Raw genomic sequence first — 57,671 nt, 5'->3', positions numbered from 1 at the left:
CCGGGCCCGCGAGGCCGGTCTCGCCCTCACCCCGCGCGACGTGTTCCGGAGCCGGACCGTGGCGGCCCTCGCCCGGACCGCCGGAGAGACCGTCGCCGCCCCCGCGCTCCGGGACGTGCCGCTCGACCCGGACGCGCTTCCCGTCTCCCCGCTCCAGGAAGGTTTCCTCTTCCACGCCGAGTTCGACCGGCAGGCCGCCGACCTCTACTTCGTCCAGGAACTCCTCGACCTGGCCGGGCCCGTCGAACCGGACCGCGTCCGCTCCGCGCTCCAGCTCCTCCTCGACCGGCACCCGCTGCTGCGCGCCTCCTTCCGCCAGCTCCCCGGCGGCGAGGTCGTCCAGCGGCTCGCCGACCGGGTCACCCTCCCGTGGCGGGAGGCCGACACCGCCGTGACCGGCCTGGACGACATCCTCCGCGCCGACCGCGCCGAGCGGTTCGACCTCGACCGGCCGCCGCTCCTGCGCGCGACCCTCGTCAGGGACGGACAGCGCCACCGGCTGCTCCTCACCCTGCACCACATCGTCGCCGACGGCTGGTCGGTCGGCGTCCTCCTGAGGGAGCTGACCGCCGCCTACCGGGGCGCCGAACTGCCCGAGCCCGTGGCCCCGGAGGCGTACCTCTCCTGGCTTGCCGGCCGCGACCGGGACGCCGCACGCGAGGCGTGGCGCCGGGCGCTCGCCGGAGTGGAGGGCCCGACCCGGCTCCCCGCGCTCACCACCCCGGGCGACGCCGGCGCGCCCGCCCGTCCCGAGCACGTCGACACCCGCCTCCCGCGCGACCTCACCGACGCGCTGTCCACGTACGCCAGGACCCAGGGCCTGACCCTGAGCAGCGTCCTCAACGGAGTGTGGGGGCTGCTGCTCGGCGGCCTGACCGGCGGCCGGGACGTCGTCTTCGGCACCACCGTGTCCGGGCGGACCACCGAGGTCGCGGGACTCGACGCCGCCGTGGGCCTCTTCATCAACACCGTCCCGGCCCGGGTGACCCTCCGCCCCGACGAGACGCTCACCGAGCTGCTCCACCGGGTCCAGGACGAGCACTCCGCCCTCCTCGACCACCAGCACCTCGGTCTCGCCGACATCCAGCGGATCGCCGGCGGCGGCGAACTCTTCGACACCCTCGTGGTGTTCGAGAACCACCCGACCGGTGACCAGCCCTCCGGGGAGGGCGCCGACGCGCCCCTCATCACCGGCGCCGAGGTCATCGACGCCGTCCACTACCCGCTCGCGCTCGTCGTCGAGCCCGCCGACGGCGGTCTGCTGCTCCGCTTCAAGCACGACGCGGCCCGGCTCGACCAGGTGGCGGTGGCCGTCCTCGCCAACCGGTTCACGGCCCTGCTGCGGACCGTGGTCTCCGAGCCCGGCCGCCTCGTCGCCCGGACCGACCTGCTCTCCGCCCGCGAGCGCGAGCACCTCGCGGAGCTCAACGCCACCGGGCGTCCGGTCCCCGAGGCGACCCTCGCCTCGCTCTTCGCCGGATGGGTGGCCCGTACCCCCGACGCCCCCGCCGTCGTCTTCGAGGACACCACCCTCAGCTACGCCGAACTCGACCGGCGGGCCGAGGCCCTGGCCGAGCGGCTCCGGGCCCGCGGGGCCGGTCCCGAGCAGTACGTGGCCGTGGCGGTCCCGCGCTCGGCCGAGCTGATGGTCGCCCTGCTCGGCGTCCACCGGTCGGGCGCCGCCTACCTGCCCCTCGACCTCGACTACCCCGCCGACCGGGTGGCGTTCATGCTCGCCGACTCGGGCGCGCGTCTCGTCGTGACGACCGCCGAGGCCGCCGCGCGGATCCCCGCCGCGTCCGGCCTCGAACAGCTCGTCATCGGCGCGGGGGAGCCGGCGGAGCCCCCCGCCGACGCCCCCGTACGGGCCGCCGGCCCCGACCACCCCGCCTACCTCATCTACACCTCGGGCTCCACCGGCCGCCCCAAGGGCGTCGCGGTCACCCACCGGGCCATCGTCAACCGGCTCGCCTGGATGCAGAGCGCGTACGGGCTCACCGCCGACGACCGCGTCCTCCAGAAGACGCCGTCCAGCTTCGACGTGTCGGTGTGGGAGTTCTTCTGGGCGCTCACCGAGGGCGCGGCCGTCGTCCTCGCCCGCCCGGACGGCCACCGCGACCCCGAGTACCTGGCCCGCCTCATCGCCGACCGGTCCATCACCACGACGCACTTCGTGCCGTCGATGCTGGCCGCGTTCGTCCAGGTCATGGAAGCCACCCCGGACGCCCCCGACTGGCCGGCGAGCCTGCGCCGGGTGTTCTGCAGCGGCGAGGCGCTCACCGGCGCCGACGCCCGGCGCTGGTGGGAGCTGACCTCCCGCGCGGGCCGCGCGCCCGTCCCGCTGCACAACCTGTACGGTCCCACCGAGGCGGCCGTCGACGTCACCTTCTTCCCGTACGAGGGCGGCACCGAGCCGGCCGTGCCGATCGGCCGGCCCGTGTGGAACACCCGACTGCACGTCCTGGACCCGTTCCTGCGCCCGGTACCGGACGGCGTGCCCGGCGAGCTGTACCTCGCCGGAGTCCAGCTGGCCCGCGCCTACCACGACCGCCCCGGCCTGACCTCCGACCGCTTCGTCGCCGACCCGTTCGGGACGCCGGGGGAGCGGATGTACCGCACCGGGGACCTGGTGCGCCGCCGCGCCGACGGAGCCGTCGAGTACCTCGGCCGCACCGACCGGCAGGTCAAGATCCGCGGCAACCGCGTCGAACCGGGCGAGATCGAGACCGCCCTCGCCGGACTGCCCGGCGTCGCCCGCGCGGCCGTCGTCGTCCGTGACAGGGCCCTCGTCGGCTACGCCGTCCCGGCCCCCGGCGCCACCCCCGGACCCGAGGAGCTGCACGCCGCGCTCACCGGGGCGCTGCCCGCCGCGATGGTCCCGAGCACCGTCGTCGTCCTCGCCGAACTGCCCCTGACCCCCAGCGGCAAGCTCGACCAGAACGCCCTGCCCGCACCCGAGATCGCGCCCAGGACGGGCGGCCGAGCCCCCCGCGACGACCGTGAACGCGCCCTCTGCGAGATCTTCGGGGCGGTCCTCGGCGTCCCGGGGACCGGCGTCGACGACGACTTCTTCGTACTCGGCGGCGACAGCCTCAGCTCCATCACCGTCGCCACCCGGGCGCGCGAGAAGGGCCTGACGCTCAGCCCCCGCGACGTCTTCGAACACCGCACCCCGGCCGCCCTCGCCGCCGCCGCGGCCACCCACGGGGACACCGCAACACCCCCGGCACCCGAATCGCCCGAGACACCCGAGGTACCCGTGCACTCCGACGGCGTGACCGTCTCCGCCACCGACGCCGGGCAGGCCGCCGCCGCCCTCCAGGCCGTCCTGGCGCTCCAGCAGCGGTCCGGCGCGGCCGTCGACCCCGCGCTGCGGGCCCTGCTCGCCCAGCTCACCGCCGCCGCGCCGACGCCGCCCCCGGCCCCGGAGCCACCGGCCCCCGCCCCCCTGGGCGGACCGGAGCTGACAGAGGAGGAGACCGCGCGCGTCCACGCCGCCGCCGGACTCCCCGTCGCCGACATCTGGCCGCTCTCCCCGCTCCAGGAGGGCATGTACTTCCACGCCACCTACGACGCGGGCGACGCCCTCGACGTCTACCAGTCCCAGGAGACCCTGGACCTCGACCACCGCCTCGACGCCGACCGGCTGCGCGCCGCGGGCCGCACCCTCCTCGCACGCAACACCGGACTGCGCGCCGGCTTCACCAGCGACGGCCTGCCCGGCCCCGTCCAGTTCATCGTGGACGGCGCCGAGATCCCGCTGGTCGAGCACGACCTCTCCGCCCTGCCCGCCGAGGAGCAGCGGACCCGCACCGAGGAACTCCTCGCCGCCGACCGCAGGCAGCGCTTCGACCTCGCCGCCGCGCCGCTCTGCCGCCTCCTCCTCATCCGCCTCGGCGACGGCCGCGACCGGCTCGTCGTCACCCACCACCTGATCCTCTGGGACGGCTGGTCCGCCTGGCTGTTCCTGGAAGAGCTCTTCACCCTGTACGAGCGGGCCGGCGACGCCACCGGTCTCGCCCTGCCCGGCTCGTACCGCGACCACCTCGCCTGGCTGGCGGCGCAGGACACCTCCGTCGCCCTCGACGCCTGGCGCGGCGCCCTCTCCGGCTTCGACGAGCCGACCCTGCTCGCCCCGACCGGGCGCGACACCGGCCCCGTCATACCCGTCGACTTCGACGCCCACATCGGCCAGGAGGCCGGCGACCGGCTGCGGGCCGCCGCCCGCCGCCACGGACTCACCCTCAACACCGTCCTCAACGCCGCCTGGGCCCTGGTCCTCTCGGCCATGACCGGCCGGGGCGACGTCGCCTTCGGCACCGCGGTCGCCGGACGCCCGGCGGACGTCCCGAACGTCGCCGGCATCATCGGCATGTTCCTGAACACGATCCCCGCCCGCGTCGCCTTCACCCCCGACGAGCCCCTGCTCGCCCTGCTGCGCCGCATGCAGTCCGAGCGCGCCGCCGTCATGCCGTACGAGTACGTCGGCCTCGGCACCCTCCAGCAGGAGTCAGGCCACCGCCGCCTCTTCGACACCCTCTTCGTGCTGCGCTCCGCCGACGGAGAGGACCGGGCGGCCGCGCTCCGCGAACGCCACGGCATCACCGACGTGTCGAACGTCGACGGCACCCACTTCCCGCTCACCCTGATCGTCACGCCCGGAGCCCGGCTGCGGGTCACCCTGGCCGCCCGGCCCGACCTCTTCGACGCCGAGGCCGCCACCACGATCCTCGCCCGCTTCACCACCGTCCTCGACCGCCTCGGCGAGGCCCTCGCCGGACCCGCCGCCGACACCGCCCGGACCGTCGGCGTGGACCTGCTGCTCCCCGACGAGCGGGCCGCCCTCACCACCGGCCGGGACGCCACCCGCGAGCCGGTGCCGGACGAGACCGTCGCCGACATGCTCACCGCCCAGGTCGCCCGTACCCCCGACGCGGTCGCCCTCGTCTTCGGCGAACGCGCCCTCACGTACGCCGAACTCGACGCCCAGGTCAACCGGCTCGCCCGGCTGCTGCTCGCCCGGGGCGCCGGACCCGAGAAGGTCGTGGCGCTCGCGCTGCCCCGGTCCATCGAGATGGTCGCCGCGCTCTTCGCCGTCCTGCGGACCGGCGCCGCCTACCTGCCGCTCGACCTCGACCACCCGGCCGACCGGCTGCGGCTCATGGCCGAGGACACCGGACCCCTCTGCCTGCTCTCCACCACCGCCGTCGCCCCCACGCTGAGGCGCGAGGACGGCCCCGTCGCCCGCGAGGTCCTCCTCGACGACGAGGCCGTGACCGCCGAACTCGCCGCGCTGTCCGGCGACGCCCTCACCGACGCCGAGCGGCCCGCGTTCGCCCACGGGGTGCCGGACCGCCTGGAGCACCCGGCGTACGTCATCTACACCTCCGGCTCCACCGGCCGCCCCAAGGGCGTCGTCACCCCCTACCGGGGACTGACGAACATGCAGCTCAACCACCAGAAGGAGATCTTCGACCCGGCCATCGCCTCGGCCGGCGGGCGGCGTCTGCGCATCGCGCACACCGTCTCCTTCGCCTTCGACATGTCGTGGGAGGAGCTGCTCTGGCTCGTCGAGGGCCACGAGGTCCACGTCTGCGACGAGGAACTCCGCCGCGACGCCGAAGCCCTCGTCGCCTACTGCGACGAGCACCGCGTCGACGTGGTCAACGTGACGCCCACCTACGCCCAGCTCCTCATCGAGGAGGGCCTCCTCGACCGGGACGAGACCGCCGGCAAGCACCGCCCGGCGCTCGTCCTGCTCGGCGGCGAGGCCGTCTCCGACACGGTCTGGAGCCAGCTGCGCCACACCGACGGCACCTACGGGTACAACCTCTACGGCCCCACCGAGTACACGATCAACACGCTCGGCGGCTCCACCACCGAGAGCGCCACGTCCACCGTCGGCCGGCCCATCCGCAACACCCGCGCCCACGTCCTCGACGCGATGCTGCGCCCCGTCCCGCCCGGCAGCCCCGGCGAGCTCTACATCGCGGGCACCGGCCTGGCCCGCGGCTACCACGACCGGGCCGGGCTGACCGCCGAGCGGTTCGTCGCCGACCCGTTCGGCGAACCCGGCGAGCGCATGTACCGCACGGGCGACCTCGTACGGCAGCGCCCCGACGGCCTGCTCGACTTCCTCGGCCGCACCGACGACCAGGTCAAGATCCGCGGCTACCGCATCGAACTCGGCGAGATCTCCACGGCCCTGTCCGGACACCCCGAGGTCGCCCACGCCGCCGTCGTCGTCCACGAGACCGCCGGCACCAAGCGCCTGGTCGGCTACGTCGTCCCGGAGGACGCCACCCCCGCCGGAGCACCGGACGACGACCTCGTCCAGCGCCTGCGCGAGCACCTCAAGGCCGGACTGCCCGACTACATGGTCCCGTCCGCCCTCGTCGCCGTCACCACCCTCCCGCTGACCGTCAACGGCAAGCTCGACGTCAAGGCCCTGCCCGCCCCCGACCTCACCGGCACGGGCACGAGCCGCGCCCCCCGCACCCCGCAGGAGGAGACCCTGTGCGGGCTCTTCGCGGAGGCCCTCGGCCTCGCCGCGGGCAGCGTCGGCATCGACAGCGACTTCTTCGAGCTCGGCGGCCACTCCCTCCTCGCCACCCGGCTCGTCAGCCGCGCCCGCACCGCCCTCGACGCCGAACTGGCGATCCGCGACCTGTTCGAGGCACCCACCGTCGCCGAACTCGTGGAGCGCGCGGCGGCCTCGCGCGGCGCCGCCCGCCCGGCGCTCGTCGCGGCCGAACGCCCCGACGAACTGCCGCTCTCACACGCCCAGCAGCGCCTCTGGGTCATCCAGCAGATCGAATGCACCTCCGCCGCGTACAACTTCCCGCTGGTCATGCGGCTGCACGGCACCTTCGACCGGGAGGCGTGGAGCGCCGCCCTCGCCGACGTCACCGACCGCCACGAGGCCCTGCGCACGCTCTTCGCCGAGCGGGACGGCCAGGCGTACCAGCGGATCCTGCCCGCCGGCTCGGCCACCCCGGTCGTGGAGCACATCGACGCGACCGAGGACGAGCTCCCCGGCCTGGTGGACGCGGCCGTCCAGCGGCCGTTCGACCTCGCCGCCGAACTCCCGATCCGCGCCACGGTCCTCGAAGTGGCCCCCGACGAGCACGTCGTCGTCCTGCTCCTCCACCACATCACCACCGACGAGTGGTCCGACCGCCCCTTCCTGCGGGACCTGACCACCGCCTACACCGCCCGCCTCGACGGCGCCGCACCCGACTGGGAGCCGCTGCCCGTCCAGTACGCCGACTACGCCCTCTGGCAGCGCAGGCTCCTGGGCGACCCGGCCGACCCCGAGAGCTTCGCCGCCCGGCAGCTGGAGCACTGGTCCACGGCCCTGGCCGGCGCCCCCGAGGAACTGGAACTCCCCACCGACCGGCCCCGGCCCGCCCGCCCGGCGTTCACCGGCGCCGCACTCGACATCACCTTCGACCCCGCCGTCCACGAGGGGCTGCGCCGCGTCGCCCGCTCCACCGGCGCCAGCATGTTCATGGTCGCCCACGCGGCCGTCGCCGCCCTGCTCCACCGGCTCGGCGCCGGCACCGACATCCCGCTCGGCGCGCCCATCGCGGGCCGGGGCGACGAGGCCCTGGACGAACTGGTCGGCTTCTTCGTCAACACCCTGGTGCTCCGCACCGACCTCGGCGGCGACCCCAGCTTCACCGAACTCCTCGGCCGGGTCCGCGAGACCGACCTCGCCGCCTTCTCCCACGCGGACGTCCCCTTCGAGTCCGTCGTGGAGAAGCTCAACCCGACCCGCTCCCTCTCCCGGAACCCGCTGTTCCAGGTGATGGTCGGCTACCACGCCCGCGCCGACGGGGCGCCGCGCCTGCCCGGCCTGACCGCCGGCTACCTGCCGCACCGGGTCGGCACCGCCAAGTTCGACCTCGTGTTCAGCTTCACCGAGCACACCTCCGCCGACGGCGCCACCGACTCCCTCGGCTGCCGCCTGGAGTTCTCCACCGAACTCTTCGACCGGGAGACCGCCGAGCGCGTCGGAGACCGCCTCCGCAGGCTCGTCGGGACCCTCGTCGAGGCCCCCGACCGGCCGCTCTCCGAGGCGGACATCCTCACCGACGAGGAGCACCGTCTCGTCCTCGAAGGCTTCAACGGGCTGCCCCGTGAGGTCGACGAGGAGACCTTCCCGGCACTCTTCGCCCGGTGGGTGGCCGAGCGCCCCGACGCGGTCGCCGTCGTCGAACGCTCCCGCTCGGTGACGTACGCGCAGCTCGACGCCCGCGCCAACCGCCTCGCCCGGCTGCTCGCCGACCGAGGCGTCGGCGCCGAGAGCGTCGTCGGCGTGGCCGTGCCGCGCTCGGTGGACATGATCGCCACGGTCGTCGCCGCCCTGAAGCTGGGCGCCGCGTTCCTGCCGCTCGACCTCGTCCACCCCGGCGACCGTCTCACCTACATGATCGAGAACTCGGGCGCCGCCGTCGTCGTCGGCACGGAGCCGGTCGCGGGGAAGATCCCCGGCGTCCCCGGCGTCCCGGTGCTCCTCCTCGACGCCCCCGACACCGCCGCCGCGCTGGAGGCCCTGCCCGGGACCCCGCCCACCGGCGGCGGCCCCGTCGGCCTCGACCAGGTCGCGTACGTCATCTACACCTCCGGCTCGACCGGCCGCCCCAAGGGCGTCGTCGTCCCGCACGAGGGCATCGCCAGCCTCGTCGCCACCGCCGTCGACCGCATGGGCCTCGCACACGACAGCCGCGTCCTGCAGTTCGCGTCCATCGGCTTCGACGTCTTCGCCTTCGAACTCGCCATGGCGCTCTGCCACGGCGGACGGCTCGTCCTCATCACCGACGAGGCCCGGGTCGCCGGCCCCGCCCTCACCGACTTCCTCGCCGACCAGCGGATCACCCACATGATCCTGCCGCCTTCCCTGGTGTCGGCCCTCCCCGCCGGCTGCACCCTGCCCGAGGGTTCGACCGTCCTCGTCGGCACCGAGACCGTGCCGCCGGACCTCTTCGAGCGCTTCGGCACCACCGCGCACCTGATCTGCGCGTACGGACTCACCGAGGCGACCGTCAACTCCACCCTGTGGCCCGCCCGCGAGCACGGCGGCCGCGCCACCGGCCGGGTCCCCATCGGCCGCCCCGACCCCAACACCCGCTGCTACGTCCTCGACGACCACCTGCGCCCCGTACCGCCCGGCGTCGTCGGCGAGCTGTACGTCGCCGGGCGCGGCCTCGCCCGGGGCTACCTCGGGCAGGCCGGCCTCAGCTCCGAGCGGTTCGTCGCCGACCCGTACGGCGCTCCCGGCAGCCGCATGTACCGCACCGGCGACCGGGCCCGCTGGCGCGCCGACGGCAACCTCGACTTCCTCGGCCGGGTCGACACCCAGGTGAAGATCCGCGGCTTCCGCATCGAGCTGGGCGAGATCGAGGCCGCCCTCGCCGGGCACCCCTCGGTCGCGCAGGCGGCCGTCCTGCCCGACCGCGACGGCGACATCGTCCGCCTCGTCGGCTACGCCGTCCCCGAGCCCGGCAAGGAGACGGAACAGGACCTCGACCCGCAGGAGCTGCGCGCCCACGTCGCCGCGCTGCTGCCCGAGTACATGGTCCCCGCCCTCGTCGTCCCGCTCGACGGCCCGCTGCCGCTCACCCCGAACGGCAAGCTGGACCACAAGGCCCTGCCCACGCCCGACTGGTCGGCCATGACCGGCGACGCCCGGCCCGCGACCGAGACCCAGGCGCGGATCGCCGAGCTGTTCTGCGAGATCCTCAAGCTCGACGGCGTCGGCGTCCACGACAGCTTCTTCGCCCTCGGCGGCCACTCCATGGCCTCCATGCGCCTCCTCGGACGCATCCGCGCCGAGTTCGGCGTCGAGCTGAGCATCCGCGACGTCTTCGACGCGCTGACCGTCGCCGGCATCGCGGGCAAGCTCGACGGAGCCTCCGCCGCACGCCCCGCGCTGCGCCCGGCGGAGCACCCGGCCACCGACCCCGCGGATCTGCCGGTGGCCCCCGTGCAGCGGTGGCAGTGGCAGGCGTACCGGCGGAGCCCCGGCTTCGACCACGCGCTCGTCCTGCGCTCGCCCGGCGGCCTCGACGCCACCGCGCTCGCCGCGGCGCTCGCCGACGTCACCACCCGCCACGAACCGCTCCGCACCGCCTTCGCCGACCACGACGGGACCCTGTCCCGTCGCGCCGTGGAGGCCCCCGCCCTGGCCGTGGAGGAATGCGCCGACCTCGACGCCCGCCTCGCCGAACTCGCCGCCTCGGCACCGGACCTGGAGCGGGAGGCCCCGCTGCGGGCCCGGCTGCTCACAGGCGCCGACGGCGCCCAGGCCGTCCTGCTCACCCTGCACTACCTCGCCGTCGACGAATGGTCGGTGGTCCCGCTCTTCCGCGACCTCACCACCGCGTACGGCGCGCGTACGGCAGGACGGGCCCCCGACTGGCAGCCGCTCCCCGTCGGCTACACCGACTACGCCGTCTGGGCGCGCGAGGTCCTCGGCGACCTCACCGACCCGGACAGCCGGGGCGGCCGACAGCTGGCTTACTGGCGGCGCACGCTCGAAGGCGCACCGCGCGAGCTCGCCCTGCCGGCGGAGGCACCGGCCCCCGACGCCGCCCCGGACGGCCGGCAGGCCGCGGGAATCGTCGAGTTCGTCCTCGACGAGCGGCTGCACGCCGACGTCGACCGGCTCGCGCGGGCCACCGGCACCAGCATGTTCATGGTGCTGCACGCGGCCCTCGCGTCCCTGCTCACCGCCCACGGCGCGGGCACCGACCTGCCCATCGGCACGATGGTCGCCGGGCGCGGCGACGACCAGCTCGCCGACCTCGTCGGCTGCTTCTTCAACACGGTCCTGCTGCGCACCGACACGGCCGGCGACCCGACCTTCGCGGAGCTCCTGACCCGCGTTCGGGAGACCACCCTGAGCGCCCTCGACCGGCAGGACGTCCCCTTCGACGAGGTCGTCCGCACGGCCGGCCTGCGGCCGGAGGGCCCCCAGGTGATGGTGATCCACCACGAGCAGGCGGACCTGGAACGCCTGGAGGGCGGCGTCGGAGACCTGATCGCCGTGCCGACCGGCTCGACACGCGCGGAGCTGACCCTCAGCTTCCACGAGCCCCGGGGCGAGGGCCCCGTCCACTGCGGTCTGATCCACGCCACGGAGCGACTCGGCGCGGCCAAGGCCCGCCGGCTCGCCGAAGAACTCACGACCCTGCTGCGCACCGTGACAGACGACTCCGAACAGCCCCTGTCCCAGCTGTTCGGCGTGACCCACAAGAGGAGTGACAACGCATGAGCACCAACCCCTTCGAGGACCCGCAGGGCCGCTTCCTGGTTCTGGTCAACGACGAGAACCAGCACTCGCTGTGGCCCTCCTTCGCGGAGGTCCCCGCCGGGTGGCGGACCGTCTTCGGCGAGGACACCCGCGAGAGCTGCCTGGCCTACGTGGAGGCCCACTGGACCGACCTGCGACCGGCCAGCCTGATCGCCCTCCAGGACTGACCCACCGCCACAGGCCCTGACACCGACCGCGGCCCGCGAGGGGAACTCCCCTCGCGGGCCGCGGTGTATCTGGGCCGGGCCGCCGGGAGACCCCCGGTGCCGCGCCCGTCGCCGGGGACGCGGTGGCGCCGCCGGTCGCGATGCGCGAAGGGGCGGGCCGCCGGGAGAACACGAAGGGGGCGGTACGACCTTCCCGTTCTCCCCGGCGGCCCGCCCCCTCACGCGTGGTCGAAGGCCCCGACGCGGGTCTCAGACGACCGGTGAGACCTGGGTGTCCGGGTCCGCGGCCGGGTGCGGGACCTTCTCCCCGGGCTCCTCGCGGCTGGCGGACCAGGCGGCCCACAGGTCGGCGTACCGGCCGCCCGCCGCCACCAGCTCCTCGTGGGTGCCGGTCTCCACGACGCGGCCCTGGTCGAGGACGACCACCCGGTCGGCGGCCGCGGCCTGCGGCAGCCGGTGCGCGACGAGCAGCCCCGTGCGGCCCGCCAGCGCCCGCGCGGCCGCCTCCTCCAGGACGCGCGCGCCGGCGCTGCCCGCGTCGGCGGTGGCCTCGTCGAGGATCGCGATGGGCGGGTCCGCCAGGACCAGCCGGGCCAGGGCGAGGTGCTGCGCCTGCGTCACCGTCAGCCGGTGCCCGCCCTCGCCGACGACCGTGGCCAGTCCCTCGGGCAGCGCCTTCGCCCACTCCAGGGCGCCGACGCGGTCGAGCGCCGCGTGCAGTGCCTCGTCGTCGGCATCGGGCCGGGCGAGGCGCAGGTCGTCGGCGAGGGTCCCGGCGAAGACGTGCACCTCCTGGCTGATGAGCGCCACGGCGCGGCGGACCCCGGCCGGGCCCAGCTCCCCGACGTCGACCCCACCGAGGGCGATCGAGCCCGCGGTCGGGCTGTGCACGCCGGCGATGAGCTTGGCCAGGGTGGTCTTCCCGGCGCCGCTCGCGCCCACCAGGGCGACCCGCTCCCCGCCGCGGACCCGCAGGTCGACCTCGTGCAGGACCGGGGCCCCGGAGCCGTACGCGTGGCTGAGTCCGGACACCTCGACCGTGCCGTCGGCGAGGGTGTGCGCCTCGCTCTCGGCCCGCTCCGCCGGGAGGTTCGACACGCCGACGAGGCGGGCGAAGCTCGCCCCCGCCGACTGCGCGTCGTCCAGGAGGAACAGGGTCGCGTTGATCGGGTTGAACAGGCTGTGGAAGTACAGCGCGGCGGCCGTGGCCGTACCGATGCTGACGGAGCCGTTGTCGACGAGGACGAACCCGGTCGCGAGCATCGCGGCGAGACCGATGAACTCGGCGAGGTTGAGGCGCGAGAAGAAGCCGGTGACGATGTGGATGCCCCGCAGGCCCAGGTCGCGGGCGGCCGCGGACCGCTGTTCCAGCAGGTCGGCGTGGGTGCCGTTCAGGCGGAACGCCCGTACGGTCCGGACGCCGCCGACGCTGTCGAGCAGCTGGTGCTGCAGCGCACCGGTGGCGATGCGGTGCTCGCCGTACACGGGCGCGGCCCGGCGCATGTACCAGCGCACCGAGAGCACCTGGACCGGGGAGGCGAGGAGCGCCGCGATCAGGAAGCGCCAGTCGAGCACGGCGAGTCCGACGAAGGTGAGCAGGATCGTCAGGGCCGAGCGGCTGAACTCGGGCAGGGCCTGCCGGACCGACTTGCCGATCATCGACACGTCGCTGGTGACCCGGGAGACGAGGTCGCCCGAACCGGCGGCCTCGACGCGTTCGAGCGGCAGCCGCAGCGCCCGCTCGATGAACTGCTCGCGCAGCGCGGCGAGGACGGTCTCGCCGAGACGGGCCACCAGGGTGCTGCCGACGGCCGCGGCCGCGCCGCGCGCCACGGCCACGACGACGAGCAGGACCAGGGGGAGGGTGAGGGCGGCGGCGCCGCGCTTGTCCACCACGAGGTCGACGATGTGTCCGAGCAGGGGAGCGGTGAGCAGTCCGATGGCGGTTCCGGCGACGAGGACGGCGATCGACACCGCGGCGAGGGCCCGGTGGCCGTGCAGCATGGTGCGGAGCGCCGCGACGGACTCGGCGCCGGTGGCGGTCGGCAGCAGCACGCGGTCCGGGCTGGTTCCGCTCATGGTCTGTTCCGTCTCTCTCGTGCGTCCTTCGTCCTCCGGTGCCCGGCGGTCGGCCCTCTCGTCGGCGAGCGTCACGCGAGCACCGCCGCTCGGTAGGTCGCGTCGGCCGCGAGGAGTTCGGTGTGGTGGCCGGTCGCCTGTACGGCGCCGTCCTCCAGGACCACGACGCGGTCGGTCACCGCGAGGAGCGCCGGGCTGGTGGTGACCAGGATCGTGGTGCGGTCCCGGCGGACCTCGCGCAGCCGCGCGGCGATGTGGGACTCGGTGACGGTGTCCACCGCGGTGGTCGGGTCGTGCAGCACGAGGACGGGCCGGTCGGCGGCGAGCGCGCGGGCCAGGGCGACGCGCTGGCGCTGACCGCCGGAGAGGGACCGGCCGCGCTCGGCGAGGAGGGTGTCCCCGCCGTCCGGGAGCAGCTTGGCGACGTCGTCGGCGGCCGAGGCCCTGAGGGCACGCTCGACCGACGCGGTGTCGTCGCCGGCACCGGCCCGGACGTTGTCGAGCAGCGTGCTCTCGAACAGGTCCGCGTCGTGGTGGGCGACGAGGACCGCCTTGCGCAGCGCGTCGGGGTCGAGCGAGGTCAGCGGGGTGCCGTCGAGCTCGATCGCGCCCTCGGCGGGGTCGGCCTCACGGGCCAGGCAGACGAGGAGGTCGTTGGCGGCGGCCGCGTCCCGGGCGACGATGCCGGTGAGGCTGCCGGCCGGGAGTTCGAGGTCGACGCCGCGGAGCGTGCCGAGCGTCACCCCGCGCAGGGTGACGTGTCCGGCGGTGCTGTCGGCGGGCGCCTCGTCCCCGGCCTCGACGGTGACGGGAGAGGCGAGCACCTCGGCGATCCGCTTGGCCGACGCGCGGCCCTGGGCGAGTTCGGCGTTGACGTAGGCGAGCAGCTGGAACGGGCCCAGGAGGAACTGCGCGAGACCGACGGCGGCCACCAGGTCGCCGACGCTGATGCTCCCGTCCATGGCGAGGTAGGCGCCCACCACACCGATGACGGCGATGAAGACGCCGGTCAGCGCGAGGACGGCGCCCTCGTGTCCGGCCCGGCTGCGCGCGGCGCGCAGGGCCGCGGAGAGCGAGTCCTGGCTCGTGGTGCGGTAGCGGGCCACGGCGGCCGACTCGGCGCCCATGCCCTTGAGGGCACGGAGTCCGGAGACGAGGTCGGCGGCGACGCCCGAGGCGTGGGCGGCCCGCTCCTGCTCGGCCTCGCTGCGCTGTTCGAGCGGACGGCTGATGCGGTGTCCGAGCCAGAGCAGCGGCGGGATGCCGAGGAGGACGAGGAGTCCGAGCGGGACGGAGATCCTGAGGAGGGCGACGGCGCTGATCACCAGGGCGGCGACCGCCGACACCCCGTACGCGATGGCGGTGGCCACCGAGCCCACGCGGCGGGCGTCGTTGGTGGCGATGCTGGTCAGCGCGCCGGGGAGGCGGTTCGTGTCGGCGCCGCCCCGGGGGTCGAGCACCCGCGCGGCCAGGTCGAGCCGGAGCCGGTGCGCGGCGAGTTCGCCGCTGCCCTCGGTGATCCGGGCGCTGGTGCGGTAGCAGGTCGACAGGACCAGGAACAGCACGGCGAGGACGATGAGGAGGCGCAGCAGCGACTCGGAGGAGCCGGTGGCCACCGCCGTGTCGATGGTGGCTCCGATGACCACCGGCACCAGGGCCTCACAGCCCTGGTGGGTCATACCGAGCAGAGACGCCGTGATCACTCGGCGGCGTTGCCCTCTGATCGCCTGGCGGAGGACAAGTCCCCCCGTCGGTCCGCCCGTTGGCATGAGACTCCTTCACGGAGGTAGCTGAGACGATGATGGGTTAGGTAAGCCTACTCTGAGTTCGGGGCGGGTCGGTGTGGGTCGTGGGGAGTTGCGGAGAAGCCTCCGGTCGGGGCGCCGGGCGGGTCATGTCCGGCGCGTTGACCTCAGGACGCGGTTCGGTTAGCCTCACCTAAGTCGTGATCCATCGGTCTGCGCACCGCCGGGTTCTCGCCGTACATCTGAACCGCCGCCAGGGGGAGTTGTCGTTGTCCGTCGAATCCCGGGTGGTGTCGGCACAGCAGCCCCAGGATCACCCCGCGGAGAAGGACACCGATCCCGCCGCGGCGCGCTCGGGCCGCACCGGGGCCGCGTTCCGGGGACTCGGTCTCGTCCTCGGCCTCGCCGCCCTCGTCCTCGTCGGACTCCTCAGCGTGTGGGTGGGCACCCGGGGCATCCCCTTCAACGCCACCTGGCACGCCCTGTGGAACCCCGACGGGTCGGAGACGTCGGTCATCATCCACGACTACCGCGTCCCCCGGACCCTCCTCGGCATCCTCGTCGGCATGGCGCTCGGTCTGGCCGGCGCCCTGATGCAGGCCCTCACGCGCAACCCGCTCGCCGATCCCGGCATGCTCGGCGTCAACCTCGGCGCCTCCGCCGGGGTGGTCGTCGCCATCGCCTTCTTCGGAGTCGCCGCACCGCTCGGCTACGTGTGGTTCGCCCTCGTGGGCGCCGCCGCCGCGTCCGTCGGCGTCCACCTGCTCGGCTCCTCCGGGCGGAAACTCGCCTCGCCCGAACGGCTCGTCGTCGCCGGAGCCGCCGTGACCGCCGTGCTGTACGCCTTCAACTGGGCGATCCTGCTGCTCAACCCGAGGGCCTTCGACCAGTTCCGCTTCTGGACCGTGGGCTCCCTCGCGGGCCGCTCCTACGACATCGTCCTGATGGCCCTGCCGTTCGTCGCCACCGGCCTCGTCGTCGCCCTCGTCCTCGCCCCCTCGCTCAACGCCCTGGCCATGGGCGACCAGATGGGCCGGGCCCTCGGTGTCAACGTCGGCCGGACCCGCGCCCTGGGCGCCGTCGCCGTGATGCTCCTGTGCGGGGCCGCCACCGCCGCCGCCGGACCGATCGGCTTCGTGGGCCTCGCCGTACCGCACATCGCGCGCTTCGTCGTCGGCCCCGACCAGCGGTGGGTGTTCGCCTACTCGATGCTGATCGCCCCGGTCCTGCTCCTGGGCTCGGACGTCCTCGGCCGGGTGCTCGGCGCCCCCGGCGAGCTCCAGGTCGGCATCGTCACCGCGTTCGTCGGCGCCCCCCTGTTCATCGCCCTGTGCCGCCGCCGAAAGCTGGTCATGCTGTGACTGCCGTACGGGAGGCGAAGGCCTCCGCGCCCGAACCCGCGCCCCGCAAGGTGCCCGGAGAGGCGTCCGGGCCCGCGACCGCCCTGCCCCGCGTCATCACCGGCCGGGTCGTCCGTACCCGCCGCGGAGGCGTCTCCCTGCGGGTCCAGGGCCGGACCCTCGCCGCCACCGCGGGCCTCCTCGTCGCGCTCCTCGTCGTCGCCGGCATCACCCTGACCACCGGCGACTTCGACCTCTCCGTCGGCGAGGTCGTCCAGGCCCTCACCGGAAACGGAAGCGGGATCGCCGACTTCGTCGTCAACACCCTGCGCATGCCACGACTCCTGACCGCGCTGTGCGTCGGCGCGGCCCTCGCCGTGAGCGGGGCCATCCTGCAGAGCATCACCGGCAACCCCCTGGGCAGCCCCGACATCATCGGCTTCACCAACGGCTCCGCCGTCGGCGCGCTCGTCGTCATCGTCATGCTGCACGGCAGCATGACGCAGATCGCGCTCGGCGCGCTGGTCGGCGGCCTCGCCACGGCCCTCGCCGTCCACCTCCTCATGATCGGCCGGGGCATCCAGGGCTTCCGCCTCGTCGTCGTCGGCATCGGCGTCAGCGCCCTGCTCCTCGCCGTCAACTCGTACCTGATCACCCGCGCCACCTTCCAGGAAGCCCTGGAGGCGCAGTCCTGGCTGATCGGCAGCCTCGGCAACCGGCTCTGGACGCACGCCCAGGCCATCGGCATCGCCGTCGCCGTGCTGCTGCCCCTCGCCCTCGTCCTCTCCCGCCGCCTCTCCATGGTCGAGATGGGCGACACCACCGCCATGGCCCTCGGCGTCAACGTGTCGCGCACCCGCACCGCGCTGCTCGTGATCAGCGTCGCCCTGGCCGCGTTCGCCACCGCCGTGACCGGACCCATCTGGTTCGTCGCCCTGGCCGCGCCCCAGGTGGCCCGCAGAATCACCGGCTCCTCCGGTCCCGCGCTGCTGCCCTCCGCCCTCATGGGCGCCGTCATGCTCGCGCTGAGCGACCTCGCCGTGCAACGTATCTTCGCCCCCGCGCTCCTCCCGGTCGGCACGGCGACCGGCTGCGTCGGCGGCCTCTACCTCATCTGGCTACTGGTCACCGAGTCGCGAAAGAGCCGCGCATGACTGCAACCAACCCTCCGGCCTCCCGCCTGCGCGCCGAGAACCTGACCCTCTCCTACGACCAGCGGACGGTGGCGACCGACCTCGACGTCGAGATCCCCGACCGCTCCTTCACGGTGATCATCGGGCCGAACGCCTGCGGCAAGTCCACCCTGCTCACCGCCCTCGCCCGGATGCTCAAGCCGCGCGCCGGACAGGTCTACCTCGACGGCGCCGCCATCGCCTCGTACCGTTCCCGCGAGGTCGCCCGCCGGCTCGGCCTGCTCCCGCAGTCCTCCACCGCGCCCGGCGGCATCACCGTGGGCGACCTGGTGGCCCGGGGCCGCTACCCCCACCAGGGGCTCCTGAAGCAGTGGTCCGCCGACGACGAGGCGGCCGTGGTCGAGGCCATGCGCCAGACCGGCGTGCTCGAACTCGCCGACCGGCCCGTCGACGACCTCTCCGGCGGTCAGCGCCAGCGCGTCTGGCTCTCGATGGTCCTGGCCCAGCAGACCTCGATCCTGCTCCTCGACGAGCCGACCACCTTCCTCGACATCGCCCACCAGGTCGAGGTCCTCGACCTGTGCGCCGAACTCCACGCCCGCCGGGGCCACACGATCGTGGCGGTCCTGCACGACCTCAACCAGGCCTGCCGGTACGCCACCCACCTCATCGTGATGCGCCCGGGCGGCATCATCGCGGCCCAGGGCGACCCGTCGACGGTCATGACCGCCGAACTGGTCGAGGACGTGTTCGGCCTGCCCTGCCGGATCATCCCCGACCCCGAGACCGGCACGCCGCTCATGGTGCCCGCCGCACCCCGGGGGTACGCCCGGGCCGAGGGGCCGGGCCCGGCCGACGCCCGTATCGACGGGACGGCGACCGGGAACGGGCCGGCCCCGGCGGACACCGTGATGGCCAAGACCTCCTGACGACCGCGACCGGGAACGGACCGCCCATGCTCTGTACGAGGCTGACGAACGCGCGCGTCCTCACCATGGACCCGGACCACCCGGTCGCCCACGACCTCGGCATCTGGCGGGGCCGGATCGTGGGTCTGGACGCGGCCGTGACCTCGCTGCCCGCCCGCGAGGTCGTCGACCTCCAGGGCGCCACGGTGCTGCCCGGCTTCATCGACAGCCACGTCCACCTCGCGTGGGCGGGACTGAAGGCGACCACCCCGAGCATCGCCCCCTGCGAGCGCGTCGAGGACGTGCTCGCCGTCGTCGCCGAAGCCGTCTCCCACAAGGCGCCCGGCGCCTGGGTGGACATCGCCGGCTACGACCAGCGGGCCCTGGGACGCCACCTCACCGCCACCGAACTCGACCGGGTCGGCCAGGGCCGCAAGATCTTCCTCATGCACGACTCCGGCCACGCCTGCGTCGTCAACAGCGCCGTCCTCGACCTCCTTCCGGCCGAGGTGCCGCACGAGGACGGCTTCCTCGCGGAGAGCGCCATGACCGCCGTACGGCGGCTCCGGCTCCCGTACTCCCAGGAGGAACTCGCCGACGCCATCGAACGCGCCGGCCGCGTCTGCCTCACCGAGGGGATCACCGCCGCCGCCGAAGCGGGCATCGGCGGCGGCCTCCTCGGACACAGCCCCGTCGAACTCGGCGCCTACCAACTCCTCAGGGACCAGGGCCGACTGCCCCTCCGCGTCCAGCTCATGGCCGCCGGCGACACCCTGCGCCCGCTCGCCGCGCACCGCGACGACGGCATCCCGCGCGCCCTCGACCTCGGCCTGCGCACCGGCTTCGGCGACGACTGGCTCTCCCTCGGCGCCCTCAAGATCTACACCGACGGCGGCATGATGGCCCGTACGGCGGCCCTCACCGCCCCGTACGAGGGCATGTCCACCACCGGACAGTTCCAGGACGACCCCGAGCGGATCGCGGAGCTCATCGTCGACGGCCACCTCGCCGGATGGCAGCTCGCCGTCCACGCCATCGGGGACCGCGCCGCCGACCTCGCCCTCGACGCCCTGGAGCGGGCCCAGGAACGCAGGCCCCGCCCGGACGCCCGGCACCGGGTGGAACACGCCGGCCTGATCCGCCCGGACCAGCTGCCGCGCTTCGCCCGGCTCGGCGTCAGCGCCGTCGTCCAGCCCCACTTCCTCCGCTCCTTCGGCGACGACTACGCGAACGTCATGGGGGAGGTGCGGGCGCCCTGGATGTACCGGGGCCGGGGATTCCTCGACCACGGCGTCACCCTCGTCGGCAGCTCCGACCGGCCGGTCACGGACGGCTCGCCGCTCCGCGCCATCCAGTTCATGGTCGAGCGCGCCTCCACCTCCGGCCGACTGATCGGACCGGACGAGGGCATCACCGTCGACGAGGCCCTGCACGCCTACACCGCCGCCGGCGCGTACGCCTGCCACTGGGACGACAGCGCGGGGAGCCTCGCGCCCGGCAACCGCGCCGACCTCGTGGTACTCGGCGACGACCCCCGGCGCGTCGACACCTCACGCATCGGGGACATCTAGGTCGTGGCCACGTACGTCGACGGGCGCACGGAGAAGGAGAACCGGTGAGCGGGGCGGAGTACGCCGGGCGGCACCTGGAACGCTTCGCGCCCCTGTGGGACGCCCCCGCCTCGCCGCCCCGGTGGGTGATCTGGCACCCGGACGCGGACACCATGGTCTTCGACCGGGAGCTCAACCTCCCGGTGCACGTCGACGACGCGTCCCTGGACGAGGTCCTGCGGCGGATGCGCGAGGCCGGCGTGCCGGAGGGCGACGAGTACCCGGGGCGAGCGTGCGGATAGCGGCCTCCGCGCCGGCGGAGCTGGGCACCACGGACCCGCTGCCCGCTGTCTGGCGGCGCGGCTCGGGCCCCCGCCTGTGGATCGTTCGGGTCGGCGCCTACACGGAACGTGCCGCCGCACGGCAACGGGTCCTCGACCCCGAGGAGTCGAGCCGGTGCCGGAGCTTCGTGCGCCCCGTCGACCGTGAGCGGTACCGGGCCGCGCACGTGGCGCTGAGGGAGTTGCTCGGCGCGTACCTGGACCGGGATCCCGCCGCCGTCCGCCTCGTCCGCGAACCGTGTCCGGGGTGCGGCGACGGGCACGGCCGCCCCGCGGTGGAGGGGACTCCGCTCCACTTCTCCCTCTCGCACTCCGGTGACGCCGTCCTCCTGGGCTTCGCGGACACCCCGATCGGCGTCGACGTCGAGACGGAGCCCTCGCCCGAGGCCGCCGGGGAGGTGGCCGCCGCGCTCCACCCGCACGAGCGGGCGGAGCTGGCGGCCCTGCCGGCGCATGACCGGCCGACGGCGTTCGGCCGCTGCTGGGCCCGGAAGGAGGCGTACCTCAAGGGCGTCGGCATCGGCCTGGGCGAGGACCCGTCCCGTACGTACGTGGGCGCGGGTCCGGTGCCGGGCGTGGTCCCCGGCTGGTCCCTGACCGACGTCCCGGCGTTCCCGGGGTACGCGGCGGCCTGCGCGATCCGGGCGCCGGGGACGAGGGAGACGCCGGGGGCGCCGGGTACGACAGAGGTGACGGAGACGCCAGAGACGCCGGGGACGACAGAGGTGACGGGGACGACGGGTGCGACGGCGGGCCCTGCCTGAGCCGACGCCGCCTGCCCGTGGCCGTCCCCGGCGCTCGCGTGGTCCCCACCGGCACCGGACTTCCCGCAGCCGTTACCGGCGTCCCCGCAGCCGACCGAGCAGCCTGCGGGCCTGGTCGCGCTTGCGCGGGTCGGCGGCGGCCCGCCGGGCCGACGCGATCGTCCGCCGGCCCTGCGGGCTGCGGGTGAACTGCTTGATACGGGCTATCAGTCCGGACATGGGTCCTCCTCGGGACGTGTACCGTCCCTCTACCCTGGGCCGCCACGACCATGTCCAGGTCACCTCACCGGAACGCGACGCACAGCGAGGAACCAGATGAACGACGGCTCTCCCAACCCTCCTTCCTCCCTGTCCTCCTCCGCCCCCGCCTACCGGCTCCACCCGGGCGCGCCCGACTCCCCGGTGATCCTCCACGTCCCCCACTCCTCCCGCGTCGTGTCCCCGGACGCGCGCGCCGGGATCACGCTCGACGAAGGCGCCCTCGCACGGGAGTTGGACCACATCACCGACGCCCACACGGCGGAGATGGCCGCCGGGGCGGCCGCGGCGGCCCCCCTCACGCCCTGGCGGTTCGTCAACGGGCTCTCGCGTCTGGTGGTCGACCCGGAGCGATTCCCCGACGAGCGCGAGGAGATGCTCGCGGTGGGGATGGGCGCGGTCTACACCCGGACCACCCACCGCGAGGAGCTGCGCCCGGACGGTTTCGACGGAGAGCCGCTGATCGACCGCTACTTCCGGCCCTACGCGCGGGCCGTGACGGACGCCGTCGCAGAGCGCCTCGCGGCGGTCGGGCGCGCGGTGATCATCGACGTCCACTCGTACCCGACGAAGGCGTTGCCGTACGAACTCCACGGTGACGGGTCCCGCCCGCCGATCTGCCTCGGCACGGACCCGTTCCACACCCCCGCGCCGCTGCTCGACGCGGCGCGCGAGGCCTTCGCCGGCTTCGGCGGCACGGAGCTGGACAGCCCGTTCGCGGGCACGTACGTGCCGCTGCGCCACTACGGGAAGACCCCGGAGGTCAGCGCGCTGATGGTCGAGATCCGGCGCGACCTCTACTTGGACGAGCCGGGCGGCCCCGCGGGCCCCGGTCTGGCGAGGCTGGCGGACGCGCTCGCGGCTCTCGTCGCGTGGGCGTCCGCCTGACACCCTTCCTTCCGGCACCACCGCCCGAGCCCGTCCCCGGGACGGTGGCCGGGGCGGTCATGCGGGCGTCTCCTCGCCGTCGGGCGCGTCGTCGGGCAGGACCGTGGTGCCGGGGCTCTCCTCGGTGAGGACGCCCCGCAGGACGGCGTGCGGGGTGCGCCCGTCGAGGACGTGGACCCGTCCGACCCCGGACCGGACCGCCCGGAGGCAGCCCTCCATCTTCGGCAGCATGCCACCCGCGAGTCCGGGGAGCAGCGCGTCCAGTTCGTCCGCGGTGAGCCGGGGGATCACCTCGGTGCTGTGGGGCCAGTCCGCGTAGAGCCCGGGGACGTCCGTGAGCATCACGAGCCGGTTGGCGCCGAGGGCGACGGCGAGGGCCGAGGCCGCGAGGTCGGCGTTGACGTTGTAGACCTCGCCGTCCGCCCCGCGCGCGACGGGGGAGACGACCGGGATACGGCCCCCGGCGAGGAGGTTCCGTACGGTGTCCGGAGCCACGCTCACGATGTCGCCGACGAGGCCGATGTCGACCGGTCGGCCGTCCACCCAGGCCGGGCGGCGCACGGCCGTCAGCGTGTGGGCGTCCTCGCCCGACATGCCGACGGCGAAGGGGCCGTGGGCGTTGATGGCGCCGACGAGGTCCCGCTGCACCTGTCCGGTCAGCACCATGCGGACGACGTCCATGGCCTCCGGTGTGGTCACCCGCATGCCGGCCTCGAACCGGACCTCCAGGGCGAGCCGGTCGAGCATCGAGCTGATCTGGGGGCCGCCGCCGTGCACCACGACCGGGTGCAGCCCGGCCTGCCACAGTTCGACGACGTCCTGGGCGAACGACCGCCGGAGGGCGGGGTCGATCAGGGTGCTGCCCCCGCACTTGAGGACGACGGTCCGGCCCTGGAGCTCCTCCGACCAGGGCACGTCCCTGGACGGCAGTTCTCCCGCCGCCACCGCGGCCACGGTCTCCATGGCTCCCATCGCTGCCACGGCGTGCACGGTCTCCACGACGTCCACGGCATCGACAGCGCGCTCCCCGTCGAGCATCCGCATTCCCGTTCCCCCTCCGGTCATGAGCTGTAGGCGCTGTTCTCGTGCACGTACGCGGCCGTCAGGTCGTCGGTCCGGATCGCGGCCGACGCCTCCCCGGCGCGCAGGTCCACGGTGACGGTGATCCGGCGGCCCGACAGGTCGACCTTCTCCCTGGACTCCCCGGCGGCGCCGACCCCCGCCACCTCGATCTCCTTCGACGCGCCCTCGGCGTCCGATATCGGCTGCCGGGCGAGGTCGAGACAGACGGCGTGCACGGCCCCGGTGAAGTCCTCGTCCGCCGGAGTCACACCGCAGGCGCCCGCGGAGGGGAGCAGGACGGCGTCGTTCGTGGACATGCATCCGTCGGAGCCCACCCGGTCGAAGGTGGTGCGGCCGACTCCCGCGGCGGCCGGCGCGGGGCCCTGCTTCACCACCAGGGCGAGATCGGGATCGCCGGATGTCCTGATGCCGGCGGCGACCCCGCTGGCGAGGAATTCTCGGGTGGCGGTCACGGTCACGGAGCCACTCCATTCATGGGCAGGCCGAGCCCTTCGGGCAGGCCGAGTGCGACGTTCATGCTCTGCACCGCGCCACCGGCGGTGCCCTTCGTCAGGTTGTCGATCGCGCTCACGCAGACGAGGCGGCGGGCGGCCGGGTCCACGGCCACCTGCACCTGCACCGTGTTGGATCCGAGCACCGAGGCCGTGGACGGCCACTGGCCCTGCGGTAGCAGGCGGACGAACGGTTCGTCGGCGTAGGCGGCCTCGAAGACCTCGCGCACCTCGGCGAGGGCGCCGTCGGCGGCCACGTGCGGGCGGAGGCGGGCGGAGCAGGTGGCGAGGATGCCGCGGGGCATCGGAGCGAGGGTGGGGGTGAAGGACACCGTCACCGGCTCGCCCGCCGCCAGGGACAGGTTCTGTGTCAGCTCGGGGGTGTGCCGGTGGCCGCCCCCGACGCCGTACGGGGTCATGGACCCCATCACCTCGGAGCCGAGCAGATGGGGCTTGGCCGCCCGTCCGGCCCCCGAGGTCCCGCCGGCCGCCACGATCACGACCTCGGGCTCGACCAGGCGGGCGGCGTGCGCGGGGTAGAGCGCCAGAGTGATCGCGGTCGGATAGCACCCCGGCACGGCGACACGGGTGGTGCCCTTCAACTCGTCCCGGGCGCCGGGCATCTCGGGCAGGCCGTAGGGCCACGTCCCGGCGTGCTCGGTGCCGTAGAAACGTTTCCACTCGTCCGGGTCGCGCAATCGGAAGTCCGCCCCGCAGTCCACGACCAGCGTGTCGCCGCCCAGCCGTGCGGCGAGCGCCCCGGACTGCCCGTGCGGCAGGGCGAGGAACACGACGTCGTGCCCGTCGAGCTCCGCCGCCGAGGTCTCCGTCAACACCCGGTCGGCGAGGGAGGTGAGCTGGGGCTGTACCTGGCCGAGGGTGCGTCCGGCGCTGCTGTGTGCGCTCAGGACGCCGATCTCGACTTCGGGATGGGAGGCGAGCAGGCGGAGGATCTCCCCGCCTGCATAGCCACTCGCGCCGGCCACCGCGACCCGTGAGGTCATGTTCTTCCGTCTCTCCTGACGCATGGGGACGTGGGGCGCACGGCCGGGGGTGACACCCCGATCGGCACACCGAGACTTAACTTAGCCTAACCTAAGTATCGGTGGGGGTGGAATCGCCACTTCCCCGCGCGCCCGTGGGCCGGGCGTGCGCAACTGGTCATCAGGAGGTAAGAGTTGACGTCCGGTCGACGGCCCTGGGCCGGGGAGCCCTGGGCCGAGGTCGGGCGGGGCGCGGGCGGTCAGGCCGGGGAGCCCCAGGCGGTCGTCAGGCCGTCCAGCCAGGCGGGCGGGAGCTCGGCGGCGTCCCACTCCTCGCGCAGCTCCGCCGGGGTGGCGGCGAGGCGTTCGAGCACGGCGACGCTGGTGGGGGAGTGGACCAGGGAGTAGCGGCCGTGGATCGCGATCGCGCTGCCGGGGCCGTACTCCGCGTAGAGCCGCTCGAAGTGCCCCTGATGGGCCGAGGCGAACTCGGACAGCCGACCCGGGTACCCGGCCCGCTGCCGGGGGTTCATCGTGCGGAGCACGGCGCCGAGCACCTGCTCGGTGACCTCGGGATCGAGATCGGAGACATCGGCGAACGACAGGTAGAGCGGAGTGACCGCCACCTTGGCCCGCTCCATCTCCGCCCTGCCGACGGGGGAACGCTCGTCGGGTGCGGAGGCCGACGGGCCGGAGGTGACGGCCTGGACCAGCGCCCGCTCGGCGAGGGCGCCGAGCTCCTCGGTGACGGCCAGGGTGCCGTCGGACCAGCCGGACGCGTACGGCTCTCCCTTCTCCGCCGGAGCGCTCCGGCGGAGACCGCCGATCTCCGTGTGCGCGAGGGCGAGGGCCCCGGCCTCGACGAGCCCGATCAGCTCCTCCGCGTCGCCGGTGTAGACCCCCGCGCGGGCGAGAAGCTGCAGGAGCGTGCTCTTCGCGTTGAGCACGCTGGCCGCGTCGAGCTGCTGCCGTCCCTCGTCGGCGGTGTTCATGGGGTCCTCCTCGTCGTACGGGCGGCGCGGTGCGGGTGCGCGTGACGCTCCGTTCGAGCCTACGCAACACCCGTTGCCCCGTGGCCCGCATCCCCCCGACTCTCGCGCGCGTCGCCGGGAGTCGGGCGGGTCACGCGCCGTCACGATCCGTGTCGCCGCACCCGCGTGGCGGAGTCAGTCCCGGTACACGCGCAACTGCGCCACCTCGTACGACATCTCCGACACGCCGGGCTCGGGCGCCGGGTGGTAGCGACCGGCGCAGACCGACAGGTTCACGATGAGGTGGGCCCGCCAGGAGCGCCCCACCCCGCGGCGGTCGTCGAAGACCCGGGCGCCGTTCACCCACCACACCACGTTGCGGGCGCCGAACTCGACCCGCAGGTCGACCCAGGCCCCCGGCCGGATCGCCGCGTTCCGGTAGTAGAGGTGGCGCCCCCGGATCCGGTTCGACAGCTCCAGGAGGTCGGGGTTGTCGGGGTGGTACTCGAAGACGTCGATCTCCTGCCCGCCGTCGAGCCAGGTCCAGATCGCCGGCCAGGCGCCCGTCTCCACCGGCAGCCGCACCCGCGCCTCCAGGACGTCGTCGGCCCGCACCAGGAAGGCCTCCGCGCTGCCCTCCGTCGTGAGCAGCCCCGCGTCCCAGTTGCCGTCGTGGCGGCGGGTCGCCCGGAAGACCCCGCTCCGGCTGTACGAGGGGTCCTCCACGAGGTGGTCGAGTTTGTTGTCGCCCGGATTGGTGGGTCCGCCGCCGGGATAGGCCCAGGAGCGGCCCGCGACCCACTGCTCGACGGAGGAGAAGTCGGCGTCGAGCACGAGGTTCCCCGGAGTCCGCGCGGGCCCCCGGGAGGCCGTCCCCGCGCCGTTGCCGGAGCGGCCGCGTCTCCGCAGCCTCTCGAAGAGGTCGGTCAGCACGGCACTCTCCTCTCATGCGGGCCCCGTCGGCCCCCGAACGATCTGCCCCACCCCACCCTGTTCATGCGGGTATCCCGTGTCATTGGCGACAAGTCGTCAGATGCCCCGCTGTCCAGTGTGACACCGGGATTCCGCCGGAATGTCCCACCGGGACACTAATAGGTGTATGGTGCAGATATGGGTACGGAGCGAGAAGACCGAATCCCACGGCGCGGCCCGAAGGGGGCGCGGACCCGTGAGGCGCTCGGCGAGGCGGCGCTGAGGCTCGTTCTCGAAAACGGGCCGGCCGGAGTCTCCGTCGAGGACGTCACCGACGCGGTGGGCGTCTCCCGGCGCACCTTCAGCCGCTACTTCACCTCCAAGGAGGAGGCCGTCCTCGACGGCGTCCGCGCCGACTGTGCCCGGATCAACGCGGCCCTGGGCGCCCGCCCCGCGAGCGAGACCCCGCTCACCGCCTACCGGGCCGCCCTCCGCGGCTGGCTCTCCGACCCGGTCACCCCGGCCTGGCACCGCCGCGACGGCGTCCGGGAGGTCTTCCGCCTCGCCGAGGACGACGCACCCCTGCGCGCCGTGCTGCGGAGGGTCCTCCTGGAGGGCGAGGCCGCCTCGGTGCGACTGGTCGCCGCCCGGATCGGCACCGACCCGGAACACGACCTGCGGCCCGCCGTCGCCGTCGGCGCCGGTGCCGCCACCCTCCTGGCCGCCACCCGCGCCTGGGTGCTCGACGGACCGAGGGAGGCGCTGCCCGCCCTGGTGGAGGAGGCCTTCGCGCTGCTGGCGGCGGAACCGTCACCGACGGAGCCGTCATCGGCGAAACCGTCACCGACGGAACCGCCGTAGACCGACCGGTTCCGCCACACCCCCCTGAACCCGAGCGCCCCCCCAGCACCCCCGCGAGGAACCACCAACATGGCCTCCCTCCTCGGGACCAACGGCTCCGCCGGCAGCGCCGCCTACGTCGCCGCCAAGCACGGCGTCGTCGGTCTCACCAAGACGGCGGCACTCGAATACGGCGCCCAGGGGGTACGTATCAACGCCGTCGGCCCCGGCTCCATCGACACGCCCATCCTCGCCGGCCTCGGGCAGGAGGCGTACGACGCGCTCGTCGCGCTCCACCCCGCGGGCCGACTGGGGCGCGCGGAGGAGGTCGCCGAGCTCGTCGCCTTCCTGCTCTCCGAGCGGGCGTCCTTCGTGCACGGCAGCCACCACCTCGTCGACGGGGCCTACGCCGCCCGCTGAGGCGCGCGGCCGAGAGCGACGGAGCCCGAAGGGGCTCCGTGGGGGTTCCAAGGGGCTCGAAAGAACCGGAAAGAACCGGAAAGAACCAGAAAGGAAAGCGTCATGAAGGCACTGCAGTACCGCACGGTGGGCGCCCCGCCCGAGGTCGTCACCGTTCCCGACCCGGAGCCCGGCCCCGGCCAGGTGCTGCTCAAGGTCACCGCCGCCGGCGTCTGCCACTCGGACATCGCGGTCATGAGCTGGTCCGCCGACCAGCTGCCCTTCCCGCTGCCGCTGACCCTCGGGCACGAGGGCGTCGGCACCGTCGAGGCCCTCGGCCCCGGCGCGGAGGGGTTCGCCGTCGGTGACGCCGTCGCCGTCTACGGCCCCTGGGGGTGCGGCACCTGCTTCATGTGCTCCCAGGGCAAGGAGAACTACTGCCTGCGCGCCGCGGAGCTCGGCATCAGGCCGCCCGGACTCGGCGCTCCCGGCGCCATCGCCGAGTACATGATCGTCGACAGCCCCCGCCACCTCGTCCCGCTCGGCGGCCTCGACCCCGTCCAGGCCGTACCGCTCACGGACGCCGGGCTCACCCCGTACCACGCGGTCAAGCGGTCCCTCCCCAAGCTCGCGCCCGGGAGCACCGCCGTCGTCATCGGCACGGGCGGGCTCGGTCACGTCGCCATCCAGCTCCTGCGCGCCATGACCGCGGCCCGGGTCGTCGCCCTGGACGTCACGGAGGAGAAGCTCGCCCTCGCCCGCGCCGTCGGCGCGCACGAGACGGCCCTGTCCGACGCGTCGGCGGCCGCCACGGTCCGTGAACTGACCGGCGGTCGCGGCGCCGAGGTCGTCCTCGACTTCGTGGGCGTCCAGCCGACCGTGACGGCGGCCGGAGCGATGGTCGCGGTCGAGGGCGATGTCACCATCGTCGGCCTCGGCGGCGGCACCCTGCCGGTCGGCTTCGGATCACTGCCGTACGAGGTCTCGGTCGCCTCGCCGTACTGGGGCACCCGGACCGAGCTGATCGAGGTGCTCGACCTGGCCCGCTCCGGCGCCGTCGAGGTCCATGTGGAGACGTACGGACTGGACGAGGCGCCGAAGGCCTACGAGCGCTTGCACGAAGGGCGTGTCAACGGCCGGGCGGTCATCCTTCCCCACGGCTGAGCCCTCCGCGCCGGGGTGGCCGAGCCGTCCCCCATGCCCGTGCCCGTGCCCGTGCCCATGCCTGTGCCCATGCCTGTGCCTGTGCCTCAGGTGGTGGCGGCGGCCGACGTCGGCGTCGACGCCGACGTCGACGTCACGGCCGCCGGCGCGGGCCCCGTAGGACTCGCCCACGGCAGGCGGCGCCCACCCTCCTCCGGCGCGGTCGAGGAGGAGTTCGACCTCGGTCTCACCCTCCTCGTGCACGGACTCGCGCGCCTCGCCCCCGCACGGTGACCGCCCGCCCCTGAACCCCGCCGATGCCCCGCCTTCCTCAAGGGCGCGTCGGGGGAAGCGCCCGGAGGCTCACGAGACCATGATCATCCAGGCGCCGGCGAGCGACCCGACGTACAGCGCCACGCCGAGCGGCAGACACATCCACGGTGTGCGGCCGCGCCGCCAGGCCGCCAGGCCGAGTCCCGCCGCCACCGCAGCCCCGACACCGAGCCCGATCCAGGGCAGCGCCCACAGCCACAGCATCCCGGACGTGGTGCAGACGAGGGCCGGGTTGGCCGGCCCGCAGCTGTCGGTGGCGAAGACGGAGATGTAGAAGGCGAACATGTCGATCAGCAGACCGACCCCGGTCAGGGCCGCGATCGTCGCCAGGTATCCCGTGGGCCGCTTTCCCCGGGTGTCGCCGGGGTGGCCGTGCAGGGGACGGCTCATGATTCCTCCTTCGCTCCACGTCGTCGAATGCCGTGCCAACACGGTAGGAGCGGGAGTCGGGGCGGGGGATGAGCACGGGTACTCATCTCGGGGTGAGCGACGCGACGATCGCTCCTCGACCGGGCGCGCCACGGCGACCGCGCGTGCGCGCGCCGCACCGGCGCCGCGCGCGAGGAACGCCGTCGGTCCGGTTCCGGGGCCGTGAGGGCGGAGGGCCGGAACCGGACCGACGACAGGAGCGGGTTATCCGGCGTAGGTCTCGAACTCGGCCACCCGCGGGGTCCCCGTCGAGCTGACGATCTCGAAGGTGATCTTCTTCAGCGCGGTCCGGGGTACGGCGATGACGCCCGCTCCGCTGCCGGAGGTGAGGACGGCGCCGGTGTCGCCGTTGAGCAACCGCCAGGACCCGATGGCGCCGGCCGAGCCCGCCGCCTCACGGACGGTGACGGCGGAGACGGTGGTCGCGGAGCCCCACTTGACCGACACGGAACCGGTCGAGCCGGCCGGTGACCAGAAGGTGCTCAGGTCGCCGTCCCGTACGTTGCCGTAGCTCGTACCGTCCGCCTTGCTCGAACCGTCGGCGCCGGCCCCGATGCTGAGATTGGTCCCGCCGGGCTGGGTCGGTCCGGTGGTCGGCGTGGTGGGCCCCGGCGTCGGGGTGGTCGGCTGCGGCGTCGGGGTCGTCGCCGTGGGCGTGGGCGTGGGTGTCTGGGGCGAGCAACTGCCGTTCGACACGGCGAGTCCCGTACCGGCGCCCGCCGTCCGGGCCACGACGCCCGGCACGCAGGAGGCGGCGTCGAGGGTGTGGGCGTAGGGGATGGCGACGGTGGTGTTGGACTGCGGGTCGGGACCGGCCGGGTTGTTGTCGGTGCCGCGGGCGGACCAGGTCACGTTGTCGAAGACGTTGCCGCTGACCTGCCAGTATCCGGCGGCGTCCGTGTAGAAGGTGCCCAGGACGTCCTTGGAGTCCTCGAAGTAGTTGTTGTCCACCTTGGCGCGGGCCCCGGCACGGGAGTTGATGCCGGACTCGTTGATCCGCAGGTAGTGGTTGTTGTACATGTGGGCGACACCGCCGCGCAGCAGGGGGGCGCGTGAGTCGATGTTCTCGTAGAGGTTGTGGTGGTACGTGATGAAGCCGTTCGAGAGCTCCGTCTCGCTGGACCCGACGAGGCCGCCGCGGCCGGAGTTGCGCAGGATGCTGTAGGACAGGGTCACGTACTGGGTGTTGTCCTTCATGTCGAAGAGGCCGTCGTAGCCCTCCGACTCGCCTCCCGACGCCTCCAGGGTGACGTGGTCGACCCAGACGTTGCGGACGCCGCTCTCCATGCCGATGGCGTCACCGCCGTTGGACGTGGGCGAGCCGGACTTCTTGACGTTCCTGACGGTCACGTTCTGGATGATGATGTTGCTGGACTCGCGGATGTGGATGCCGAGTTGGTCGAAGACCGCGCCGGCGCCGACCCCGACGATGGTGACGTTGCTGATCTGCTTGAGCTCGATCACGCCGGCGGCGGTGTTGCAGCTGGTGCCCGACACCTTGGCGGTGTTGGCGTGGTTGACGGTTCCCTCGACCTGGATGGTGATCGGGGTACTGCTGCTGGCCCGTGCGCACAGGGCCGCGTGGATCGCGGTTCCCGTGGTGGCCCGGACGGTCTGTCCGCCGGCGCCGCCGGTCGTGCCGCCGTTCTGGGTCGCGTAGCCGGTGGCGCCACCGGTCGCGGCCGATGCCTGAGGCATCGAGAGGACCACGCCGGTCGCGCCCGCGAGGGCCAACGCGGCCAGGGCCGCGTGAAGTCGAAGTGCGAGGGGTCGTCGTGTGAGGGGTCGTCTCATGCTCGCCGTCCTTGTGTCATCGAACGCTGGGGGTTGTTCCCGAGCGCGAACGCAGTGCGGTGCGGTGCTGGTGGAACGCCGTTCGGTCGAGAAGGGACCGCCCGTGGGCAGCCCTGTGCGAGGCCGCCCACAGACGGATGGAAAGCGCTTTCTGTCCCGGGACGATAAGGTGCCGCCGGAGGCGTGGCAAGGCTCTGCGCAAGGGAATCGAGGAGTCGATGGGAGCGCTCCCTCCGAGGCCCCTTTCGAGATGCGCCCTTTGCCGTGATCGGTGACTCGGGCGGCCCGACGGGCCTCGTCGTGCCGGAGACGGACGGCCTGTTGTCCACCGGTCGGTGGACAACAGGTTCAACCGGCCGAGCCTGTCGGCGAGTCGGCCCCGGCGGCGAGTCTGGGACCCATGACGAACCCCACCGTACGGATGGCCCGCCTCAGCGCCCGGCATCCCTGGCGCGCACTGATCGGCTGGATCCTCTTCGTGGCCCTCTGTCTCGGTACGGGCATGGCGCTCGGTGCCAACCCGGCGACCACCGAGGACTTTCGCATCGGCGAGGCCGGCCGTGCCGAGGCCCTCGCCGCCGAAGGCGGTCTCCAGCAGAAGCCCCTTGAGCGGGTCCTCATCCAGGCCGCGCCCGGCACCGGCCCCTTCGACCGGGCCGAGGCCGAGGCCGCCGCGGAAGAGATCGGCGCCCGGATGCGGCGGCTGCCCGAGGTGCTCTCCGTGGCCGAGCCGGTCGCCGACGCCGCACGCACCTCCCTGCGGGTCGACATCACGATGAAGGGCGCCGAGTTCGACGGGAAGCGGCACGTGGACGCGTTGCTCGCGCGGACCGCCGAGGTCGGGGCGGCGCACCCCCGCCTGGTCGTCGAGCAGGTCGGCGGCCCCTCCATCGGCAAGGGGGTCGACAAGCTCCGCGGCGACGACCTCGCCCGTACCGAGGTCATCGCGCTGCCCGTCACCCTGATCACCCTGCTGATCGTCTTCGGGTCGGTGGTCATGGCCGTCGTGCCCCTGCTGCTCGCGATCTCCTCGATCGTGGCAGCGGTGGGCCTGTCGATGGTCGCCTCGCACGTCTTCCCCGACGCCGGCGTCGGCACCAACGTCATCCTGCTCATCGGTCTGGCCGTCGGCGTCGACTACACCCTCTTCTACCTCAAGCGGGAACGCGAGGAACGGGCCCAGGCCGCCGACGGGCGCCTGGCCACACAGGCCGTCGTGGAACTCGCCGCGGCGACCTCGGGCCGGGCCGTGGTCGTCTCCGGGCTGGCCGTGGCCGTCTCCAGCGCCACCCTCTACCTCGCGGACGACGTCATCTTCTCCTCCATCGCCACCGGAGCGGTCGTCGTCACCCTGGTCGCCGTCCTGAGCTCGCTGACCGTCCTGCCCGCGCTCCTCGCCCTGCTGGGCGAGCGCGCCGAACGCCGCAAGGCGCGCAAGGCCCGCAAGGAAGCCCGCAAGGAAGCCCGCAAGGAAGCCCGGCCGGAGGCGGACCGCGCCGCCGGAAGGCCCGCGCGGGGCGGTCGCGCCCCGGGTGCCGCTCGGACCGGTGTCGGCCCGGGTGAGGGGGACACCGGTCCGGGGGCTGCCAGGACAGGTGACGGACCGGGCACGGGTGACGCCCCCACGGCTGGAAGCCGGGGCGCGGGGGATGCGGGGGAGACCCCTCCGGCTGCCGCGCGCGTGGGTGGGGGCCGGATCACGGCCGCGATCCTCCGTCCGGTCGCCAAGCACCCCGCCGTGACGCTCGCCGTGTCATGCTTCGCCCTCCTCGCGCTCGCCCTGCCCGTCCTGAGCATCAACATCACGGAGATGAGCCGCGAGACGCACTCCCGCGCCATCCCCGCCATGAAGACGTACGACCGTCTCCTCGCCGCCTATCCCGAGCTGAGGTCCATGCACCAGGTCGTCGTCCGCGCGGACGCCCGGCCAGCCGGGGAGGTCGCCGGAGCCCTGCGCGAACTCGCCGACCGCGCCGCCGCCGAGGACCCGGCGATCAGCGGCACGCCCGTGCTGCGCACCTCGGCCGACGGCCGCACCACGCTCCTGGAGATGGCGGTGCACCGGTCCGTGAACAGCGCGGAGGCCCGCACGTCGCTCGACCGGCTCCGCGGCGATCTCGTCCCCACCACCGTCGGCGCACTCGCCGGTACGGAGGTGGCCGTCACCGGCGAGGTCGCCCGCTACGCCGACTACCCGGCCCACCAGAAGCGCAAGCTGCCGCTCATCGTGGGGGCGTTGCTGCTGGTCACCTTCGCGATGACCGTGTGGGCGTTCCGGTCCGTGGTCCTCGGGCTCGTCGGCGTACTCCTCAACCTGCTCTCCGCGTTCGCCTCGCTGGGCCTGCTGGTCCTGGTCTTCCAGAACGAATGGGCCGAGGGGATACTCGACTTCACCTCCACGGGCTCGATCGGCTCCCGTGTCCCGCTGTTCCTCTTCGTGATCCTCTTCGGTCTCTCCATGGACTATCAGGTGTTCGTGATCAGCCGGATCCGCGAAGCGCGCCTCGGCGGCGCGCCCACCCGGCAGGCGGTCCTGGAAGGCCTGTCCTCCTCCGCCGGGGTGGTCACCAGCGCGGCCGTGGTGATGGTGACGGTCTTCGCGAGTTTCGCGGCGCTCCACCTGATCGAGATGAAGCAGATCGGGTTCAGTCTGGCGGTCGCGGTGCTGCTGGACGCCTTCGTGATCCGGATCCTGGTCCTGCCCTCCCTGATGCTGCTGCTCGGCGAGGCGAACTGGTGGCCCGCGCGCGGTACGCGCCCCACGGGGAGGCCCGAGCGGACGGAACGTCAGCCGGTGTCCGTAGGCTGACCGGATGACCGACCGGATGACCGACCGGATGACCGACCGGATGACCGACCGGATGACCGACCGGATGACCGACCGGATGACCGACGGAGTGGCCGACGAGGTGCCCGAGAGGGCACCCGACCGGACCGCCGGGCAGAGGACCGAAGAGCCGGCGGAGCGGGAGGCCGGGGGGCGTACGGGCGACGCGGCCGTCGAGGAGGCGGCCGGGCGTGCGACCGGCGCGGCAGCCGAGCGGACGCCCGACCGGACCACCGAGCCCCCGGCGCTCACGGCCCTGCGCCGCTGGTACACCGCCGCCTGGCTGCTGCTGGGCCTGATCCCCTCCGTCATCGCCGTCGGCAATGACTCGGGGCCGGCGAAATGGGCCTCCGTGGCCCTCGTGGGGCTGGCTCTCGCCCACACGGCCACCCACCGTGCCCGGAACCACACCCCCGGCTACCTGGCGGCCCTGGCCGCCGGTCTCGGCGTGATGGCGGCTCTCCCGGGCGGCGGCGCGGCTCTGCTCATCGTCGCTCTTCCGCAGTTCTGGTTCCAGAGCCGCGGGCGCCGGGCCGCCGTGCTGTCCAGCGGCTGCGCGACCGCGGCCACCGTGGCGGGGAGCCTCCTGCGCGACTCACCGGGCAACGCGGTCGCGGCCCTCACCGGATACGGGGTGTCGGTCGTGGCGGGAATCCTGCTCCACCGTCTGGTCGCGGACAGCGAGGCCCGCGCCACCGCACTGGCCGCCGAACTGTTCCTCACCCAGGAACAGTTGGCGGACGCCCACCGCCGCCGTGGCGCGGCCGACGAGAGGGAGCGCATGGCCCGCGAGATCCATGACACCCTCGCCCAGGGATTCGCCTCCATCATCGTGCTGGCCGAGGCGGCCCGGACCGGTCTCGACGGAGATCCGGAGCGCACCGCCCGGCAGCTGCGTTCCATCGAGCGGACGGCCCGCGAGAACTTCGCCGAGGCCCGGGTGCTCGTGGGCTCGGCCCCGCAGAGCGGTCTGACCCCCGGCTCGGTGGTCCCGACGCTGCGCCGCACCCTGGAGCGGTTCGCCCAGGACACCGGGATCACGGTGGAGGCGGAGCTCCCCGAGGACGTCGACTGCGACCAGCAGACCCGGATCGCGCTGCTGCGCTGCACCCAGGAGTCCCTGGCCAACGTGCGCAAGCACGCCGACGCGAGCACGGTCGGCGTGGTCCTCACCCGGCATCCGCACGCCATCGAGCTGGAGATCACCGATGACGGACGGGGCTTCGTGGTCGAGGAGTCGCGGGGCTTCGGACTGGACGGCATGCGCAAGCGGCTGGCCGAGCTCGACGGCGAACTGACGGTGACGAGCTCGGTCGGGGACGGCACCCGCGTCCTCGCGACCCTCCACACGAACGGACCGGCCTGACATGCCCTCAGCCCACGAATCCCACGAATCCCACGAATCCCACGAATCCCACGAATCCCACGACCCGCACGAGCCTCATGGAACGCAGGGACCGCGAGGACCCGGGGCCCCGATCCGGGTCGTGGTCGTCGACGACCACACCGTGATGCGCGCGGGGGTGATCTCGCTCCTGGCGCCCGTTCCGGACATCGTCGTCGTCGGCGAGGCAGACGACGGGAGCACGGGCCGCGACCTGGTCGAGCGGCTGAGCCCCGACGTCGCGCTGGTCGACCTGCGGATGCCGGTCATGGACGGGGTCGCGGCCACCGCCGCGATCACCGCGGGGCCCGCACCGACCCGGGTGCTCATCCTCACCACGTACGACACGGACGTCGAGATCGAGCGGGCGGTGGAGGCCGGGGCCGTCGGCTACCTGCTGAAGGACACCACCGCCGCCCAGCTCGCCGAGGCCGTACGCGGCGCCGCCCGCGGCGAGACCGTCCTCGCCCCGCGCGTCGCCGAACGCCTCGTCGCCCGGATGCGCCGTCCCGCCCCGGTCGTCCTGACCCCGCGCGAGCAGGACGTGCTGGGTGCGGTGGCCGACGGCCTGTCCAACGCCGAGATCGGCAGGCGTCTGGTGATCTCCGAGGCGACGGTCAAGACCCATCTCCTGCGCGTCTTCGCGAAGTTGGACGTCAGCGACCGCACCCGGGCGGTGGTCGTGGCCCTGGACCAGGGACTCCTGCCCGACCGCGAGATCCCGCACCGCTAGGGCCGGCTCGTACAGGGGGAGGCCGCAGGGCGGCGGTGCGGTCCTCAGCGGGCGGGAGTCGCCGTGCACGAGCGATCGCCGGCTTCGCCGAGCCGGAACGGAGCGCGGGAGGTCGTGGTGCCGTGCCGGAGCGTCAGCAGGATCTCGCCCTCCGTGTGGTCCGGGAACCACACGGCGTACAGCGTGCGCGCGCCCTTCGCCGTGGTGACCGGCCGCGACGGTGACGCCGACGGGGGCTCCGCCCCGGACGGAGACGCGGAGGTGGGCGGCGGTGCGGTCGGCAGCCGGCTTGCCGGCACCGTCCGTACAGCCGCTCAGTGCGGCCGTGACCATCGCGGTCGTGACGACGGCCCTCCGCAGCCGGTATCGCATGACGTTCTCCCCCGTACCGGTCATGTTCATGGCGCGGAATGGAGCCCAGCGGCGCCGGGCGGCCGTGCGAGGGGGAAAACCGGTGGAGCGGTACCGCTGCGCGCCCGTACCGTGCTGCCGAACCTAGTCGTCTGGGCAAGGACGTGCCGTTGTACACCGTGTGAGACCTCCCGAGTGCTGATCGGTCGCGCGTCGCGCATATGCGCCGCGCTGCTTTCCGCTGCGGACTTCTCACTGGAACCGGTGTACTTCTGTGCTCGAAAACTGGGTGGTCGTTCCCACCTGCCTGCCGCTCGTCCTCCGCCGTTGCCACGCCTGCGCGTCCGAGCGCTTCCGGGCGAACGGCAGGTTCCGCGTCAACGCCCACCACAAACTCATCGACGCCTGGCTCCTCGTGCTCTGCACCACCTGCGGGGAGACGGCGAAGCTCACGGTCCTGGAGCGGGTGAACGTGCGCTCCGTACGGCCCGAGCTGCTGGACCGGCTGCACGACAACGACCCCGGACTGGCGGCCGAGCTGCTCCAGGATCCGGTCGTGCGGCGCCGCAACCGTGTCGCCCTCGACTGGACCGGCGCCTGGCGCCTCGACACGGGCGGATCGGATCACCTGGACCGCGAGGTGATCGACGTCTCGGTCCGCTTCGCCGCCGCCGCCGTCCCGGTCCGGCCGGTACGGCTGATCGCCGACGGATGCGGTCTCTCGCGGGCCGGGGTCGAGAGACTGATCGCGGAGGGGAATCTCGTCTCGGCGGTCCGGCTGGGCGGCCGGATCTCCGGCGACTTCACCTTCACGCTCAAGCGCTGATCCCTCCCCGGGGACCGGGGACCTGGGGCCGGGGACCGGAGACCTGTCCGGCACGATCACCCGGCCCGTCCCCCGGCCGGTGCCGGCCCCGGCCTGTCCCCCGGCCAGTGCGGGCCCACCACCCGGAGTCAACGCTCCGGGTGGTGGGCCGCCCTTCGCCCTCGGCCCGCTGTGGCTCAGCCGAGCCTGGCGGTGGCGTACGCCTCGATGGCGTCGCGCTGGTAGGAGGCCAGCCCCGGGGCGATCGCCTCGTACGCGCCGCGCCAGGCGTCGTTGTCCACGCAGGCCCGCCCGATGCCCCGGTACTCGTCGGCGGACACGGAGCGGAGCTCCGTCAGGGCGCGGTACTGGGCGTCGATCTCGGCCTGGACCGGTGCGGCGTCGGCCGGATGGCCGGCGGCCATCAGTTCGGCCAGCCGGATCATCCGCGCGGTACGGTCGCGGTGCGCGGCCTCGGTGTCGTCACGGCTCATCGTGGCGGCCCGTCGGCCGACGGCCTCGGCGAGCTCGGGGAAGTCGCGCATGTTCGCCTCGTAGTGGGAGGGCTGAACGCCCTCGAAGAGGTTCTCGGGTCGGTTGATGGTCACGGGTCGGCCGTCCTTCCTTGCCTGCTCCACTTCGGTGATGGTGCGGGAGACGGTGTCGGCCAGTGCGTCGAGCCGGTCCCGTTCGGTGAGCAGCCGCCGAAGGTGGGAGCGCAGCGCGTCCACCTCGTCGGTCTGGTCGGACAGGATCCGGCCGATCTCCGGCAGGCCCACGCCCAGGGCACGCAGCACGAGGATCTGCTGCAGCACGAGCAGCTGTGGCTCCTCGTAGTACCGGTGCCCACCGGTACTGGTCCCGGCCGGCCGCAGCAGGCCGATCTCGTCGTAGTGCCGCAACGTGCGAGCGGTCACGCCCGACATCCGGGCGACATCCGAGATAGGCCGGCGCATCCCGACTCCCTTGTACGTTCCTGTGCACGTCCATCACCGCGGCCGGTGGTTCCGGCCCTGCTCACGACCGTACGAGCTGCCGCTGCGGCAGCTTCAACCCCCGGCCCGCGGTGTCGTTCGGCCGGAGAACACGCTTGTCGCCACAGTCTTGATCAAGTAGCGTTCTTCGACGTGAACACCGGACCGGCGATTCGACGCCATACACAGACGGGTCATCCGGCGGACGACTGACCGCTCGGCGGGTGCGTAGAAAGCACCCCCTCGGTTCGGCACGAGGACCCCCCAGTGCACAAGCACTGAGCGTCCCTTCCGTGTCGAATCAACAGCGAGGTCATCCACATGGCAGTCACCTTCAACCACACCATCATCGCGGCCAAGGACAGTCACGAGTCCGCACGGTTCTTCCGCGAACTGCTCGAACTGCCCGAGGCGCCCTCCTGGGGCCCCTTCGTCAACGTGCAGCTCCCCGACGGCGTGTTGATCCAGTTCGCCGCGCCCCCGTTCGACATCCAGATGCAGCACTACGCGTTCCTCGTCGACGACGAGCTGTTCGACCGAGCCTACGGGCGGCTCCGCGCGCAGGGGATCGAGCACTGGGCCGACCCGCAGATGCGGCGCTCCGGCGAGACCAACACGGAGCACGGCGGTCGTGGGGTCTACTTCAAGGACCCCGCGGGCCACGCCTTCGAGCTGATCACACGGCCGTACCTGTAGTCGGCCGCGCCAGGGGCCGCGAGGGCGGCCGGTAGGGCACCCGAGCCGGGTGCCCTACCGGCCGCCGGTCGTCGCCGGAGTTCCATGCCCGGCCGCGCTCAGTCCAGGAACTCGCCGTCGCGCGCCACCACGACGCCGCCGTGAACCACCATGTCGCGGCGAGGCATGTCCACGACGACCTGCGGCAGGCATTCCCCCTTGACGAGCACGAAGTCGGCCGGGGCGCCGGCGGTGAAGTCGGCGTGTGCCAGTCCCATCACGTCCGCGCCCCCGTGTGCCGCGACATCGTGACAGTCCGTCAGCTCCTCGTCGAGACGCACGTCCGTCACCCAGCCGAGGATGTGCGCGCGGTGCATCATGTCGGCGTTGCCGAACGGGCTCCACGAGTCGCGCACGCCGTCGGAACCGAGACCGACCCGCACGCCGTACTCGCGCAGGCGGGCGATCGGCAGGACGAGCGAGTCGGACGGCGCGACCGTCGTCAGGGCGATGTCCTGATCGCCCAGGTCCCGCGCGATCGAACCGAGTTCACGGTCCGTCAGGCCCGGCAGGCAGAAGACGTGGCTGACCGTGACCTTCCCGGCGAGGGAGAGGGCGCGGGTGCGGTCGACGATGCCGCGCATCGCCTTCATGCCCTTCTCGCCGCGGTCGTGCAGGTGGATGTCCACGCCGACGCCATGACGGTCCGCGATGCCGAAGACGGCGTCGAGCTGCGCGTCGAGGGCGTCGTCGAACCCGATCGGGTCGATGCCGCCGATCATGTCGACGAGGCCCTGGCGGGCCGCCCTCTCCAGCAGCGCCACCGTGCCCGGCGTCCGGATCACACCGTGCTGCGGGAAGGCGACGATCTGGACGTCCAGGGCGTGACGCAGCCGTTCGCGTGCCTCCGCCACACCCTCCACCCCGGCGAGACCGTAGGCCGGGGCCACGTCGGCGTGCGCCCGCATGGCCCGGGTGCCCCGGGAGACGGCGTGCGACATCAGCCCGTACGCCCGCTCCTCGACCGGGCGGCGCTGGCCGCGGAACAGCTCCACGTCCTGGGCGACGTAGTCGGCGATGCCGCTCGCGGGGCGCCGCGACACCCAGGAGCCGCCCCAGGTCGTCTTGTCGGGGTGGTTGTGCGCGTCCACGAGGGAGGGCAGGGCGATCCGGCCGCCGCCGTCGACGACCTTCGCGCCATGGGGCGCCGGGCGGTCCGAGACGCGCCCGTCGACGACCACGAGATCCCTGGCCCTGGCACTCCCGAACGGGCGGACGTCACGGAAGACCACCGTCCGCGGCCGGTGCCCCGAGGCCGCGGACGGCGCCGCCGCGGCGGATACGGACGTGGTGGCCGCCTGCGCGGGCGTGGCGGCGGTGGCCGCGGTGGCCGTGGCGCCGGCCAGGGCGGCGGCGCCGGCCAGCATCGTGCGGCGGGAGAGCGCGCCGGAGGAGGACGGGGACGGCAGCGACGTCGCCGACGAGGACGAGGGGGACGGCATGAGGACTCCTTCGAGGGGGTGGGGTGGTGGGCCCGGTACGGGTTCCCGGTCAGGTCAGGACGCCCTTGCCGCGTCGACGGGCCGCCGTGACGATCTCGGCGAGCCGCTCGCGTGAGTAGACCTGGGCGAGCGGGTCCTGTTCGGGGAGCCCGGCGCGTTCGTTGACCCGGGTCTTGACGGCGATGTCCTGGTAGATCGCGGTCGATCCGCTGCGCGCCCTCGTCGCGCCCCTGCGGACGGCGTCGCGGGCCTCGGCGGCGGTGCTGAGGTGGATGTGCGCGTCGACCAGGCCGGGCAGGGCCCACCGGCCGTGGGCGTTGAGCACCTCGCCCCCCGAGGGACGGCGACCCGGTCGCGTCGGCCGGCCGCGAGGACGGTCCCGTCCTCGATGACGACGACGGCGTCCTCGGTGACCTCGCCGGTGGCCGGGTCGAGGAGCGTGCCGCCCCGGACCACGAGGTCGCCCGGCCGGGCGGCGGAGCCGGAGCCGCCGCGTCGGTCTCGGGCGGGCGCCGGCCCTACGGAGGCGGCCGCCGGTCCGGCGGCCGCCACGGTGCCGGCCAGGGCGGCCGCACCGGCGAGGACGCCGCGGCGGGTCAGCCTGCCGGGGGGCGGCGGGGCGGCTTCGACGCGCATGGGTGCTCCTTGGGGAGGGGCCGAGGGCTCCCCGTTTTGTATACCAAGCCGGGGGCGAGCGACAAGGGTGAGGCTCGGCAGATCCATAAAGGGCCGTTATGTGACGTCGTCGAGCGTCAGGAGGATGCTGCGTCACCCTTTTGGTATACGAATGCCCCAGGGTGGCTCGCGGCGGGCCGAAGGTCCTCAGGCGTCGCCGAAGAGGGAGCGCAGGGCGACCGTCCTGCTGTCCCGCACGTGCAGCAGCGTGCTCGCCGCCGCCGCCTCCGGGTCCCCCGCGGCGATGTGCCGGTACATCTCGGCGTGCTGGGCCCGCATGTGCGCGGGCTCCTCGCGCAGGCCGAATACGAGGCGCAGCTGCCAGCTCAGCTGCTCCATGGTGCGGGCGAGCAGCGGGTTGCCCGACATGGCCACGACGGACTCGTGGAACGCCGTGTGGGCGGCCACCTCGCGGGTCCCCTCGTCCGCCGCGGCGGCCGACTCGGCCTGGTGCAGGGTGGCTTCGAGCGTGCGGAGCCCCCGGGTGTCGCCTGCCGCGCGTGCCCGCGCCGCGAGCCGGGACGCCTGGACCGCCAGCGGCTCCCACACCTCGTACAGGTACTCCACATCGGTCCGTTCCAGGCGGCGCACGCGTACCCCGCTGTGCGGGAGCAGCTCCAGGAGCCCCTCCGTGACCAGGGCGCGCAGCGCCTCGCGGACCGGGACGCGGGACATCCCGAGCTCCTCGGCGACCTCGCGCTCGACGAGGCGGGCGCCCTGCGCGTACCGCCGGTCGACGATCCGCTGGAGGACGGCCTCCCGCGCGCGCGTGCCGAGCGGGACCGGGGTGGGGAACGCGGCCTCGTCGCCGTTCGCCGAGCCGCTCCTGTGTCTGTCCGCCACCTGTTCCGACCTCTTCCGTCCACGTCCGCCCCACGCTCGGGCCGCCCGGGGCGAGGATACGTCGGGCCGTCTCGGGCCACCGGTCAAGCCGTGGGGGTCTGTTGGTCCCCGGTGTTCGCTCCCGGCTGTGGTACTGCCTTACAGAGACATCGTCATGTTTGTGTTGAAATACCGCATTGCCGGTGAAAGGTGTCATCTGTGTCAGAGGAAGATCAGGGGCCCGACGAGCGCGGAGCGGGCGCCGAACGGAGCGGCAGGGAGGGGCTGCCGGTGACGGCGGACCTGCCCGGCCGCGCGGACCACCACCATCGCGCCCGTACCGACCGGATCGTGTTCGGTGTCACCGCCGTCCTCACCGTGGCCTTCGTCGTCTGGGGCGCCACGGCCACGGGCAGCCTGGAGAGCGTGTCGAGCAGCCTCCTGGACGGGCTGATCCGCAACGGCGGCTGGGCGTTCATGCTGGCCGCGTCCGGCTTCGTCGTGTTCGCGCTCTGGCTGGCGATCAGCCGTTACGGGCGGATCACCCTCGGCCAGGAGAGCGAGGGCCCGGAGTTCCGGACGGTGTCCTGGATCGCCATGATGTTCAGCGCCGGTATGGGCATCGGCCTGATGTTCTACGGCGTGAGCGAACCGCTCGCCCACTACGGGACCCCGCCGCCCGGCACCCATCCCGTCGACTCGGCCGAGCGGATGCAGACCGCCATGGCCACCACGCTCTTCCACTGGACGCTCCATCCGTGGGCGATCTACGCCGTGGTGGGGCTCGCCATCGCGTACTCCACGTTCCGGCGCAGGCGCCGGCAGACGATCAGCGCGGTCTTCGTCCCGCTGATGGGTGAGAAGCGGGCGTACGGCGGACCCGGCCGGTTCATCGACATCCTGGCCATCTTCGCCACGCTGTTCGGCTCCGCCGCCTCGCTCGGGCTCGGCGCGCTCCAGATCGGCAGCGGCTTCGAGGAGCTGGGCTGGATGGAGAAGGCGGGGACCGGGCTGCTCGTCACCGTCATCGCCGTCCTGACGGTGGCCTTCGTCTTCTCCGCCGTGTCCGGGGTGGAGAAGGGCATCCAGTGGCTCTCCAACATCAACATGGTGCTGGCCGCCGTGCTCGCCCTGTTCGTGTTCGTCGCCGGACCCACCATCATCGTGCTCGACCTGCTGCCCACCTCGATCGCCGCCTACATCGGCGACCTGCCGCAGCTGGCGGGCCGCACCGAGGCGACCAGTGGCTCGAACATCCACGACTGGCTCGGCAGTTGGACCGTCTTCTACTGGGCCTGGTGGATCTCGTGGACGCCCTTCGTCGGCATGTTCATCGCCCGGATCAGCCGGGGCCGCACCATCCGCCAGTTCGTCGGGGGCGTCATCCTGGTGCCCAGCACCGTCAGCCTCGTGTGGTTCGCCGTCTTCGGCGGTACGGCGATGAAGCTCAGCGAGCAGGGCGAGCTGGCGGGGGAGAGCACCCCGGAGGGGCAGCTCTTCGGAGTGCTCCAGGAGTTCCCGATCGCCGGTGCCATGAGCCTGCTCGTGATGATCCTCGTCGGGATCTTCTTCGTGTCGGGCGCGGACGCCGCCTCGATCGTCATGGGCACCCTCTCGCAGCGCGGCTCCTTCGAGCCCACCCGCCCCGTGGTGGTCTTCTGGGGCGTGGTGACCGGCGCGGTCGCCGCGATCATGCTCCTCATCGGCGACGGTCAGGGCGACGCCCTCGCGGGTCTGCAGAACCTCACGATCCTGGTCGCGGCGCCGTTCGTCCTGGTGATGATCGGCATGTGCGTGGCCCTGATGCGGGACCTCCGCAAGGATCCGCTGATCGTCCGCGGCGAGGTCGGCGTGGAGGTCATGGAGCTCGCCGTGATCGCGGGCCACGAGCGCTACGACGGCGACTTCGAACTCCGTATCGGCCCCGGCACCGCGGACTCGGACGGATCCACCGGCACCGGACCCGGCACCGGACCCGGCACGGGCACGGGCTCCGCCACGGGCTCCGGCAAGGGCCCCGGCACCGGATCAGGCTCCGGCACGGACTTTGGCGGGTCCTGATTCACGCCCTGCCGGCGGCCTTCTGGCTCCTCCTGGACAGCGAGTCGACGACCACGGCGGCCAGGAGGACCGCACCCGTGATCATGAACTGGACGGCGTTGCTGACGCCCATGATGTTCATGCCCGACTGGATGGAACCGATCACCAGGGCGCCGAGCAGGGCGGACCACACCGTGCCGCGGCCGCCGAAGAGGCTCGTACCGCCGATGACGGCGGCGGCGATGACGTTCATCAGGAGGTTGCCGCCGCCGGAGGTCTGGCTCGCGGACTGGATCTGGCCGGCGAGGAAGAGCCCGCCGACGGCCGCCATGGTCCCGGCGATCGAGAAGACCGACATCCGGACGAACGGCACGCTGATGCCTGCCCTGCGCGCGCCCTCGATGTTGCCGCCCACCGCGAAGATCCGGCGGCCGTACGTGGTGCGCCGGAGCACGAAGTCCAGGAGCACCAGCACGATCAGGAAGACGAGGAGCGCCAGGGGCAGGCCCTGGTACCGGTTGAGGATGTACGCGGTGGCGAAGGCGATCGCCGCGATGACGACCGTACGCAGCACGATCTCGGCGACCGGACGGGACGGCACCCGGGCCGCCCGGCGGCGTCGGGCGTCCAGGAGCGAGGCCGCCAGGAACAGCCCGACGCCGACGGCCGCCGCGATGTAGGCGGCGGCCGGGCTGTGGTAGACCGTCGAGTAGAGCCGGGAGACGATCGACTCGCTGGGGATGTTGACCGTGCCGCTGCTGCCGAGCACCTGGAGCATCAGCCCGTTCCAGGCGAGGTTGCCCGCGAGGGTGACCACGAACGCCGGCACGCCGACTTTCGCGAAGAAGAAGCCCTGGACGAGTCCGACCGCCGCGCCGCCCCCGATGGCGATCAGGAGCGCCAGCCACTCGTTCATGCCGTTCAGGACGTTCAGCACCGCGAAGATCGCGGCGCACAGACCGCTCACCGAACCCACGGAGAGGTCGATCTCGCCGAGCAGCAGCACGAAGACGATGCCGACCGCGATCATGCCGGTGCCGACGATCTGCTGGCTGAGGTCGGACAGGTTCTGGGCCGAGAGGAACGTGCTGTTGAGGCTGCCGAACACCGTCCAGATGATGATCACGGCGAGCACGACCGGCAGCGACCCGAGCTCTCCGCTGCGCAGCTTGCGCCGGAACTCGTCGAGGTACCCCTTGACGCCCTCCTCGCGGACGAGGAGCCGGGTGTCGACGGCGGGCATGGCACCGGACGCCGGTTCCTGGCTGGCGTCGTCGGCGCCGGAGGGGCTTCGGCCCCGGTCGCGTCTCATCGGTCGTCCTCCAGCTTGCGGGCCTGACGGCGCGTGACGGCGCTGTCGGTGGCCCCCGTGATGGCGGAGATGATCTCCTCGGTGGTCGTGGAGCGCTTGTCGAAGAAGCCGTTGTTCCGGCCGAGGCGCATCACCGCGATCCGGTCGGCGACCGCCATCACGTCCACCATGTTGTGGCTGATCAGGATGGTGCCGAGGCCCTGCTCACGGAGCCGCTCGACCAGGTCGAGGACCTCCGCGGTCTGCTCCACACCCAGCGCGGCGGTCGGCTCGTCGAGGATGACCACCTTCGGCGAGCCGATCAGCGAGCGGGCTATCGCCACCGTCTGGCGCTGACCGCCGGAGAGGGAGGCGACGGGGATGCGGACGCTCGGGATGCGGATGGAGAGGGTCTCCAGGAGTTCACGCGCCCGCTGGTCCATGCGGACCTCGTCGAGAACGCCGAAGCGGCGCAACTCCCGCCCCAGGAACAGGTTGGCGACCACGTCGAGGTTGTCGCAGAGCGCCAGGTCCTGGTAGACGGTGGCGATGCCGAGGTTCTGGGCGTCGTGCGGCCGGCCGATGGAGACCGGCCTGCCCTCCCAGGTGATGACGCCCTCGTCGGGCGGGTTCACCCCGGCGATCGACTTGACGGCGGTGGACTTGCCGGCGCCGTTGTCGCCGACCAGCGCGACCACCTCACCCGCGTGGACGTCCAGATCGAAGTCCTTCAGCGCCTGGACCGCGCCGAAGCGTTTGGAGATGCCCCGGAGTGTGAGCACGGGTGCCTCAGGCAAAGGAACCGCCTCCTCCGCTCGCCCGCTCGCGCGGGTCCGAGCCCCGCCGGGACGACTGCCGCCCCGGGCGGGACGCCCCGGGCCGAAGGGCCCGGGACGGAACCGCCGTGCCGCTACTGGAGTCCGGCCTCCTTGCAGGCCGCGGCATACGTCGGGGTGCAGATCTCCTGGACCGTGTACAGGCCGTCCTTGACGACGGTGTCCTTGATGTTCTCCTTGTCGACCACGATCGGCGTCAGCAGGTTGGCCGGCACCTTCTGGCCACTGCCGCTGGTGACGGTGGTGGGCGTCAGGTCGGCCGGCAGCGGCTTGCCCTCGGCGAGGTTGACCGCCATCGTCGCCGCGATGTCGGCCTCCGGCTTGTACGGCTTCTCGACCGTGATCGTCTGCGTGCCGAGCAGGATCCGCTGGATCGCGTCGAGCTGGGCGTCCTGGCCGGTCAGCGGCACGTTGATGCCCGCCGCCTTCAGCGCGGTGGCGATACCGGCGGCCAGTCCGTCGTTGGCCGAGTACACGCCGACGATGTTGTCCTTGCCCAGGGCGCTGATCGCGCCGGACATCTGCTGGTTGGCGTTGTTCGGGTCCCAGTTCGGCGTGTCGTACTCCTTGCCGATCTTCACCTTGCCGTCCAGGACCGAGTGCGCCCCGGCCTTGAACTCCGCCGCGTTCGGGTCGGTCGGCGACCCGTTGTGCATCACGATCTGGCCGCTCGCGGCCTTGTCGCCGAGCGCGTCGAGGAGCGCCCGGCCCTGGAGTTCGCCCACCTTGCGGTTGTCGTACGAGACGTACGCGTCGACCGGGCCCTGCGCGAGACGGTCGTAGGCCACGACCTTCACGCCCGCGTCACGGGCCTTCTGCACGGACGACTGGATCGACTTCGCGTCCACCGCGTCCAGGATGAGCACCTGGTCGCCCTTGGCCAGCGCCGTGTTCACCTGCTGTTGCTGGGTGGTCGCGCTCTCGGCGGCGTTGTAGTAGTCGATCTGGGCGTTCGGCGCCAGTTCCTTGATCTTGGCCTCGATGTACGGCCGGTCGAACTTCTCGTACCGCGTGGTCTTGCTCTCCGGCAGCAACAGGCCGATCTTCACGTCCTGCCGCGCCGCAGACGCCGCGCCCGGCTGGACCGCCCCGCTGGTCGCCACCGCGCCCAGACAGAGGGCGGTGGCTCCGGCCAGGGCTATCGCGCCCCGCAATGTACGGGTCATGGGAGGCTCCTTCCGTACTCCCCTCCCGCCGCCTCACGAGTGCGGGAACGAGGATGCACATGTGGCCTATATATCGACATTAGCCGCAAGCTGGGGACCGGCAAGCGGGTGAAACGGCTCAGGCGGCGCGGCGCGGTCCCGTCGGCTCAACCCGCGCCTGTGCGATCCCGTCCGGTTCGGGCCGGGCGGCACGGCCCCGTGCGCTCATGCCGGGCGGCGTGGCTCCGTCGGCTCACGCTCGGCGGCGTGGTCCCGCGGCCCCGTCGACTCAGGCCCGGCGGTGTGGTCCCGTCGGCTCAGGCCCGGCCTGTGCGGTCCCGTCCCCCATGCGGCACCCTGTCCGCATGCCCACCCCGCGCACCCTGCGCTCCCAGGACCCCGTCGCCGTCGCCGTCACCGAGGCCGTCCGCGCCGGCGACCTCGACGCCCTGCGCGGACTGCTCACCGCACACCCCTGGCTCGCCGCCGCCCGGGTCGTCGAGGACCGCGAGGGCCACGGCCCTGGCGGGCGGAGCCTGCTGCACCTGGCCGCCGACTGGCCCGGCCACCGGCCCCGCGGCCCCGAGACCGTCGCCGTGCTCGTCGCGGCCGGCGCCGACCCGGACACCCGCTTCACCGGGGCGCACCGCGAGACGCCCCTGCACTGGGCCGCGAGCAATGACGACGTCCCCATGATCGACGCGCTCGTCGCCGCCGGAGCCGATATCGAGGCCGACGGCGCCGTGATCGCTGGCGGCACGCCGCTCGCCGACGCCCGCGCCTTCGGGCAGTGGCGCGCCGCCCACCGGCTGCTCGAACTGGGCGCCCGTGCGACCTTCCAGGACGCCGCTACCCTAGGCCTCCTCGACCAGATCGAGGCCCGTCTCGCCGCCGATCCGCCGCCCGCTCGCGAAGAGCTCACCGAGGCGTTCTGGGGAGCCTGTCAGGGCGGCCGCCTCCCCACCGCCGCCCGCCTCCTGGAATCCGGTGCGGACATCGACTGGATCGGCTGGGACGACCTCACCCCGCTGGACGTCGCCCGCGCCGGGAAGGCGGACGAGGTCGTCGCCTGGCTGACGGCCCACGGGGCACGGACCCGCGCCGAACGCGAGGCGGCCGACGGCGTGTGAGAGGCCCCGGCCCCGCACGGTAACGAAGGCCCCGCACGGGAACGAAGGCCCCGCACGGGAACGAAGGCCCCGCAGGAGAACGAAGGCCCCGTGCGGGGCCGGGGCCTCAGGTGACGTCGGTGACCTCGGCCGTGCCAGTGGTCCGCAGGAGCCTGAGGAAGGCCTTCAGGCCGGTGATGATCTCCTCGTTGTCGGTGAGCCGGTTCACCGTCGCCTCGAACTCCCGCGCCAGCGCGGTGATCCTCCGGTCGGTCCCGTCGGCGCGTCCATGCGCGGAGAGGGCGACGGCGTCCACCGTACGGCGCAGCTCGGCGAGGGCCCGGTACTGCTCCTCCGCCTTGCCGTCGAGCACAGCGGCCCCGCTCTCCAGGGCGGCCACCCGACCGGTCAGCGCCACCACGTCGTCGCGCGGGAACGTCACGTCCTTCAGTAGGACGCCGAGCCTGCCCCGTAGTTGCCCGAAGTACGCTCCAGCCGGTCTGAAGAACGTACTGACAAGGAAGAACCCGGCGAACCAGTAGCCGGCCCCACGGCCGGTCGCGGCGGCCACCGCGAGCGCCACGCCCGCCGTCACCACGTGCCCGGCGACGGCGACCCGCAGCATCGCGCGCGCGATCCGCCGCGCCTCGCCGTCCCGCTCCTCGGAGACGACGAGGCCCTTCTCCCGGCTGACCGCGATCTCGGCGAGGACCGCATGGGCCCGGAAGTACAGGTTCCACGGGGCCGTGAGGAGCAGCAGGAGCCAGAGCAGCCCCAGGACGCCCGCCCCCACGGCCAGCACCGTCCCGGGCGGGGCCCCCACCGCGTACGCCAGCACCAGCGCTCCGACCGCGAGCCCCGCAGCCACGAACGCCCCCACGACCTTGCTCATGCCGCCCCCTCCGCGCCGGTCCACACCCCTGGCGACACATGGTCCCGCCGCGCCCCGCTCCCGGCATGAGTACCGCTACTCAGATCCTCGGAGCGGAAGCGTGGACGACGGAAGGGGAGTGGCGCCCGGGACGGGGACGGTGGGTCAGCCGACCGCCGGCGGCGCAGCGCGCGGCGGCGGCGCCGCCTCGTACGCGTCGAAGGGACAGTCCGTGACCGCGTCGCCCGTCAGGGCGACGGGCACGTCGACCGTGGCGAGCCGGCTGTGCGCGGGGAAGATGAGGTCCCCGCGCACGGACGACGAGGCCGGGAGGGTCGGATCCTCGGCGGGGGAGATGCCGCCCGCCTCCGCCGGCGTGCCGCGCGGCGTGACGAGGACGCGCAGGACGTCGCTTCGGGGACACGGCCGTGCTCCAGGGTGGGGAGGAGGGTGGCTCAGGCGGCGGGCTCGCCGGGCTGGTCGTGGGTCGCGCAGTGGATGCCGCCGCCACCGGAGGCGATGGTGTGGATCTGCCCCCGTACGACGTCCCGCTTCGGGAAGTGCTCCTGGAGGATGCCCCGGGCACGGTCGTCGGCCGCCCGGTCGCCGAACTTCGGCATGAAGCGGTCGCCGAACTTCGGCATGAAGACGGAGTCGTTGGCGACGTAGAAGTTGGCGTACGTCGACACGAAGTCGTGGCCCTCGGGCCGGTGATCCGGTCGAGGTCGGGCTGCGGCAGGTCGACGATCTCGAAGCGTCGGCCGCGCGCGTCGGTCGCCTTCTCCAGGACCGAGCGGGCCCGGTCCGCCGAGCACGCCCAGGAGTCGGGCGGCGAGCCGGGGAACGCCTGGTCGAGGAGGACCACACCGGGGGCGGTGAACCGGACGAGGCTGTCGGCCTCGCGGTCGACCACGCGCGCACGTTGCTGCGGGAGGCCGTCGACGTGGAGCTGGCCGCCCTGCGGAAGCCGTAGCGGCCCCCGGCGCGGGTCGCAGCCGCGCGCCGGACGCCTACGCGGGGCGGGTGGAGGTCAGGACGCCGACCTTGTCGATGCGGTGTTCGGGGTTGTTCTGGGCGTCCCGCCAGAAGTTGCCCGCCGCGTTGTCCTCGGGCGTCGCGCAGGTGGAGAGCGTGATCATGGCCCGGGTGGGCTTCTCGCCCGGCTCGCCCGGCACCGCCGCCCGCTGCTCGGCGAGCGAACGGGCCGAGCGGAAGGACGTGGTCCGGGTCTCGACGATCTCGTAGGTGTAGACGGTCCCCTCGGCGACGACGCGCACCTCGTCCCCCACCTCGACCGAGGGCAGCTCGCGCAGGGGTCCGCCGGCCGAGAGCCGGTGGGCGGTCACCAGATAGTTGCCGATCTCGCCCGGCCCCACGCCACCGCGCTCACCGTAGGGACTCGCGGCCACGCCACGGTCCTGGACACGGGTGCCGGCGGCGTCGTCGGTCGTCCCCTCGTACGGCACGACGACCAGGTCCTCGACCCCGATCGACGGTATGGACACCTCGGCGGCGACGGGCCCCCGGGGCGAGGGGGCCGGCGACGTGGCGGGGGTGACCGGGGGAGTGGTGGCGGGAGGGGCGGCCTCGGCCGAGGGGCCCGACGCCGTGGCCGCCGGGACCACCGCTGTCGGCCCGTGCGCGCCCGTGGCCGTACCGTCGCCGTCCGCGCAGTCGGAGAGCGCGGCGACGACCGCGACCACCGTGGTGAGGACGGCGACCCGGACCCGGCGGCGGCCCCGGCCGACGGACGGTCCCCGGGGAGACGCTCCACGCTTCGCACCCATCTCCCCAGGATGACCCACGCCCCGCGCTCCGGCACCCACGGCGGCCACCCCGCTCGGTCGAAGCCCGGGAGCCGGTGGATCCCCGGTGCCCCGCCCCGGCCTCACCGCCGGAAAACGGGTTGGCCGGACGCCGCCCCGCTGTCATGATCCCTCTGTTTCCCGGACGGAGGGCATTTGTTCGTATTCGTGTGTGCGGGGTGCGGCGCTCAGCTGACCACTCCGTTGTCCCAGGTCGTCCTGCCGGCCCACGCCCATCAGTCGTACGGGAACGGGACACAGCTTCCGGTGCTCATGGAGTCGGGCACGTTCGCGGTGGATCCCGAGCCCTCGGGGCCGCCGTGGCGGACATGGGAGGAGATCGGCCCCGAGGAGGCCGCCGCCCGTGGCGTCTACGCGCCGCACCACCCACTCTCCGGCGGCGCGCCCGGTGCGATCGTCCTCGCGCCCGGCGACGCCCCGGGCACCCGGCTGATCCCGGAGCATGGTGGGGGCGGCTACTGCTGCGGTCTCGGCAGGGCCGACGGCCCCAACGTGGCCTGCGTGGCGTGTGGGCTGCCCGTGGCGACCCGGATCGACGACTGCTCGCTTTGGCAGGCGCTGTGGCTCGCCCCGGACGCGGTGCTTCGCCTCCCCGTCGACGGCACCGACACCACACCGCACTCCTGGGCGCGGGTGATGGCGGAGGGGGTGAGCACGCCCCCGTTCGAGGCGATGGCCGGGTGGGGGGCGCGGACGCGGGTGGCCCACTGGACGAATCACTGGTGGTCCTGGAGCCCTCGATGGCAGGCGGCGGTCGGCCAGGCGCTCGCCCACCTGCTCGCGGCCTCGGAGGGGCGGCCGGTGACCGTCCCGGACGGCCTGGCGGGGGAGGTGTTCCGACCCGCGCTCGACGCGCTGCTGCCCCCGGGGCCGCGGGCGCGTCGCGCCGCCCTGGCCGGGCCCGGAGTGCCCGCCCCGGCACCGGACACCGACATCCTCCTGGTGCCGGCCCATCCGCAGACGGGGGAGGCCTGGACCCCGCCCGGCGCGGCACGCGAGGCGTGCAGGGTGCCGTTGGCGTTCGGGGTGTGGCGGGGGCTGGTCCTCCCCGAACGGGGCCGTCCCGTCCCCGCCTCCGGCGGCCTGCCCGAAGGTGTTCTCCGTGACGACTTCGACCCGTCGGCGTCACGGCCCCGACCTCCGTTCCAGGTCGACGGGCGGGCGTTCCGGCATGCCATGGTGCGTATTCCGGCCGTCCGCAGTCCATGGCTGAGGGAGCTCATGGAGGACGGCGCGCGGCTGAGCAGAGCAGGGTTCTTCTAGGACGCACCCCCTGTCCGTACCGGAACGTGTTCACGCACCTTTCATGTCTCGCTCGGACCCGAGCCCCGTACATGGCACCGCCGTGCGGCGGTGCTCCCCCGTGTGGCGGGACACCGAGTCGCGTACCACCTGGTATCGGGACAAGATGGCACTTCGTGATCCCGGAGAGGCCGTCCGAGCCTCTCCGTCGGAAGGGAGACCTCGAGGATTCCCTTCTCCGAGGAGGCGGGAATGTCTGAGCTCATCGTCATCGGATACGACGACCCCGAGGTCGCCGAGCAGGCCTTCGCCACGGTCCAGGACCTGCAACGGGACTACGTCGTGCACCTCAACGGGCTCGCGATCGTCTCCGTGGACACCGAAGGCAGGACCCACGTCGACACCAGCAGCCGCATCGTCGGCGTCTCCGCCGCCTCCGGCGCACTGTGGGGCGCGATCTTCGGCATCCTCTTCCTGCTGCCCGGCGTCGGACTCCTGACCGGAGCGGCCCTCGGCGGACTCGTCGGCAAGCTCAGCAAGTCGGGCGTCGACGACCGCTTCCGCCAACAGGTGGACGAACTCCTCAAGCCCGGCTCGGCCGCCGTCGTGATCATGGCTTCGAAGATCACGGACGACAAGTTCACGGTGGCCATGCGGCCGCACGGCGGCACCGTCCTCAAGACCTCGCTCAGCGACGAGGACGAGAAGGAACTGGCCGACCAGCTCGCGGGCCCCCAGTAGGGGCGCCCCCGCACCGGACACCCGCCGGCCGGTGGCACCGGCGCGCGAAGAACCGCAGATCCCGCCGCACCGCAGAGAACCGCAGAACCGACCGAACCGGCAGTACCGGCAGGACCGACCGAACCGGCAGCACCGGCAGTACCGGCAGTACCGCCGGGAACCGCAGAACCGCAGGAATTCGTCAGGAAGGCTCTCCCATGGACCCCGCGCTCAGCAGTGACGTGCTCGCGAAGCTGCGACAGCCCCGCCCGTACCCCGCCCTGTCGCTCGTGATGCCGACGCACCGCCGCGAGCCGGAGAACGCCCAGGACCCCGTACGCCTCCGCAATCTCGTGGCGGCCGCGGAGAAGGCGGTCCAGGACGACCCGGGGGTGACCCGCGAGCGCCGGGACGACGTACTCGACCAGCTGCGCCGAGCGGTGGCCGAGATCGACCTCTCGCACGCCGAGGAAGGTCTCGTGATCTTCGTCGCGCCGGGGGAGCACTACGTGTGGACGGTGGCCAGGACCGTCCCGGAACGCGTCGTCGTCGCCGACACCTTCCTCACCCGGAACCTCGTCGCCGCCCAGGCCGCCGAACAGCCCTCGTGGACGCTCGCGGTCGCCGCCGACCGGGTCTCGCTCTGGAGCGGCAGCCCCGAACAGGTCACCGAGCACACCGAGGACGGCTTCCCGCTCACCCGCAGCCTCGAAGACCCGGACGCGGAGCGCAAGGAGCGGGTCGGAGACCTGCCCAGCACCTTCCAGGACGAGGCCACCCGCCAGTTCCTGCGCGAGGCGCACACGGCACTGCGCGTCGTCCTCTCCTCCGAGCCGCGCCCGATGTACGTGATCGGTGAGCCCGCCGCCCTCGCGCTCCTTGAGGACACCGGGCCGCTCCCGCCGGGCACCACGCCGATCCACCGCGGCGGACTGGCCCGCGGCCCCGCCGCGGCGGTCAAGGAGGCCGTCGAGCCGGCCCGTGCCGCGCGTGAGGCCGCCGCGTCGACCACCGTCGTCGCCGAGCTGGACGCGGCACGGGGCCGCCGCGAGTTCGCCGGCGGCATCGACGAGGTGTGGCAGGCCGTGAAGGAGGGCCGGATGCGGCTGCTCGCCGTCGAGGACCACTACCGGACCGTCGTACGGGACGAGGGCGGCCATCTGGAACCGGCCGAGCCCGCCGAGCCCGAGGCGCGGGACGACATGGTCGACGAGATCGTCGAGCGGGCCCTCGACACCGGCGCCGAGGTCCAGTTCGTACGCGACGACACCCTGCTCGACATGGACCGCATCGCCGGCGTCCTGCGCTACTGACCCCGGACGCGGCACGGAACGAGAAGAGGACCATCCTGTGAACCCCACTTCGGCGCGGGCGAGACGTTCGGTCCGGGCGCGGGCGGTGAGCGCGGCCGCGGCCGTCGTCGTAACGGCCCTCGGCGCCACCGGCCTCGTGGCCTGCGACGGCGGCGGCGCCGACACCAGCAGCCCCACCTTCAGCGAACGCCCCACGGCCCCCGACACGGACGACTTCTCGGGCGAACCGCCCTCCCCCCTGGCCTCGGCGGCCTCCGAGGCGGTCGAGTCAGCGCGGGCGTCCGCCTCCTCGGCCGCGGCGTCGGCCTCCGAGCGGGAGGCCTCGCGCAAGGCGTCCATCGGCTCGGAGGTCGAGCGTTCGCGTCAGCAGGCCGAGGACGAGCTGAAGGACGTGGAGGCCCCGGGCAACGCGCGGAGCGAGGTCGCGATGACCGGCAAGCCCCGGGCGGAGACCGGAGGCGTGCTGACCGTCGTCCTGAACATCACCAACAGGACGGACGAAGAGGCCTCCTACGCCGTCCAGGTCGACTTCCTGGACTCCTCGGGCAAGGTCGTGGAGACGCAGTTCGTCGGTGTCGAGGACCTCGCACCGGGCGGGCGCGCCCAGCCGCTGGTGATCAGCCGACAGCCTCCCGAGCCGGTACTGACCCCGAAACTCGTCAAGGCGGAGCGGTACTGATTCCGGCGGCGGTATCCCGCGGAGCGGTACCTATTTCGGCGTCGGTACCCCACAGGAGGAGAGGCGCATGTCCGAACTCATCGTGCTCGGCTACGAGGATCGCGCCGTCGCCGAGCGGGCCTTCACCGAGGTCCGGAAGCTGGAGAGCCGTCAGGTGGTCGAACTGACCGGCGTCGCCGTCGTCTCGGTGGACGCGGACGGCGAGACCCATGTGGACACGCCGGCCAGGCGGGAGGGGCAGGTCGCCCTCTCGGCCACGGCCGGAGCCCTGTGGGGCATGGTCTTCGGCCTCGTCATCCTCACGCCGGCGATCGGAGTGGTGGGCGCCGCCGTCGGCGGCCTCATCGGCAAGCTCAACCAGATGGGCGTCGACAACACCTTCCGCGACAAGGTCCGCTCGCTGCTCGCACCCGGTTCGGCCGCCGTCGTGGTGATGGCGTCGAAGATCACCGAGGGCGAGTTCGCCGCGGCCATGGAGAAGTTCGGCGGAACCGTGCTCAAGACCTCGCTCTCCGAGGAGGGCGAGCGGGAGCTCGCCGAGCAGCTGGCGGGCACGGCCGCGACGGCCTGACCCGGCGCTCCGGACCCGAGGCCCGGCCCGGTCCGCTCCGGTTCCCGGTCCGACCCGACGACCGGGGCGGACCGGGAGCACGCCGAACCGGCCGTCCCTCCACGGGGGAGGGACGGCCGGTTCCGTGTCGCGGAGGCGTGAGCCGGGCGCGGGTCAGAACTCGACGGCGTCGCGGATCAGCGGACAGGTCATGCAGTGGCCGCCGCCCCGGCCCCGGCCCAGTTCGGCGCCGACGATGGTGATGACCTCGACCCCCGCCTCGCGCAGCAGCGTGTTGGTCTGGGTGTTCCGGTCGTAGGTGAAGACGACACCGGGTTCGAGCGCGACGGCGTTGTTGCCGCTGTCCCACTGCTGCCGCTCGGAGGCGTACACGTCGCCGCCGGTCTCGATCACGCGGAGCCGCGGCAGGCCGAGGCTCTTGGCGACCACGTCCACGAACGGGGTACCGCCCTCGTCGGTGATCTCGACGCCGGGTGCGTTGTCCCCGGGCCGCAGCGAGAAGGTGTGGACCGAGTCCATGATCTTCGGGTAGAGCGTCACGATGTCGCGGTCGGCGAAGGTGAAGACGGTGTCGAGGTGCATGGCCGAGCGCAGCTTCGGCATGCCGGCCACGACGACGCGCTCGGCGGCGCCGTTCCTGAAGAGCGAGGCGGCGACCTGGGTGATCGCCTGCCGGGAGGTCCGCTCGCTCATGCCCATGAGGACGACGCCGTTGCCGACGGGCATGATGTCGCCGCCCTCGAAGGTGGCCTGGCCCCAGTCCTGCTCGGGATCGCCCCACCAGACGGTGGCGGCACGGTAGCCGGGGTGGAAGGTGTAGATCGCCTTCATGAGGAGGGTCTCGCCGTGCCGGGCCGGCCAGTACAACGGGTTCAGGGTCACGCCGCCGTACAGCCAGCACGTGGTGTCGCGGGTGTAGAGCGTGTTCGGCAGCGGCGGCATCAGGTACTCGCGCGCGCCGGTGGCCTCGCGGGCGAGGGAGACGTAGCCGGACCGGAACTCGTCGGGAAGGTCCGCCGTGGACAGGCCGCCGATGAGGAACTCGGCCAGTTCACGCGGGGGGAGGCCGTCGAGGAAGGCCCGGGTGTCGTCGATGAGCCCGAGGCCGACCTCGTTCGCGGTGATCTTCCGGTCGAGGAGCCAGGCCCGTGCCTCGGGGATCGCCATCGTCTCGGCGAGCAGGTCGTGCAGTTCCACGACCTCGACCCCGCGCCGGGTCAGCTCGTCGACGAAGTCGGCGTGGTCGCGCTGCGCGTTCTCCACCCACATCACGTCGTCGAAGAGCAGGTCGTCCGAGTTGGTCGGGGTCAGCCGGCGGTGGGCGAGCCCCGGGGAGCAGACAAGGACCTTGCGGAGCCGTCCGACCTCGGAGTACACGCCGAGCGCGGGCGTGGCGGAAGCGTCGTTGCTGG

At 73.3% G+C, this 57,671-nt stretch carries 43 protein-coding genes and 4 pseudogenes (2 of these 47 only partly in view); 25 read left to right on the top strand and 22 right to left on the bottom strand.

Going from position 1 to position 57,671, the window contains the following annotated elements:
- On the top strand, positions 1 to 11,278 hold the 3' portion of the coding sequence (locus tag ACRRSS_RS21285) for an amino acid adenylation domain-containing protein (RefSeq protein WP_435972708.1). It extends 3,137 nt beyond the left edge of the window; 11,278 of the gene's 14,415 nt are visible here — the last part of the coding sequence; the start codon falls outside the window, past its left edge; its stop codon occupies positions 11,276 to 11,278.
- Positions 11,275 to 11,484, top strand: a complete 210-nt coding sequence (locus ACRRSS_RS21280) for an MbtH family protein (protein ID WP_435972707.1) — start codon at positions 11,275 to 11,277, stop codon at positions 11,482 to 11,484. Before ACRRSS_RS21285 ends, ACRRSS_RS21280 begins: the two co-directional genes overlap by 4 nt.
- A gap of 249 nt (positions 11,485 to 11,733) precedes the next feature.
- Here the strand turns inward: ACRRSS_RS21280 and ACRRSS_RS21275 are convergent, their stop codons facing one another.
- Positions 11,734 to 13,563 (bottom strand): ABC transporter ATP-binding protein, encoded by a 1,830-nt coding sequence (locus ACRRSS_RS21275; RefSeq protein WP_435972706.1) that lies wholly within the window; start codon positions 13,561 to 13,563, stop codon positions 11,734 to 11,736.
- Between the two features lie 71 nt (positions 13,564 to 13,634).
- Complete coding sequence (locus ACRRSS_RS21270; protein ID WP_435972705.1) at positions 13,635 to 15,332, bottom strand: ABC transporter ATP-binding protein; 1,698 nt, start codon at positions 15,330 to 15,332, stop codon at positions 13,635 to 13,637.
- A gap of 239 nt (positions 15,333 to 15,571) precedes the next feature.
- Here ACRRSS_RS21270 and ACRRSS_RS21265 point away from each other — a divergent pair, with 239 nt between their 5' ends.
- From ACRRSS_RS21265 to ACRRSS_RS21240, 6 genes are read left to right on the top strand one after another with little or no spacing between them, the layout of a single operon-like run.
- Positions 15,572 to 16,669: a FecCD family ABC transporter permease gene (locus ACRRSS_RS21265; RefSeq protein WP_435975389.1), complete on the top strand. Its 1,098-nt coding sequence runs from the start codon at positions 15,572 to 15,574 to the stop codon at positions 16,667 to 16,669.
- Positions 16,666 to 17,802: a FecCD family ABC transporter permease gene (locus ACRRSS_RS21260; protein ID WP_435972704.1), complete on the top strand. Its 1,137-nt coding sequence runs from the start codon at positions 16,666 to 16,668 to the stop codon at positions 17,800 to 17,802. Before ACRRSS_RS21265 ends, ACRRSS_RS21260 begins: the two co-directional genes overlap by 4 nt.
- The gene (locus ACRRSS_RS21255) at positions 17,799 to 18,710 is read left to right on the top strand and encodes an ABC transporter ATP-binding protein (protein ID WP_435972703.1); all 912 of its coding nucleotides are present in this window, start codon (positions 17,799 to 17,801) and stop codon (positions 18,708 to 18,710) included. Before ACRRSS_RS21260 ends, ACRRSS_RS21255 begins: the two co-directional genes overlap by 4 nt.
- A 26-nt stretch (positions 18,711 to 18,736) precedes the next feature.
- The gene (locus ACRRSS_RS21250) at positions 18,737 to 20,260 is read left to right on the top strand and encodes an amidohydrolase (RefSeq protein WP_435972702.1); all 1,524 of its coding nucleotides are present in this window, start codon (positions 18,737 to 18,739) and stop codon (positions 20,258 to 20,260) included.
- 44 nt (positions 20,261 to 20,304) lie between these two features.
- Positions 20,305 to 20,541, top strand: a complete 237-nt coding sequence (locus ACRRSS_RS21245; protein ID WP_435972701.1) for a hypothetical protein — start codon at positions 20,305 to 20,307, stop codon at positions 20,539 to 20,541.
- Positions 20,532 to 21,344: a 4'-phosphopantetheinyl transferase family protein gene (locus ACRRSS_RS21240; protein ID WP_435972700.1), complete on the top strand. Its 813-nt coding sequence runs from the start codon at positions 20,532 to 20,534 to the stop codon at positions 21,342 to 21,344. Before ACRRSS_RS21245 ends, ACRRSS_RS21240 begins: the two co-directional genes overlap by 10 nt.
- A 72-nt stretch (positions 21,345 to 21,416) precedes the next feature.
- On the opposite strand, the gene ACRRSS_RS21235 is transcribed toward ACRRSS_RS21240, so the two are convergent.
- On the bottom strand, positions 21,417 to 21,563 hold the full coding sequence (locus tag ACRRSS_RS21235; RefSeq protein WP_435972699.1) for a hypothetical protein: 147 nt from the start codon (positions 21,561 to 21,563) through the stop codon (positions 21,417 to 21,419).
- A gap of 96 nt (positions 21,564 to 21,659) precedes the next feature.
- Between ACRRSS_RS21235 and ACRRSS_RS21230 the strand changes: the two genes are divergently transcribed.
- Entirely contained in the window at positions 21,660 to 22,490 is an 831-nt protein-coding gene (locus tag ACRRSS_RS21230; RefSeq protein WP_435972698.1) for an N-formylglutamate amidohydrolase, read from the top strand.
- A 57-nt stretch (positions 22,491 to 22,547) separates the two neighbouring features.
- On the opposite strand, the gene argB is transcribed toward ACRRSS_RS21230, so the two are convergent.
- From argB to ACRRSS_RS21205, 5 genes and pseudogenes are all read right to left on the bottom strand, one after another.
- On the bottom strand, positions 22,548 to 23,453 hold the full coding sequence (gene argB / locus ACRRSS_RS21225) for an acetylglutamate kinase (protein WP_435975388.1): 906 nt from the start codon (positions 23,451 to 23,453) through the stop codon (positions 22,548 to 22,550).
- A gap of 98 nt (positions 23,454 to 23,551) precedes the next feature.
- Positions 23,552 to 23,905: pseudogene (locus ACRRSS_RS21220) on the bottom strand (bifunctional ornithine acetyltransferase/N-acetylglutamate synthase); the annotation flags it as partial.
- Positions 23,906 to 24,027: 122 nt separating this feature from the next.
- Positions 24,028 to 25,068: an N-acetyl-gamma-glutamyl-phosphate reductase gene (gene argC / locus ACRRSS_RS21215; RefSeq protein WP_435972697.1), complete on the bottom strand. Its 1,041-nt coding sequence runs from the start codon at positions 25,066 to 25,068 to the stop codon at positions 24,028 to 24,030.
- Positions 25,069 to 25,307: 239 nt separating this feature from the next.
- On the bottom strand, positions 25,308 to 26,039 hold the full coding sequence (locus ACRRSS_RS21210; RefSeq protein WP_435972696.1) for a hypothetical protein: 732 nt from the start codon (positions 26,037 to 26,039) through the stop codon (positions 25,308 to 25,310).
- Positions 26,040 to 26,213: 174 nt separating this feature from the next.
- Entirely contained in the window at positions 26,214 to 26,951 is a 738-nt protein-coding gene (locus tag ACRRSS_RS21205; protein WP_435972695.1) for a beta-glucanase, read from the bottom strand.
- A 177-nt stretch (positions 26,952 to 27,128) separates the two neighbouring features.
- On the opposite strand from ACRRSS_RS21205, the gene ACRRSS_RS21200 reads away from it, so the two are divergent.
- The 4 genes and pseudogenes from ACRRSS_RS21200 to ACRRSS_RS21185 all read left to right on the top strand — a co-directional run bounded on the left by ACRRSS_RS21200 (position 27,129) and on the right by ACRRSS_RS21185 (position 29,606).
- Positions 27,129 to 27,791 (top strand): TetR/AcrR family transcriptional regulator, encoded by a 663-nt coding sequence (locus tag ACRRSS_RS21200; protein WP_435972694.1) that lies wholly within the window; start codon positions 27,129 to 27,131, stop codon positions 27,789 to 27,791.
- Between the two features lie 66 nt (positions 27,792 to 27,857).
- Positions 27,858 to 28,190, top strand: a pseudogene (locus ACRRSS_RS21195) (SDR family NAD(P)-dependent oxidoreductase); the annotation flags it as partial.
- A gap of 102 nt (positions 28,191 to 28,292) precedes the next feature.
- Positions 28,293 to 29,333, top strand: a complete 1,041-nt coding sequence (locus ACRRSS_RS21190; RefSeq protein WP_435972693.1) for an NAD(P)-dependent alcohol dehydrogenase — start codon at positions 28,293 to 28,295, stop codon at positions 29,331 to 29,333.
- A gap of 69 nt (positions 29,334 to 29,402) precedes the next feature.
- The gene (locus ACRRSS_RS21185; RefSeq protein WP_435972692.1) at positions 29,403 to 29,606 is read left to right on the top strand and encodes a hypothetical protein; all 204 of its coding nucleotides are present in this window, start codon (positions 29,403 to 29,405) and stop codon (positions 29,604 to 29,606) included.
- 69 nt (positions 29,607 to 29,675) lie between these two features.
- On the opposite strand, the gene ACRRSS_RS21180 is transcribed toward ACRRSS_RS21185, so the two are convergent.
- Both ACRRSS_RS21180 and ACRRSS_RS21175 read right to left on the bottom strand, forming a co-directional pair.
- Positions 29,676 to 30,035, bottom strand: coding sequence for a hypothetical protein (locus ACRRSS_RS21180; RefSeq protein ID WP_435972691.1), 360 nt, complete (start codon positions 30,033 to 30,035; stop codon positions 29,676 to 29,678).
- A gap of 243 nt (positions 30,036 to 30,278) precedes the next feature.
- Complete coding sequence (locus ACRRSS_RS21175) at positions 30,279 to 31,868, bottom strand: pectate lyase family protein (RefSeq protein ID WP_435972690.1); 1,590 nt, start codon at positions 31,866 to 31,868, stop codon at positions 30,279 to 30,281.
- Positions 31,869 to 32,268: 400 nt separating this feature from the next.
- Here ACRRSS_RS21175 and ACRRSS_RS21170 point away from each other — a divergent pair, with 400 nt between their 5' ends.
- The 4 genes from ACRRSS_RS21170 (at position 32,269) to ACRRSS_RS21155 (ending at position 37,989) form a co-directional block, all read left to right on the top strand.
- Positions 32,269 to 34,677, top strand: coding sequence for an MMPL family transporter (locus ACRRSS_RS21170; RefSeq protein ID WP_435972689.1), 2,409 nt, complete (start codon positions 32,269 to 32,271; stop codon positions 34,675 to 34,677).
- 4 nt (positions 34,678 to 34,681) lie between these two features.
- Positions 34,682 to 36,061, top strand: a complete 1,380-nt coding sequence (locus ACRRSS_RS21165; RefSeq protein WP_435972688.1) for a sensor histidine kinase — start codon at positions 34,682 to 34,684, stop codon at positions 36,059 to 36,061.
- A 112-nt stretch (positions 36,062 to 36,173) separates the two neighbouring features.
- Positions 36,174 to 36,812 (top strand): response regulator, encoded by a 639-nt coding sequence (locus ACRRSS_RS21160; RefSeq protein ID WP_435975387.1) that lies wholly within the window; start codon positions 36,174 to 36,176, stop codon positions 36,810 to 36,812.
- Positions 36,813 to 37,437: 625 nt separating this feature from the next.
- Positions 37,438 to 37,989 carry a DUF1062 domain-containing protein gene (locus tag ACRRSS_RS21155; protein ID WP_435972687.1) on the top strand — a complete coding sequence of 184 codons (552 nt, stop codon included), beginning with the start codon at positions 37,438 to 37,440 and terminating at the stop codon, positions 37,987 to 37,989.
- A 176-nt stretch (positions 37,990 to 38,165) separates the two neighbouring features.
- Here ACRRSS_RS21155 and ACRRSS_RS21150 read toward each other — a convergent pair whose 3' ends face one another.
- A complete protein-coding gene (locus tag ACRRSS_RS21150; RefSeq protein WP_435972686.1) occupies positions 38,166 to 38,924 on the bottom strand; it encodes a MerR family transcriptional regulator in 759 nt (252 codons plus the stop codon).
- A 339-nt stretch (positions 38,925 to 39,263) separates the two neighbouring features.
- Between ACRRSS_RS21150 and ACRRSS_RS21145 the strand changes: the two genes are divergently transcribed.
- A complete protein-coding gene (locus tag ACRRSS_RS21145) occupies positions 39,264 to 39,638 on the top strand; it encodes a VOC family protein (RefSeq protein ID WP_435972685.1) in 375 nt (124 codons plus the stop codon).
- Positions 39,639 to 39,736: 98 nt separating this feature from the next.
- Here the strand turns inward: ACRRSS_RS21145 and ACRRSS_RS21140 are convergent, their stop codons facing one another.
- The 3 genes and pseudogenes from ACRRSS_RS21140 to ACRRSS_RS21130 all read right to left on the bottom strand — a co-directional run bounded on the left by ACRRSS_RS21140 (position 39,737) and on the right by ACRRSS_RS21130 (position 42,637).
- Positions 39,737 to 41,119: an amidohydrolase gene (locus ACRRSS_RS21140; RefSeq protein WP_435972684.1), complete on the bottom strand. Its 1,383-nt coding sequence runs from the start codon at positions 41,117 to 41,119 to the stop codon at positions 39,737 to 39,739.
- Positions 41,120 to 41,174: 55 nt separating this feature from the next.
- Positions 41,175 to 41,755 (bottom strand): annotated as a pseudogene (locus tag ACRRSS_RS21135) (amidohydrolase family protein); the annotation flags it as partial.
- A 186-nt stretch (positions 41,756 to 41,941) separates the two neighbouring features.
- The gene (locus tag ACRRSS_RS21130; RefSeq protein ID WP_435972683.1) at positions 41,942 to 42,637 is read right to left on the bottom strand and encodes a GntR family transcriptional regulator; all 696 of its coding nucleotides are present in this window, start codon (positions 42,635 to 42,637) and stop codon (positions 41,942 to 41,944) included.
- Positions 42,638 to 42,835: 198 nt separating this feature from the next.
- Between ACRRSS_RS21130 and ACRRSS_RS21125 the strand changes: the two genes are divergently transcribed.
- Complete coding sequence (locus ACRRSS_RS21125) at positions 42,836 to 44,677, top strand: BCCT family transporter (protein WP_435972682.1); 1,842 nt, start codon at positions 42,836 to 42,838, stop codon at positions 44,675 to 44,677.
- Between the two features lies 1 nt (position 44,678).
- On the opposite strand, the gene ACRRSS_RS21120 is transcribed toward ACRRSS_RS21125, so the two are convergent.
- The 3 genes from ACRRSS_RS21120 to ACRRSS_RS21110 all read right to left on the bottom strand — a co-directional run bounded on the left by ACRRSS_RS21120 (position 44,679) and on the right by ACRRSS_RS21110 (position 47,949).
- A complete protein-coding gene (locus tag ACRRSS_RS21120) occupies positions 44,679 to 45,968 on the bottom strand; it encodes a sugar ABC transporter permease (protein ID WP_435972681.1) in 1,290 nt (429 codons plus the stop codon).
- The gene (locus tag ACRRSS_RS21115; protein ID WP_435972680.1) at positions 45,965 to 46,744 is read right to left on the bottom strand and encodes an ATP-binding cassette domain-containing protein; all 780 of its coding nucleotides are present in this window, start codon (positions 46,742 to 46,744) and stop codon (positions 45,965 to 45,967) included. Before ACRRSS_RS21115 ends, ACRRSS_RS21120 begins: the two co-directional genes overlap by 4 nt.
- Before the next feature lie 113 nt (positions 46,745 to 46,857).
- Complete coding sequence (locus ACRRSS_RS21110; RefSeq protein ID WP_435972679.1) at positions 46,858 to 47,949, bottom strand: sugar ABC transporter substrate-binding protein; 1,092 nt, start codon at positions 47,947 to 47,949, stop codon at positions 46,858 to 46,860.
- Between the two features lie 344 nt (positions 47,950 to 48,293).
- Between ACRRSS_RS21110 and ACRRSS_RS21105 the strand changes: the two genes are divergently transcribed.
- Positions 48,294 to 49,058, top strand: coding sequence for an ankyrin repeat domain-containing protein (locus ACRRSS_RS21105; protein ID WP_435972678.1), 765 nt, complete (start codon positions 48,294 to 48,296; stop codon positions 49,056 to 49,058).
- A gap of 106 nt (positions 49,059 to 49,164) precedes the next feature.
- Here ACRRSS_RS21105 and ACRRSS_RS21100 read toward each other — a convergent pair whose 3' ends face one another.
- From ACRRSS_RS21100 to ACRRSS_RS21085, 4 genes and pseudogenes are all read right to left on the bottom strand, one after another.
- On the bottom strand, positions 49,165 to 49,929 hold the full coding sequence (locus tag ACRRSS_RS21100) for a hypothetical protein (protein WP_435972677.1): 765 nt from the start codon (positions 49,927 to 49,929) through the stop codon (positions 49,165 to 49,167).
- 144 nt (positions 49,930 to 50,073) lie between these two features.
- Positions 50,074 to 50,313: a DUF4436 family protein gene (locus ACRRSS_RS21095; RefSeq protein ID WP_435975386.1), complete on the bottom strand. Its 240-nt coding sequence runs from the start codon at positions 50,311 to 50,313 to the stop codon at positions 50,074 to 50,076.
- A gap of 50 nt (positions 50,314 to 50,363) precedes the next feature.
- Positions 50,364 to 50,809 (bottom strand): annotated as a pseudogene (locus ACRRSS_RS21090) (agmatine deiminase family protein); the annotation flags it as partial.
- A gap of 109 nt (positions 50,810 to 50,918) precedes the next feature.
- Complete coding sequence (locus ACRRSS_RS21085; RefSeq protein WP_435972676.1) at positions 50,919 to 51,695, bottom strand: class E sortase; 777 nt, start codon at positions 51,693 to 51,695, stop codon at positions 50,919 to 50,921.
- 174 nt (positions 51,696 to 51,869) lie between these two features.
- Between ACRRSS_RS21085 and ACRRSS_RS21080 the strand changes: the two genes are divergently transcribed.
- The 5 genes from ACRRSS_RS21080 to ACRRSS_RS21060 all read left to right on the top strand — a co-directional run bounded on the left by ACRRSS_RS21080 (position 51,870) and on the right by ACRRSS_RS21060 (position 56,259).
- On the top strand, positions 51,870 to 52,997 hold the full coding sequence (locus ACRRSS_RS21080; RefSeq protein WP_435972675.1) for a hypothetical protein: 1,128 nt from the start codon (positions 51,870 to 51,872) through the stop codon (positions 52,995 to 52,997).
- Between the two features lie 231 nt (positions 52,998 to 53,228).
- A complete protein-coding gene (locus ACRRSS_RS21075) occupies positions 53,229 to 53,717 on the top strand; it encodes a DUF1269 domain-containing protein (protein ID WP_435972674.1) in 489 nt (162 codons plus the stop codon).
- Between the two features lie 197 nt (positions 53,718 to 53,914).
- On the top strand, positions 53,915 to 55,009 hold the full coding sequence (locus tag ACRRSS_RS21070) for a chemotaxis protein (protein WP_435972673.1): 1,095 nt from the start codon (positions 53,915 to 53,917) through the stop codon (positions 55,007 to 55,009).
- Positions 55,010 to 55,046: 37 nt separating this feature from the next.
- On the top strand, positions 55,047 to 55,688 hold the full coding sequence (locus ACRRSS_RS21065; RefSeq protein WP_435972672.1) for an FxLYD domain-containing protein: 642 nt from the start codon (positions 55,047 to 55,049) through the stop codon (positions 55,686 to 55,688).
- 67 nt (positions 55,689 to 55,755) lie between these two features.
- Positions 55,756 to 56,259: a DUF1269 domain-containing protein gene (locus ACRRSS_RS21060; protein WP_435972671.1), complete on the top strand. Its 504-nt coding sequence runs from the start codon at positions 55,756 to 55,758 to the stop codon at positions 56,257 to 56,259.
- Between the two features lie 153 nt (positions 56,260 to 56,412).
- On the opposite strand, the gene ACRRSS_RS21055 is transcribed toward ACRRSS_RS21060, so the two are convergent.
- A protein-coding gene (locus ACRRSS_RS21055) for an arginine deiminase (RefSeq protein ID WP_435972670.1) crosses the window boundary here: on the bottom strand, positions 56,413 to 57,671 show its 3' portion. Its footprint extends 4 nt past the window's final position; 1,259 of the gene's 1,263 nt are visible here — the last part of the coding sequence; its start codon lies off the right edge, out of view — the gene reads right to left on this strand; its stop codon occupies positions 56,413 to 56,415.

Origin of the sequence: Streptomyces sp. Qhu_M48 (assembly GCF_051305195.1) — a bacterium.
Classification (GTDB): Bacteria; Actinomycetota; Actinomycetes; order Streptomycetales; family Streptomycetaceae; genus Streptomyces.
The sequence above is the reverse complement of the archived record's forward strand: the minus strand, read 5'-3'. Positions and strand labels throughout refer to the sequence as shown.

Coding starts and splice junctions, on each gene's coding strand:
- ACRRSS_RS21280 (WP_435972707.1), top strand. CDS start 11,275: ATGAGCACCAACCCCTTCGAGGACCCGCAGGGCCGCTTCCTGGTTCTG.
- ACRRSS_RS21070 (WP_435972673.1), top strand. CDS start 53,915: ATGGACCCCGCGCTCAGCAGTGACGTGCTCGCGAAGCTGCGACAGCCC.
- ACRRSS_RS21175 (WP_435972690.1), bottom strand. CDS start 31,868: ATGAGACGACCCCTCACACGACGACCCCTCGCACTTCGACTTCACGCG.
- ACRRSS_RS21180 (WP_435972691.1), bottom strand. CDS start 30,035: ATGAGCCGTCCCCTGCACGGCCACCCCGGCGACACCCGGGGAAAGCGG.
- argB (WP_435975388.1), bottom strand. CDS start 23,453: ATGGAGACCGTGGCCGCGGTGGCGGCGGGAGAACTGCCGTCCAGGGAC.
- ACRRSS_RS21255 (WP_435972703.1), top strand. CDS start 17,799: ATGACTGCAACCAACCCTCCGGCCTCCCGCCTGCGCGCCGAGAACCTG.
- ACRRSS_RS21165 (WP_435972688.1), top strand. CDS start 34,682: ATGACCGACCGGATGACCGACCGGATGACCGACCGGATGACCGACCGG.
- ACRRSS_RS21170 (WP_435972689.1), top strand. CDS start 32,269: ATGACGAACCCCACCGTACGGATGGCCCGCCTCAGCGCCCGGCATCCC.
- ACRRSS_RS21145 (WP_435972685.1), top strand. CDS start 39,264: ATGGCAGTCACCTTCAACCACACCATCATCGCGGCCAAGGACAGTCAC.
- ACRRSS_RS21140 (WP_435972684.1), bottom strand. CDS start 41,119: ATGCCGTCCCCCTCGTCCTCGTCGGCGACGTCGCTGCCGTCCCCGTCC.
- ACRRSS_RS21060 (WP_435972671.1), top strand. CDS start 55,756: ATGTCCGAACTCATCGTGCTCGGCTACGAGGATCGCGCCGTCGCCGAG.
- ACRRSS_RS21100 (WP_435972677.1), bottom strand. CDS start 49,929: ATGAGCAAGGTCGTGGGGGCGTTCGTGGCTGCGGGGCTCGCGGTCGGA.
- ACRRSS_RS21250 (WP_435972702.1), top strand. CDS start 18,737: ATGCTCTGTACGAGGCTGACGAACGCGCGCGTCCTCACCATGGACCCG.
- ACRRSS_RS21275 (WP_435972706.1), bottom strand. CDS start 13,563: ATGAGCGGAACCAGCCCGGACCGCGTGCTGCTGCCGACCGCCACCGGC.
- ACRRSS_RS21120 (WP_435972681.1), bottom strand. CDS start 45,968: ATGAGACGCGACCGGGGCCGAAGCCCCTCCGGCGCCGACGACGCCAGC.
- ACRRSS_RS21200 (WP_435972694.1), top strand. CDS start 27,129: ATGGGTACGGAGCGAGAAGACCGAATCCCACGGCGCGGCCCGAAGGGG.
- ACRRSS_RS21185 (WP_435972692.1), top strand. CDS start 29,403: ATGCCTGTGCCTGTGCCTCAGGTGGTGGCGGCGGCCGACGTCGGCGTC.
- ACRRSS_RS21210 (WP_435972696.1), bottom strand. CDS start 26,039: ATGAACACCGCCGACGAGGGACGGCAGCAGCTCGACGCGGCCAGCGTG.
- argC (WP_435972697.1), bottom strand. CDS start 25,068: ATGACCTCACGGGTCGCGGTGGCCGGCGCGAGTGGCTATGCAGGCGGG.
- ACRRSS_RS21085 (WP_435972676.1), bottom strand. CDS start 51,695: ATGGGTGCGAAGCGTGGAGCGTCTCCCCGGGGACCGTCCGTCGGCCGG.
- ACRRSS_RS21190 (WP_435972693.1), top strand. CDS start 28,293: ATGAAGGCACTGCAGTACCGCACGGTGGGCGCCCCGCCCGAGGTCGTC.
- ACRRSS_RS21105 (WP_435972678.1), top strand. CDS start 48,294: ATGCCCACCCCGCGCACCCTGCGCTCCCAGGACCCCGTCGCCGTCGCC.
- ACRRSS_RS21075 (WP_435972674.1), top strand. CDS start 53,229: ATGTCTGAGCTCATCGTCATCGGATACGACGACCCCGAGGTCGCCGAG.
- ACRRSS_RS21235 (WP_435972699.1), bottom strand. CDS start 21,563: ATGTCCGGACTGATAGCCCGTATCAAGCAGTTCACCCGCAGCCCGCAG.
- ACRRSS_RS21150 (WP_435972686.1), bottom strand. CDS start 38,924: ATGCGCCGGCCTATCTCGGATGTCGCCCGGATGTCGGGCGTGACCGCT.
- ACRRSS_RS21110 (WP_435972679.1), bottom strand. CDS start 47,949: ATGACCCGTACATTGCGGGGCGCGATAGCCCTGGCCGGAGCCACCGCC.
- ACRRSS_RS21270 (WP_435972705.1), bottom strand. CDS start 15,332: ATGCCAACGGGCGGACCGACGGGGGGACTTGTCCTCCGCCAGGCGATC.
- ACRRSS_RS21230 (WP_435972698.1), top strand. CDS start 21,660: ATGAACGACGGCTCTCCCAACCCTCCTTCCTCCCTGTCCTCCTCCGCC.